General features: G+C 34.4%; 44 protein-coding genes and 1 pseudogene. 17 read left to right on the forward strand and 28 right to left on the reverse strand.

Annotated elements, in window-relative coordinates:
• Positions 1-387: 387 nt before the first annotated feature.
• The 9 genes and pseudogenes from B2745_RS15155 to B2745_RS15190 all read right to left on the reverse strand — a co-directional run bounded on the left by B2745_RS15155 (position 388) and on the right by B2745_RS15190 (position 7,376).
• The gene (locus B2745_RS15155; protein WP_304068337.1) at positions 388-819 is read right to left on the reverse strand and encodes a VOC family protein; all 432 of its coding nucleotides are present in this window, start codon (positions 817-819) and stop codon (positions 388-390) included.
• A 34-nt stretch (positions 820-853) separates the two neighbouring features.
• On the reverse strand, positions 854-1,405 hold the full coding sequence (locus B2745_RS15160; RefSeq protein ID WP_304068339.1) for a dihydrofolate reductase family protein: 552 nt from the start codon (positions 1,403-1,405) through the stop codon (positions 854-856).
• Between the two features lie 13 nt (positions 1,406-1,418).
• On the reverse strand, positions 1,419-1,868 hold the full coding sequence (locus tag B2745_RS15165) for an SRPBCC domain-containing protein (protein WP_304068341.1): 450 nt from the start codon (positions 1,866-1,868) through the stop codon (positions 1,419-1,421).
• 45 nt (positions 1,869-1,913) lie between these two features.
• A complete protein-coding gene (locus B2745_RS15170) occupies positions 1,914-2,375 on the reverse strand; it encodes an SRPBCC family protein (protein ID WP_304068343.1) in 462 nt (153 codons plus the stop codon).
• A 14-nt stretch (positions 2,376-2,389) separates the two neighbouring features.
• On the reverse strand, positions 2,390-3,154 hold the full coding sequence (gene map, locus B2745_RS15175) for a type I methionyl aminopeptidase (protein ID WP_304068346.1): 765 nt from the start codon (positions 3,152-3,154) through the stop codon (positions 2,390-2,392).
• A 14-nt stretch (positions 3,155-3,168) separates the two neighbouring features.
• Positions 3,169-3,309: pseudogene (locus B2745_RS17015) on the reverse strand (DUF1398 family protein); the annotation flags it as partial.
• A gap of 211 nt (positions 3,310-3,520) precedes the next feature.
• Entirely contained in the window at positions 3,521-5,065 is a 1,545-nt protein-coding gene (locus B2745_RS15180) for a fasciclin domain-containing protein (RefSeq protein ID WP_304068349.1), read from the reverse strand.
• Between the two features lie 137 nt (positions 5,066-5,202).
• Positions 5,203-6,342 carry an acyl-CoA dehydrogenase gene (locus B2745_RS15185; RefSeq protein ID WP_304068448.1) on the reverse strand — a complete coding sequence of 380 codons (1,140 nt, stop codon included), beginning with the start codon at positions 6,340-6,342 and terminating at the stop codon, positions 5,203-5,205.
• A 224-nt stretch (positions 6,343-6,566) separates the two neighbouring features.
• Positions 6,567-7,376, reverse strand: coding sequence for an N-acetylmuramoyl-L-alanine amidase (locus tag B2745_RS15190; protein WP_304068352.1), 810 nt, complete (start codon positions 7,374-7,376; stop codon positions 6,567-6,569).
• Positions 7,377-7,384: 8 nt separating this feature from the next.
• Between B2745_RS15190 and B2745_RS15195 the strand changes: the two genes are divergently transcribed.
• Positions 7,385-7,792, forward strand: coding sequence for a hypothetical protein (locus B2745_RS15195; RefSeq protein ID WP_304068355.1), 408 nt, complete (start codon positions 7,385-7,387; stop codon positions 7,790-7,792).
• A gap of 126 nt (positions 7,793-7,918) precedes the next feature.
• Here the strand turns inward: B2745_RS15195 and B2745_RS15200 are convergent, their stop codons facing one another.
• On the reverse strand, positions 7,919-8,887 hold the full coding sequence (locus B2745_RS15200) for an NAD(P)H-quinone oxidoreductase (RefSeq protein ID WP_304068357.1): 969 nt from the start codon (positions 8,885-8,887) through the stop codon (positions 7,919-7,921).
• Positions 8,888-8,893: 6 nt separating this feature from the next.
• Positions 8,894-9,298: a BLUF domain-containing protein gene (locus tag B2745_RS15205; RefSeq protein WP_304068360.1), complete on the reverse strand. Its 405-nt coding sequence runs from the start codon at positions 9,296-9,298 to the stop codon at positions 8,894-8,896.
• Positions 9,299-9,502: 204 nt separating this feature from the next.
• Here B2745_RS15205 and B2745_RS15210 point away from each other — a divergent pair, with 204 nt between their 5' ends.
• Positions 9,503-10,225, forward strand: a complete 723-nt coding sequence (locus B2745_RS15210; protein ID WP_304068363.1) for a DUF4397 domain-containing protein — start codon at positions 9,503-9,505, stop codon at positions 10,223-10,225.
• A gap of 124 nt (positions 10,226-10,349) precedes the next feature.
• Here the strand turns inward: B2745_RS15210 and B2745_RS15215 are convergent, their stop codons facing one another.
• The gene (locus B2745_RS15215; RefSeq protein ID WP_026905566.1) at positions 10,350-10,601 is read right to left on the reverse strand and encodes a zf-TFIIB domain-containing protein; all 252 of its coding nucleotides are present in this window, start codon (positions 10,599-10,601) and stop codon (positions 10,350-10,352) included.
• Positions 10,602-10,876: 275 nt separating this feature from the next.
• Here B2745_RS15215 and B2745_RS15220 point away from each other — a divergent pair, with 275 nt between their 5' ends.
• Positions 10,877-12,310, forward strand: coding sequence for an alpha-L-fucosidase (locus B2745_RS15220; protein WP_304068366.1), 1,434 nt, complete (start codon positions 10,877-10,879; stop codon positions 12,308-12,310).
• Between the two features lie 80 nt (positions 12,311-12,390).
• On the opposite strand, the gene B2745_RS15225 is transcribed toward B2745_RS15220, so the two are convergent.
• Together B2745_RS15225 and B2745_RS15230 are read right to left on the reverse strand one after the other, a co-directional pair.
• The gene (locus tag B2745_RS15225) at positions 12,391-14,658 is read right to left on the reverse strand and encodes a Tex family protein (RefSeq protein ID WP_304068369.1); all 2,268 of its coding nucleotides are present in this window, start codon (positions 14,656-14,658) and stop codon (positions 12,391-12,393) included.
• A gap of 168 nt (positions 14,659-14,826) precedes the next feature.
• Positions 14,827-15,627, reverse strand: a complete 801-nt coding sequence (locus tag B2745_RS15230; protein WP_304068371.1) for a T9SS type A sorting domain-containing protein — start codon at positions 15,625-15,627, stop codon at positions 14,827-14,829.
• A 115-nt stretch (positions 15,628-15,742) separates the two neighbouring features.
• On the opposite strand from B2745_RS15230, the gene def reads away from it, so the two are divergent.
• Entirely contained in the window at positions 15,743-16,312 is a 570-nt protein-coding gene (def, locus tag B2745_RS15235; RefSeq protein WP_304068374.1) for a peptide deformylase, read from the forward strand.
• An 11-nt stretch (positions 16,313-16,323) separates the two neighbouring features.
• On the opposite strand, the gene B2745_RS15240 is transcribed toward def, so the two are convergent.
• The 3 genes from B2745_RS15240 to B2745_RS15250 all read right to left on the reverse strand — a co-directional run bounded on the left by B2745_RS15240 (position 16,324) and on the right by B2745_RS15250 (position 18,468).
• On the reverse strand, positions 16,324-16,953 hold the full coding sequence (locus B2745_RS15240) for a hypothetical protein (RefSeq protein WP_304068377.1): 630 nt from the start codon (positions 16,951-16,953) through the stop codon (positions 16,324-16,326).
• 117 nt (positions 16,954-17,070) lie between these two features.
• Positions 17,071-17,361, reverse strand: a complete 291-nt coding sequence (locus tag B2745_RS15245; RefSeq protein WP_304068380.1) for a NifU family protein — start codon at positions 17,359-17,361, stop codon at positions 17,071-17,073.
• 42 nt (positions 17,362-17,403) lie between these two features.
• Complete coding sequence (locus B2745_RS15250; RefSeq protein WP_304068383.1) at positions 17,404-18,468, reverse strand: Mrp/NBP35 family ATP-binding protein; 1,065 nt, start codon at positions 18,466-18,468, stop codon at positions 17,404-17,406.
• A gap of 128 nt (positions 18,469-18,596) precedes the next feature.
• Between B2745_RS15250 and B2745_RS15255 the strand changes: the two genes are divergently transcribed.
• Both B2745_RS15255 and B2745_RS15260 read left to right on the forward strand, forming a co-directional pair.
• Entirely contained in the window at positions 18,597-20,726 is a 2,130-nt protein-coding gene (locus tag B2745_RS15255; protein WP_304068385.1) for a biosynthetic peptidoglycan transglycosylase, read from the forward strand.
• 77 nt (positions 20,727-20,803) lie between these two features.
• Positions 20,804-22,585, forward strand: coding sequence for a glycoside hydrolase family 15 protein (locus B2745_RS15260; RefSeq protein WP_026904510.1), 1,782 nt, complete (start codon positions 20,804-20,806; stop codon positions 22,583-22,585).
• Between the two features lie 166 nt (positions 22,586-22,751).
• Here B2745_RS15260 and B2745_RS15265 read toward each other — a convergent pair whose 3' ends face one another.
• The gene (locus B2745_RS15265) at positions 22,752-24,926 is read right to left on the reverse strand and encodes a bifunctional alpha,alpha-trehalose-phosphate synthase (UDP-forming)/trehalose-phosphatase (RefSeq protein ID WP_304068388.1); all 2,175 of its coding nucleotides are present in this window, start codon (positions 24,924-24,926) and stop codon (positions 22,752-22,754) included.
• Between the two features lie 100 nt (positions 24,927-25,026).
• Here B2745_RS15265 and B2745_RS15270 point away from each other — a divergent pair, with 100 nt between their 5' ends.
• Both B2745_RS15270 and B2745_RS15275 read left to right on the forward strand, forming a co-directional pair.
• Complete coding sequence (locus tag B2745_RS15270) at positions 25,027-26,127, forward strand: mechanosensitive ion channel family protein (RefSeq protein ID WP_304068391.1); 1,101 nt, start codon at positions 25,027-25,029, stop codon at positions 26,125-26,127.
• A gap of 85 nt (positions 26,128-26,212) precedes the next feature.
• Positions 26,213-26,851 carry an NAD(P)H-dependent oxidoreductase gene (locus B2745_RS15275; RefSeq protein ID WP_304068393.1) on the forward strand — a complete coding sequence of 213 codons (639 nt, stop codon included), beginning with the start codon at positions 26,213-26,215 and terminating at the stop codon, positions 26,849-26,851.
• Between the two features lie 59 nt (positions 26,852-26,910).
• Here the strand turns inward: B2745_RS15275 and B2745_RS15280 are convergent, their stop codons facing one another.
• Complete coding sequence (locus B2745_RS15280) at positions 26,911-27,813, reverse strand: hypothetical protein (RefSeq protein WP_304068395.1); 903 nt, start codon at positions 27,811-27,813, stop codon at positions 26,911-26,913.
• A gap of 215 nt (positions 27,814-28,028) precedes the next feature.
• Between B2745_RS15280 and B2745_RS15285 the strand changes: the two genes are divergently transcribed.
• From B2745_RS15285 to B2745_RS15295, 3 genes are all read left to right on the forward strand, one after another.
• On the forward strand, positions 28,029-29,558 hold the full coding sequence (locus tag B2745_RS15285) for a glycoside hydrolase family 10 protein (protein ID WP_304068398.1): 1,530 nt from the start codon (positions 28,029-28,031) through the stop codon (positions 29,556-29,558).
• Between the two features lie 2 nt (positions 29,559-29,560).
• A complete protein-coding gene (locus B2745_RS15290) occupies positions 29,561-30,574 on the forward strand; it encodes a Gfo/Idh/MocA family protein (protein WP_304068401.1) in 1,014 nt (337 codons plus the stop codon).
• 74 nt (positions 30,575-30,648) lie between these two features.
• Positions 30,649-31,995: a M20/M25/M40 family metallo-hydrolase gene (locus tag B2745_RS15295; protein ID WP_304068404.1), complete on the forward strand. Its 1,347-nt coding sequence runs from the start codon at positions 30,649-30,651 to the stop codon at positions 31,993-31,995.
• Positions 31,996-32,071: 76 nt separating this feature from the next.
• On the opposite strand, the gene B2745_RS15300 is transcribed toward B2745_RS15295, so the two are convergent.
• Both B2745_RS15300 and htpG read right to left on the reverse strand, forming a co-directional pair.
• Positions 32,072-32,308: a hypothetical protein gene (locus B2745_RS15300; RefSeq protein ID WP_304068406.1), complete on the reverse strand. Its 237-nt coding sequence runs from the start codon at positions 32,306-32,308 to the stop codon at positions 32,072-32,074.
• A 132-nt stretch (positions 32,309-32,440) separates the two neighbouring features.
• Entirely contained in the window at positions 32,441-34,324 is a 1,884-nt protein-coding gene (gene htpG / locus B2745_RS15305; protein ID WP_304068409.1) for a molecular chaperone HtpG, read from the reverse strand.
• A 216-nt stretch (positions 34,325-34,540) separates the two neighbouring features.
• Between htpG and B2745_RS15310 the strand changes: the two genes are divergently transcribed.
• From B2745_RS15310 to B2745_RS15320, 3 genes are all read left to right on the forward strand, one after another.
• Positions 34,541-35,707: a hypothetical protein gene (locus B2745_RS15310; protein WP_304068412.1), complete on the forward strand. Its 1,167-nt coding sequence runs from the start codon at positions 34,541-34,543 to the stop codon at positions 35,705-35,707.
• A gap of 176 nt (positions 35,708-35,883) precedes the next feature.
• Complete coding sequence (locus B2745_RS15315; RefSeq protein WP_304068415.1) at positions 35,884-37,548, forward strand: hypothetical protein; 1,665 nt, start codon at positions 35,884-35,886, stop codon at positions 37,546-37,548.
• 6 nt (positions 37,549-37,554) lie between these two features.
• A complete protein-coding gene (locus tag B2745_RS15320; protein WP_304068418.1) occupies positions 37,555-38,226 on the forward strand; it encodes a hypothetical protein in 672 nt (223 codons plus the stop codon).
• An 87-nt stretch (positions 38,227-38,313) separates the two neighbouring features.
• Here B2745_RS15320 and B2745_RS15325 read toward each other — a convergent pair whose 3' ends face one another.
• Positions 38,314-40,605, reverse strand: coding sequence for a tetratricopeptide repeat-containing sensor histidine kinase (locus tag B2745_RS15325; protein WP_304068421.1), 2,292 nt, complete (start codon positions 40,603-40,605; stop codon positions 38,314-38,316).
• Positions 40,606-40,994: 389 nt separating this feature from the next.
• Here B2745_RS15325 and B2745_RS15330 point away from each other — a divergent pair, with 389 nt between their 5' ends.
• Together B2745_RS15330 and B2745_RS15335 are read left to right on the forward strand one after the other, a co-directional pair.
• Positions 40,995-41,663 carry a response regulator transcription factor gene (locus tag B2745_RS15330; protein WP_304068424.1) on the forward strand — a complete coding sequence of 223 codons (669 nt, stop codon included), beginning with the start codon at positions 40,995-40,997 and terminating at the stop codon, positions 41,661-41,663.
• 245 nt (positions 41,664-41,908) lie between these two features.
• Entirely contained in the window at positions 41,909-43,213 is a 1,305-nt protein-coding gene (locus B2745_RS15335; protein ID WP_304068427.1) for a sensor histidine kinase, read from the forward strand.
• A gap of 109 nt (positions 43,214-43,322) precedes the next feature.
• Here the strand turns inward: B2745_RS15335 and carB are convergent, their stop codons facing one another.
• The 6 genes from carB to B2745_RS15365 form a co-directional block, all read right to left on the reverse strand.
• The gene (carB, locus tag B2745_RS15340; protein ID WP_304068430.1) at positions 43,323-46,139 is read right to left on the reverse strand and encodes a carbamoyl-phosphate synthase large subunit; all 2,817 of its coding nucleotides are present in this window, start codon (positions 46,137-46,139) and stop codon (positions 43,323-43,325) included.
• A 128-nt stretch (positions 46,140-46,267) separates the two neighbouring features.
• Positions 46,268-47,224 (reverse strand): TonB family protein, encoded by a 957-nt coding sequence (locus B2745_RS15345; RefSeq protein ID WP_304068432.1) that lies wholly within the window; start codon positions 47,222-47,224, stop codon positions 46,268-46,270.
• Between the two features lie 11 nt (positions 47,225-47,235).
• Positions 47,236-48,192 carry a TonB family protein gene (locus tag B2745_RS15350; protein WP_304068434.1) on the reverse strand — a complete coding sequence of 319 codons (957 nt, stop codon included), beginning with the start codon at positions 48,190-48,192 and terminating at the stop codon, positions 47,236-47,238.
• A 649-nt stretch (positions 48,193-48,841) separates the two neighbouring features.
• Complete coding sequence (locus B2745_RS15355) at positions 48,842-49,258, reverse strand: hypothetical protein (protein WP_304068436.1); 417 nt, start codon at positions 49,256-49,258, stop codon at positions 48,842-48,844.
• A 59-nt stretch (positions 49,259-49,317) separates the two neighbouring features.
• Positions 49,318-50,280: a TonB family protein gene (locus B2745_RS15360; RefSeq protein WP_304068439.1), complete on the reverse strand. Its 963-nt coding sequence runs from the start codon at positions 50,278-50,280 to the stop codon at positions 49,318-49,320.
• A 1-nt stretch (position 50,281) separates the two neighbouring features.
• Entirely contained in the window at positions 50,282-51,316 is a 1,035-nt protein-coding gene (locus B2745_RS15365) for a TonB family protein (protein WP_304068442.1), read from the reverse strand.
• Positions 51,317-51,401: 85 nt separating this feature from the next.
• Between B2745_RS15365 and B2745_RS15370 the strand changes: the two genes are divergently transcribed.
• Entirely contained in the window at positions 51,402-51,920 is a 519-nt protein-coding gene (locus tag B2745_RS15370) for a hypothetical protein (RefSeq protein WP_304068445.1), read from the forward strand.
• Positions 51,921-52,087: the final 167 nt, after the last annotated feature.

The raw sequence follows: 52,087 nt of genomic DNA on the forward strand, positions 1-52,087 counted from the left end.
GGGAAGTAAGGCATAGGCTGGGTGAGCCACTTGCAAGCTGTAAGCTTTTTTTGTGAGATGTTTCACTCCGCTACCATTGACGTTTTTTATAATAATTTGATTATCAGAGGTATTTAATTTTGCAAACACGTTATTTCATATTGATTTATATGAAATATATTAGACCTCAACAAGGCGGAAGGAGAAGGTTGTATCATGCTCAACATGCAGTCATGCTGATGATAGGAAGTAAGGCATAGGCTGGATGGTCACATGCAAACTGTAAGCTTTTTTTGTGAGATGTTTCACTCCGCTAACAAGACGGAAGGAGAAGGCTTCACTACGTTTGCGATAAACAAAGTGACGGTGATGAGATGGCTCCATTGCATTTGTAATGAACTATGGAAATTACTTTTTAAAATTTGGATCATAATCTACCATCCACTCAATACCATATTTATCTCTAAACATACCAAAATAAGAGCCCCATGGACTATCAGTAATAGGCATTTCTATTTGTCCGCCTGCGGAAAGCCCGTTAAAAAGTTTATCTGCCTCTTCTTTACTTTCTGCACTAATGGCTATTTTACTTCTATTTTCGTTTTCGTTTACCGGGCCTAAACTTTCAGGAACATCATTACCCATTAAAATATTGTTTCCAATGGGCAGGGCAATATGTAGGATTTTATTTGCATCCTGTTCTGCCACCGGAAATTCTGGACTTGAAAGGTCTTTAAGGCGCATCACTCTTAAAAATTCGCCACCAAATACTGATTTGTAAAAATGAAAAGCCTCCTCGGCATTGCCATTGAAATTGATATGAGGATTGATTTGTGCCATGACTTTGTTTTTAGTTATTGGATTTTTTTGTTGTTTAGCTTTTTACGGGTTCATAATAAAATACGGTAACTCCTGATTTTAGTGATTTTGTTTTGTGGAGTTTTAAAAGCATCCGGTCTTTGATATCATCAAAAAGTTTTAAGCCTTTCCCTTCAATAATGGGATGAATACAAATTTGAAATTCGTCTATCAGTTTAGCGTTTAAGAGTTGAATGATTAAGCTACGGCTTCCAATAAGTATATCTTTTGTGGCTTGTTGTTTAAGTTCTAAAACAGTTTCTATAAGAGGCTTCTGAGCAATTTTTGCACTCTCCCAACCTGTATCTGTTAAGGTATTGGTAAAAATAAGTTTAGGAATTTTAGCTATGCTAGTGGCAAAGGTATCCATCGCTTTTTCTCCTGAGGGCTTTTTTAAGAGTTCTTGCCAAAACTGCATCAGCTGATAAGTTGTTCGCCCGTACAAGATCATACCCGCATGCGCTATTAGTTCTGCGTAATGCTGGTGTAGCTCTTCATCTGCAATACCTGTGGTATGGTCGCAAGTCCCGTCAAGGGTCATATTGAATGCTGCAATTACCTTCTTCATATTAGATATCTTTTTAGATGCTAGGTAAAAATGGTTTGCCTTTACCTGTATTTACAAAAGCGATTAAACTATCCGTAAAATTATGCCATCCATTTGCGCAAATATCATAACAAGCTATCTGAGGGCTTAGGCCAATATGGGTAAGTTGGATTTCTGTTTCTTTAGCTTTAGCTGCAATATCCCAAATAATTTTAGTGTTTATCCATTCTGTTTTATCTGCTAATTCTGGAATATCAAGAAGAGCGTTTGTTACCAACCAAACCACTTTTTGTTGAGAGATTAATTCTTGAACCAAAAGCGTTTTAAAAATAGTATCTCCAAAGCGTATGGTAAAAGTATCTCCTTGCTGGCTGGCACTCCCTTCGAACATGCTTGTCCACCATTGGGTAATTTCTTGGGTTAAGGCATGATAAACGGCAGCTGCTGTGGCCTGTGTACTTATGGTTTTCTTGAAGTTTTCCATATCATGATTTTCTGATAATTGTTAAAATAAATTTATAATCTTAGACTAAGCCTTCATACTTAACAAGACATCTTCCAGCTTATCAAAGTTTTCCTCGTTCTTATCTACCACAAAAGGTTTTAATTTTTCGCATTCTTCTGCAGTATCAAAAATCATTTTAAATACCAGTTTAGTTTGCTTATGGTTTATTTCTTCAAAGCTAGCTACAACTTGGAAAAGCGGTTTAGAATGTCTTTTCCATGCGATTAAAGAGGGTATTATAATTTCCACAAATTCGCACTCGTTAGCATAATTCCCCTTTTCTGGACCATGCATGATAAAACTCCACTTACCTCCAACACGGAAATCAAACTCATTAAAAGTATTGATAAACCCTTTAGGGCCCCACCATTTTTTAAGATACTGAGGATTGGCCCAAGCTTGAAAAAGGTTTTGTTGTGTAGCATTGAAAATTCTAGTGCTTACAATCTCTCGGTCTGGTGTAGTATGGAAAATATTTGCTGACATTTTTTATTTAGATATTAATTCCAAATCTCGTTCATTTCTGTGAGTATGATAGGCTTTCCATCGGTTACCACGATGGTATGCTCATGCTGTGCCATAAATCCTCCTTTATTTCCTACCATAGTCCAACCGTCTGAAAGGGTTTCTGCATAGGTTGACTTTGTGGCTATGAAAGTCTCAATAGCTACAACAGTATTTTTTCTAAACCTTGTGAGGTTAAAACGATCTTTGTAATTGGCTATTTCGCTTGGTTCTTCATGAAGGCTTCGTCCTACACCATGGCCTGTAAGATTTTTAATGACTTGGTAACCGCGTTTTTTGGCTTCTGTTTCTATCAGGTGCCCGATATCTGAAATACGGACGCCCCCTTTGATGTTATGGATAGCTTTATGTAATATTTGTTTGGAGGCATTGATGAGTGTTTGATGCTGATGAATATCTTCTCCTAAAACAAAGGAGTTCCCATTATCAGACCAAAAGCCGTTGAGTTCTGCCGAAACATCAATATTGATTAAATCACCTTCTTTTAATTTTCTTTGCTCTGAGGGTATACCATGACAAAATTCCTGGTTAACACTGATACAAGTATGCCCTGGGAACTGATAGGTTTTAAAAGGTGCAGAAAAGGCTCCAAAGTTGGCCAATATTTTCCCTCCAAAGTCATCTAATTCTTTGGTTGTCATGCCGGGTTGAGCATATTTACACATTTCTTTTAAAGTAAAGGCAACGGCTTCACTTACTTTTTTCATGCCTAAGAGCTCTGTTTCGTTGGTAATTGACATTTATTTTTAAGTTTTTATTTTGGTATCTCTTCTATTAAGATTTCTTTTCCTGCTTGGTCATCATAAGTACGGGTCATGTTATCCATACAAACTTCCCATTTTAGGACGCCCGCATCGGCACACCTACGTATAAAGGTAAGATAATTTGTTTTACCTTGCTGGTGCGCTAATCATTCTGCTTTAAATTCTTCGGGGTTTGGGCTAGCAGCAATAGCTAAAGCTTCATATTTTGCTGGTATGGTAAGGCTGTAGTGTTTACCTGCATGGTAGCCTTACAGCTGCCGGTTAAGTACGAAAGATAGCTTCATTTAATTAGGATGATAAGCTATTGATAACCCTTGCTGTGCAGGCTGTTTCGCATCATGACTATGGGTATCCTTCATTTTGGATAATGTATGGGCTGATTTGGATTGTTGATGCCGGAATGGGTAACAGGTTAAACTTTGGATGATTAAATCCGCTTAATCTTTGTTCAGCAATGCCCCACCTGCGCATATTGATAAATGAGACACCTTCCCGGCTCATTTCTTTTAAAGCAAGTTCATACAGTAAGGCTTCGGTTATATTTCCGCTTAAATTTTGCCTTTCTAAAAGTAGCGTGAGGCTTTCTGCTGCAGCATCTGGTTTCCCTAAGGCTAATTGTGCTTCAGCATACATCAGGTGTATTTCTGCCAATCTTAATAATGGAAAAGTAGGGCGGTTGTTTAAGAAATTTTTTAACGCAGTATTGGTAATATCTGCTAATTGCCATATCATTTCTTTGCTTCCGATATTAAAAACAGAGCTTTTATTTTCTAAGGTATATGCTTTGCTTAGGATGATGCTATGGGCGTAATCTCTTACTTGTTCATACTTTTTTTGATGAAGTGCTAACTTGGCTTTTAAAGCTTGTATCGTATAGGTATTTATTTCGGGGGTTTTGCCTAAAGGCTCTAAAACTGTATTTGCTGTGCTTAGGTCTGTATCTATATGCGTTATAATCTGTTGTTTATTGGTATTGGATAAAGGTGTGGTTATTACAGCAGCTGTTTCTGGTACCATCACAATATTTCCATAATAGTTTAATAGCGTTAAATAGGTATAGGCTCTTATGGTTTTTAAGCCAGCAAAGAGGTTGATCTTATCATTAAAATTTTCTGATTTTACCCTTAATAAATCATTGATAATGGTAATAACCTGATAGCCTTTATTCCAAACGTCAGCTACGCTATTGCTGCTTGGACTGAATTTGAAAGCATGAAAATCTGCATAAAAATTGTAACCAGCCTGGCTAGCTTGTTGCGGAGATGCCTCATTACTTAGCAAAGCATCCATTACCAAAACACTTTTCTGAAAGACATCTAAACGTTGTTTTACCTGATTATACCCGACTTTAAATTCAGACTCGGTAATTGTTCTTTCTTCTAGTTCACCTGTTTCTGGGTAGGTGATGCCTATAGCCTTTTCTATAACATGTACCACTCCGCTGTTTCCTGAAAAAACGGCATGTTCAACAATTGCTATATCATTTACTTTTACAACACCCCCTATACTACTGATATTAAGTGTTTTGCCACTTAAGGCTGTAAGGGTGGTTTTGCTACGCAGATCTGCCAAGGTGTATTTACCTTTTACAATATGGTCTTTAAGTTGTTGTTCTGTATAAACGATATGGAGTGCAGTAGTATTGTTATTGATTGTGATATTGAAATCCTGAGGGGCAAATATGGTTATACCACCTTCTGTTTCAGCAGCATTGAGCAAAAGTTCTTTTAATGAACCATTAAAATCACTAATATTTATGACTTTGTCCAGTTGGTTAACTACCTCAGGCAGTAGCCTATCTGGTTCTGGATTGGCGTTATTCTCTTTTTTATCACAAGAAATGGCAAACAAAGTGACCAATAGTAAAATAGGTAGCAGTTTTTTCATGATTTTATAAATAGAATTATAAAAGTATATAATTTCTATTATTTCTGACCGTGATATTTTACATTTCTTTGGATAATCTGGATTTCTTTGTTTTTACATTTGTTATATTAATTTAATATAAAGTTGTGGATAGTTAATTACTTTAATACTTCTCTGGAAATTACTACTTTTTGTATTTCTGAAGTTCCTTCATAAATCTGGGTTATTTTGGCATCACGCATTAAACGTTCTACATGATATTCTTTAACAAAACCATAGCCGCCATGTATTTGTACAGCTTCTACAGTGGTGTGCATGGCTACTTCAGAAGCATATAATTTGGCCATAGCACTAGCTTGTGCGTAGGGTTGTCCACTATCTTTTAACCAAGCAGCTTTTAAAACCAGCAATCGGGCGGCTTCAATTTGGGTAGCCATATCAGCCAATTTAAAGGCTATTGCCTGATGATTGGCAATGGGTTTACCAAAAGTTTTACGTTCTTTAGCGTATTGGGTAGCCAGTTCAAATGCACCTGAGGCAATACCCAAAGCTTGTGCTGCTATGCCTATTCTGCCGCCATCCAAGGTTTGCATGGCAAATCTAAAACCAAAACCATCCTCGCCAATGCGGTTAGCTTTAGGTACTTTAACATCGCTAAACATTAAAGAGTGTGTATCTGAACCTCTGATGCCTAATTTATTCTCTTTAGGACCAATGGTGAAGCCCTCCATCCCTTTTTCAACAATTAAAGCATTGATACCATGACTGCCTTTACTAGCATCGGTTTGTGCCATTACCAAATATGTTGAGGCCGAACTACCATTGGTAATCCAGTTTTTGGTTCCGTTTAACAAATAATAATCGCCCATATCTATGGCAGTTGTATGTTGCGAGGTGGCATCAGAACCTGCCTCTGGCTCAGATAAACAAAAAGCACCTATCACTTCGCCTCTGGCTAAAGGCTTCAGGTATTTTTCTTTCTGCTCTGGAGTACCAAACTTTTCTAAGCCATAGCAAACCAAAGAATTGTTTACAGACATGATAACGGAGGCGGAGGCATCTACTTTAGATAGTTCTTCCATTACTAATACATAAGAAATGGTATCCATACCGGCTCCGTCGTAATCAGGGCTAACCATCATACCCATAAAACCAAGCTCGGCCATTTTCTTAATTTGCTCTGCCGGGAATTTTTGATGTTCGTCTCGTTCTATTACACCAGGTTTTAATTCATTTTGCGCAAAATCTCTTGCCGCCTGCTGAATCATGATATGTTCTTCTGATAATTGAAAGTTCATCATAAACCATTTATTTTTTGATAATGAATAGCTAAGGCCTAAAGCCATAGGTTAACCCTTACAAGATAATAATTATTATGCAAGCATAGTAAAAATAAATAAAAAATTTACGTTTTTATTTAAGCAGGAGCAATAAGATGAAATGATGAATATGGAATTATCATTAAAATACATGAGCCTGTTTAACAAAGACTCATGATGTTTATAGCTTTTAGGTTTAAATTTTAATATTTTTTATACAAATCGAATAAAATACATCTATCCCAGGTGGAGAGTATAGGGAAGAGGTCCGTTTTAGTAAAATGTCTTTTAAAGGCTATAATTGCAGCCGCCATATCTGTGGTATCATATCCAATTCTTCTTAAGGCTGCTTCTTCGTCAAAATTTGCAGGTGGTGGTAAATCTGGTAAGTCATACCATAAGCCAAAGCCATTTTTTGCCAATGTATCCCAAGGGAAAAATATACTTGGATCTGCTTTTCTTTTGGGTGCTATATCACCATGACCTATGAAATTTGCTGTTGGTATATTATAATCTTTTTTGAGTTTGGCTAATAATAACAATAGGGTATTGATTTGTGCATCACTAAAAGGTTCGTTGCCATTATTGTCTAGCTCTATTCCTATAGAACATGAATTCATATCGGTTATATTACCCCATTTACCTGAGCCAGCATGCCAGGCCCTAAGCTCATCATTTAACATCTGGACTAAAAAACCATCTCTACCAATAACATAGTGGGCACTTACTTGCGTAAACTCCAGAGTAAAAGTTTTAATGGTTTGCGCTAAAGAATCTTGTGCGGTATGATGTATAACTACGTAAAAGGGCTTGCGAGCCCCGAAGTTTACTGTAGGAATATAAGAAGATGGTATTGGATTGCCTTGGGTATCTAACAAAAGCGGAGCGGGGTTAACTACAATACTTGTGGTTACTTCTTCCATTTTTGCGTTTTGTATTTTTTCTGCTTGTTTGTACGGTTTTGGAGAACAAGAGATAAATACTAATAAAAATAAAATTGCGAAATACTTCATACTTATAAATGGTGCAAATATATCATTTAACCCATGATTTTGATGTTAAAATAATTGGTTTTGGCAAGGTATTGGCTTATACTAGTTTAAGAAACAAAATCTTAAGAAAAATGGAAAACAAATCGAAAATTGCAGCAATAGTAGTAGCTGGTATTGCTGCTGGAGCAGCAGCATGGTATTTTACACGGTCTGAAAGTGGTAAACAAAACTGGTCTGCTTTGGTGGATGGCGTTAAAGACCTTACAGATCATTTAAAGCGTGTTGCTTCTAAACAAGCCGATAAGGTAAATGATTTATCTAAAGAAACTTCAGATTATTTAGTAGCTAAAGCCCATGAAGCTTCTAACTTTTCTGACGATACATTAAGTAATATTTCTGCAAAAGTAGCTAAGGAGGCTAAAACCTTATCTTCGTAGTTTTTAGAGAAAAACCTTAAAGGTGATATTTATTGCATTGAGCGGGGTCGACATCTTGGTTGATTTCATCAGCTAAAGTCTCGACTCGCTCCATGATAATAAGAATTGAGGCCTAACATTAGCTTTTTAAAACTTAATCAAGATTTTGCCTATATGTGTGCTGCTTTCCATAAGTTGGTGTGCTTGTGCAACATCACGATAATCAAAAACCTTAAAGATAACGGGCTTTATTTTCTTATCATGAAAAAGAGGCCACACGTATTTTTGAATTTCATGAGCTAGAAAGGCTTTGAATGCTGTTTCTCTGGTTCTTAAAGTACTCCCTGTAATGGTTAAACGCTTTTGCATTACTTTAAGAATATCCAATTCTGCTTGCCTGCCTTGCATGGCATTGATATAAACTAAGCGTCCTTCGGCAGCTAAGATATTAATGTTTTTTGGTAAATAGCTCCCCCCAACCATGTCTAAAATAACATTAACACCTGTTTCTTTCAGTAAAAATTCAAAATCTTGTTCTTTATAATGGATAGCCATGTGGGCTCCTAAAGCTATACAAGCCTGGCATTTTTGTGAGGAGCCAGCAGTAATCATTACCTGACAACCAAATACTTTAGCTAGCTGTATAGCCATTACGCCAATACCGCTAGAGCCGCCATGTATTAAGACTTTGTCTCCGGATTTTAATTGCCCCAGTATAAAAAGATTGTACCATACGGTAAAAACAGTTTCTGGCAGTGAGGCCGCCTCTGCTAATGTTAAACCTTGCGGAATGGTTAAACAACAGTCTTCTTTAGCAACGGCATACGCTGCATAAGCACCACCAGTTACCAAAGCACAAACGTGTTGGCCTATTTTGTATTTTTTAACTGCAGCACCACAGGCTATAATTTCGCCAGCGAGTTCTAAACCGGGGATATCTGCTACAGCACCGGTGGGGGCTGGATATTTTCCTTGACGCTGCATGATATCTGGACGGTTAATACCAGCAGCAGCAACTTTTATCAATACTTCATCATCTGCAAAGGTGGGGATAGGTCTTTCTTCTATTTTTAGAACCTCCGGACCACCATATTCTGTAATAACTACAGCTTTCATATTTAATTATAATAAAGGGTTACTTGCTATAAGCTTTATTAATCTAAATGGTGTTGCATTTGTAAGGTAGTCTTTAACGCCTTCATGCTCGCACTGTTCGAGCTGATTGATATCTGCTAATGATATTTTCTCATAAGCCATAGACCAATCTGGAAAATGCCGAGCCATAGCTGGTCCCTCTGCTACTACTTTTAAGGCGATAATTCTTTTATCTCTTTCTATATCACTAAAAATACTTTTTACAGCTTGTTCATTACCTTCTAGCAATTGTATAAAAGTACCTTCTACATATAAAAGTTTACCTGTTACCTGATGATTTGCATTTTTCTCTCTTGCTTGTTTAAGGAGATCTTCTAAATCTTCCTTTTTAAAAGGAAAAGATTCGTAAGCAAAATATATTAAATAGTACATAAGTTTCAAAAAATCTTTAAAGGTAAAATTCTTAGAGTTGTATTTATAGGCTAAATGATTTATAAAATAGCTGTATTGCCTTTAAAAACTTTCTTTATGAATGTAAAGGCAAAAAAAACTAAAAAAAATGAAACGCAGTGTAACAGATTGATGATTGATGCCGTTATGTCTAAACAAATCTATCTGAAACTAAAAAATATAATTATGTATAACATTAAAAAAATTACCTCTGCTAACCGTTTATCTTTCATGAAGACCATGATGATAGCTGGCTCATTATTAACGCTAACCTCATGTTTGAAAAATGATGATGATTTTACTCCGCAGCAAGTGGCCGCTGTTAGTGTTTTTCATGCATCGCCAGGTACGCCAGCTTTTAACTTTGTAACCGACCGTGGTACCGGAAACGGCCCTTTTGCTTTTGGTCAAAGAACTTTATATAGTTTATTTAGTGCCGGACAACGTAAGGTTAGTATACGTAAAGTTGGAGGAACACAAGATACCTTAAGAACAGGAACTTTAAATTTGGAAGCTGATAAATATTACTCTGTTTATGTTGTAGATGCTGCGCCTAATCCAAATTTCTTGGTTATTAAAGATTCTTTATCCAGTCCGGCGGCGGGTAAAGCAAAAATCAGGTTTATCAATTTAAGTCCTGATGCTGGAAATTTAAGTTTAACAACTGGTACAGATAGTGTTTTATTTAACGCTACGGCGTATAAAACACATACCCTATTTAATGAAATACCGGGCAATAAAAATTATGCTTTTAAAATTAAGCTTAATGATACCCAAAAAGCTATCAAAGAAAATATAGAGATTAAATCTGGTAGAATATATACCATTTGGGCCAGAGGTTTGGATAATACCACCAATGATACGCTAAAAACTTCTATACAAGTAAGCGAACATTTGAGTGATTTTTAAATTATAGCGAGTAATAACTTGCTACTGAGATTTTATTTTGTCGGGCTGACTGCTTGTTGCACACGCAAGTATTTCAGCCCGACAAAGAAATGATGGTTTTAAGGCAAGCTCTTTTATTTTTCATTTAAAAATCGAATAAATCTCCTAGGAAAGAGTCTTTCTTTTTCTTTCTATAATCATGATGTTTATAGTCATGATGTTGAGTTCTATGATGATCGTTTTGTTGAGGAGGACGTTCAAAAGCTACCGAACGTTCAATAATTTTATCTAATTCGCCACGGTCTAGCCATACGCCACGGCACTCCGGACAATAATCTATTTCTACACCGCTTCTATCGGTAATTAAAAGGTTAACATTGCAATTAGGACATTTCATGGTTCAATAGCTTGGTTAAACAAAATCATTAAACGTTTGCTTAAGCTATTTGTTTCTTTTATATGGTAATTTTAAATAGTATCGTTGTAACAGTAGCTCTACGTAAAGCCTTTAACAGAAAGGGTAATACCCTGTTTAAAAGTGTAGCAGCTTGGCTTATGACTTAAATGTATTTTGAAAATATAAAACCTCAGGCATGGTATTTCACTGATTTATATTACTTTAGTAATAGCTTGATCTATAGCTGCAACTGACCATTTTAACCTGTTATCACCATGAACCTGAAAAAATTATTAGTCTTTTTAGTTTTTTGTTATGCAAGTACTTCTGTTTTAGCACAACCCATATCGCAAGATGAAAAAATGAAATGGTGGCGTGAGGCTCGTTTCGGTATGTTTATTCATTTTGGGGTTTATGCACAAATGGCAGGAGAGTACAAAGGGCATCAACAAGCTAAAGGTGGAGCCGAGTGGATTATGAATAGGATGAAAGTACCGGTTTCAGAATATAAAGAAGTTGCCAAACAATTTAATCCAGTAAAATTTAATGCTGATGAATGGGTTAAAATGGCAAAAGATGCAGGGATGAAATATCTGATTATTACAGCTAAACATCATGATGGCTTTGCTCTATTTGATTCTAAAGCGAGTGATTGGGATATTATGGATGCAACGCCATACAAAAAAGACTTGTTAAAACCCTTAGCCGATGCGTGTAAGAAATATGGAGTGAAATTAGGTTTTTACTATTCTCAAGCTCAAGATTGGGTAAATCCGGGAGGTTCTGCAGCCAGGAAATTAATGGCAGAAGGTTGGCCTAATCCTGATAGCACAAAGATTGATGATTATACGAAGGAACATAAAGGGCACTGGGACCCAGCACAGGAAACCAGAACATTTGCGCAATATATTGATGAAGTTGCAGTTCCACAGGTAAAGGAATTGATGACGAATTATGGCGATATAGCCGTTTTATGGTGGGATACGCCTACAAATATGACTGATGAAGCTGCTCTAAAATTACAGGAACAGTTAAAAAAGCAACCTCATATTATTACTAACGACCGTTTAAAAAGACCAAATTTTCCTGGAGATACCAAAACACCTGAACAAAAAATCCCTGATTTAAGCGAGCTAGATGGTAAAGATTGGGAAACTTGTATGACCATGAATGGTACTTGGGGTTTTAGAAATTCTGATACCCGGTGGAAATCATCAGAAACGTTAATTCGGAATCTGGTTGATATTGCATCCAAAGGAGGAAACTATTTATTAAATATAGGTCCAAAACCAGATGGCTCTTTCCCTGATGCCAGTGTAGAACGCCTAAAAGATTTAGGTAATTGGATGAAAATTTATAGCGAAGCCATTTATGCTACAGAAGCCAGTCTGCTACCAAGCCAAAATTGGGGTCGTGTTACCAGAAAAACACAAAACGGAAAAACTACGCTTTATCTTTCTGTATTTGGTTGGCCAAAAGATGGTGTATTAAACATCAATGGTTTAAATCAAGAAGTGATATCAGCAGGAATGCTGCAAAATGGCGAAAAACTGAAATGGGATAAAAATGGCAATCAAGTAACCATAAAAATACCATCACAGGCACCGCATGCCGTGGCAAGTGTTATAAAAGTTGAAGTAAAAGGCGAAATGAAAACTTGGTTTGGAGAATCAGGGAAAGAGAAAATGAAAACAGGGGCTCTTGACTAAGTGGCTTTGAGGTGAAAAAGTATCAGGCTGATTGGTGTAAGTTATATTATTTTTTACGCCAATCAGCCTGATACACAATTCTATTTAAACTTACCCATCAGGGCTTTTAGCTTATGCTGCATATCGGTTTCAGCATCTTTTTGTACTGGCTTTTTAAACCCTTCTTTATTAACAGTTTTTTGATTTAAAGCTGGCTTATCTGCCTTTTTTATCGGGCTTGTATTACCCTTCATGCTTAATGCTATACGCTTACGGGCAACATCAACTTCTGTAACGGTAACTTCTACCCTTTGCTGTACTTTTACAACTTCGTTAGGATTTTGTATAAACCTATCGGCCATTTGGCTCAGGTGTACTAAACCGTCTTGATGAACGCCAATATCTACAAAGGCACCGAAATTTGTTATGTTAGTTACTATGCCTGGTACTTTCATCCCTACCCTTAAATCTTCAATTTTATTAATTCCATCGGCAAAAGTGAAAGATTCAAATTGCTCACGTGGGTCTCTCCCCGGTTTGGCAAGCTCGGCTAAAATATCTTTTAGTGTTGGCAAACCTACCTCATCAGAAATGTACTTTTGTAGGTTTATCTGCTTTCTTAAAGCATCGTTCACTAATAAATCTTCCACTTTACAGCCCAAATCTTTAGCCATTTGCTCTACCAATGCATAACGCTCTGGATGCACCGCACTGCCATCTAAAGGATGTTCGGCATTTCTGATTCTTAAAAATCCAGCCGCTTGCTCAAAAGCTTTATCGCCCAAACGAGCAACTTTTTTTAATGATTCTCGGTTTTTAAAAGCTCCATGCAGGTTTCTATATTCTACAATGTTTTGAGCCAATTGCGGACCAAGTCCTGATACATAGGCTAAAATTTGTTTAGAAGCGGTGTTTAGCTCTACCCCAACGGCATTAACGCAACTTATAATGGTATCATCTAAAGAAGTTTGCAACTTATTTTGGTCAACATCATGTTGGTATTGCCCAACACCAATAGATTTAGGGTCTATTTTAACCAACTCTGCTAATGGGTCCATTAATCTTCTTCCAATAGAAACGGCTCCCCTTACGGTGATGTCATGATCTGGAAACTCTTCTCTGGCAACTTCTGAAGCCGAGTAGATAGAAGCTCCGCTTTCATTAACCATCACCACCTGTACATCTTTTAAACCTTGCTTACGTACAAATTCTTCGGTTTCTCTACTTGCTGTTCCGTTACCAATAGCAATAGCTTCTATTTCATATTTATGAACCAAGTAAACCAAAGTTTGCTCGGCTTCTTTTAAATTTCCGGCTCCTGTAAAAGGATAGATGGTGGTATTTTCTAATAATTTGCCTTGTTTATCTAAGCAAACTAATTTACAGCCTGTTCTAAAACCAGGGTCTAAGGCTAAAACATTTTTTTGCCCCATTGGCGCTGCCAATAATAACTGACGAGCATTTTCTGCAAACACTTTTATTGCTTCCTCATCGGCTTTTTGCTTAGACAATAACCTGATTTCTGTTTCCATACCAGGCTTTAGCAATCTTTTGTAACCATCTTCTATGGCTAGTTTTACTTGCTGAGATTTTGCGTGGTTAGCCTTGATGAAAAGTTTTTCTAAGAGTTCTATAGCATCTTCTTCTGGAGGTAAAATATCTAATTTTAAGATGAGTTCTTTCTCCCCTCTACGGATAGCCAAGATACGGTGTGATGGAGCAGTTTTTAAGGGCTCTTCCCACTCAAAATAATCTTTGTATTTGATGCCTTCCTCTTCTTTACCTTTAAAAACTTCTGCTTTTAAGGTTGCTTTCTCCCAAAATAAATCTCTCATTTTAGCTCTCGCATCAGCGTTTTCTGCTATGAGCTCTGCTATAATATCTCTTGCGCCTTGCAAAGCATCGGCAACAGCCAAAACACCTTTTTCTTCATTGATATATTGCTCTGCTTCTAACTCAGGGTCGTTTCTATCTTGTTCTAAAACACTTAAGGCTAGGGGCTCTAAACCTTTCTCGCGGGCAACCGATGCTTTAGTTTTACGTTTAGGTTTATAAGGCAGGTAAATATCCTCTAAAACAGCCATGGTAGCTGCTTCTATAATTTGCTTTCTTAAATCATCGGTTAATTTACCTTGCTCATCAATAGATTTAAGAATAGCTTCTCGTCTTTTATCAAGTTCTCTGAGCTGCTGTATCCTGTCTCTGATGGTAGCTACCTCAACTTCGTCTAAACTTCCGGTAAGTTCTTTACGGTATCTGGAAATAAAAGGTACTGTTGCACCTTCGTCTAATAAGGCTAAAGTTGCATCAACCTGTTTGGTACCAATACTTAGTTCCTGCGCTACAAGCTGTATATGTTGGTCTCTCATGTAAATTTTATTAGTCTACGAAGTTGTAAAAAACTGTAGGTAGCGCAAAATAAAATTCCTAACAAAAAGGGGTAGGGATGATAAAGGTAAGTATGGGTGTAAATATCAAAAAAAATGGTCAGCATAAGATCCTGACCATCATTTAATTTTTACCTTAATTAATCTGTTTTAGTTGATGATAATCTTTCTAAAGGCTAGCTTTCCCTCGCTTTCTACCTTAAGAAGATAGACACCTGCATTTAAGCTATTTGTTTCAAGCTCTTGCTTTCCTTTTAAGCTGTTTTTGTTTAAAACTGATTTACCGGTTATGTCTATAAGTTCAATATCATAAGTATCAGAAAACATTACGGTTAAGGGATTTCCTGTCTCTACAGGGTTGGGGTAATAGGCAAAACCAGCAAATTTTGGATCTTCTTTAACCGAAGTAGAGAAATAAGTAAAATCATCAGAATAGGTACTGCAACCTCCGTTATTCTTAATTTCAACTGCGTAAAACCCTGTATTTTGAATAGGGAAGGAATTTGAAGTAGCACCAGCAACAGGGGTTCTGTTAAAATACCATTGATAGGTAGCACCGGCAACTGTAGGTGTTGTTAACGTATTGCTATTTGCAGCCCTGTTGATGATTGGCTTTGTTGGTTGAGCTGCAACTGTAATATTTTTTGAAATGGTAGAGCCGTTACATACGCCACCAGTAATAGCTACGGAAATATTGATGATGGCGCCAACAGTATTTGGGATAAGAACTGTATACTGCGTATCTGAAATTCTGCTACTAGAGGCTCCTGTGATTGTCCAGCTATAAGAAGTGGCACCTGTTGCACCATTAATGGTGTAGGTAATGATGTTATCTGAGCAGGCACTATTACTTGTAGGATTTGATGTTGCAGCCGTAATAGTTGCTGTACACTGCGCTTTGGCAGCTAAATGAGTTATAGAAATGAATATTATAACAAGTAAATTTTTCATCATACTTAGGAAAATTGCTAGGTAAATATATCAAAAATACATGGTTTAATACGTAGTAATGTCATTTAGGTTCTATCAAACTTATTAAAAACTATTTTTTTACTAATTTTACAGCATGAAATTACCCATTGTTGCATACGGAGACCCTGTTTTAAAAAAAGTTGCTTTGGATATCCATCAAGATTATCCAGATTTAAATGTGTTGATAGAAAACATGTTTGAAACCATGTATGCGGCTAGTGGTGTAGGTTTAGCTGCTCCACAAATAGGTTTACCCATTAGGCTTTTTGTGATAGATGCTACACCTTTTGATGATGATGAACCCGAATTAAGTAATTTCAAAAAAGTATTTATCAATGCCCGTATTTTAGAAGAAACTGGTGAGCCTTGGAAATTTAACGAGGGTTGCTTAAGCATCCCTGATGTTAGGGAAGATGTAAGTAGAAAGCCTGAAATTGTTGTATCTTATTACAATGAAAACTGGGAGTTAAAAGAAGAAAGCTTTAAAGGCTTAGCAGCAAGAGTTATACAACACGAGTATGACCATATAGAAGGCAAGCTTTTTACAGATCGTATTAGCCTGTTGCGTAAAACGATGCTAAAAAATAAATTAGAATCTATCTCTAAAGGAGCTGTTAAAGTGGCTTATAAAATGAGATTTCCCTCTTTAAAGAAAAAAAGATAAGGTTTATCACCTTATCTTTTGTTTCTCTCTTTATTACCTTCTGTTATTTGTTTGATAAGCGCTCCCCATGCAAATGGGTTTAACAGAGGATTGGTTTGAACCATATTTTTGTTGGTTAAACCAATATGGTTATTCTGAAAATTAAAAGACTGCATTTCTGTACCGTCTCTGGGTAAAGAAACATATAAATCTTTAAGGCTTTCGCTGGAAAGGTTCTTTTTTGCTATTTCTAAATCATCATCAGCAAATTTCATGGTTAAGAAATCTCTCTTAAATTCATCATAACTTGCCCAAGGAAATACCCTTACTGTAGGCAACATGATATTGTCTGATTTCATTTTAATAACAGCTGTAAATTTCCTCTCGGTAAGATTTTTTGGTATCACCAATACCAATTTTTTATATCCAACAGAAGAAAACTGTATGCTATCTCCCTCATGGGCAACAAAGGAGTAATAACCTTTATAATTAGCCGAATAAGTCTTTTTTTCTGATAGATTATTTAACGTTACATAAGGAACCACAGTATTACTATCAATGTCATAAATAACTCCAGAAAATTGCACCAAAGGTTTTGCCTCCCTTTGTGCAAAAGTAGCTGTAGCTAAAAAACAAAGTATGGTTACTAAGATGTTCCTCATTATTTTTAAATAAAAATATTAAAAGCTTCTTAATTTATCTGTTAAATAGTGTTAAAGAAAAAAGCCTTTATCTTTTAACGATAAGGCTTTTTATATGTTTTAAAATAAATTGTAAAATTATTGAAGGTTTGCTGGCAATACAGCCGCGGGGTCATCCATTGCTGTTAGGTTAATAGCCTCAACCGCGGTTATAGCTGGGACTGCCTTTTTAACTGCTTGTTCTATACCGGCTTTTAAGGTCATGATACTCATTGGGCAAGAACCACAAGAACCTAGTAGTTTTAATTTAACGATATAATCATCTGTAATTTCTTCTACGGATACATTCCCACCATCAGCTTCAAGATACGGTCTTATGGTATCTAATGCTGCTTCTACTTCGTTCCTTAAATTCTCTTTCGGGTCCATTATTGATAATTTTTTTTAAAAATAACAAAATCAAAAGAAAAATTATGCTTTTGCCATGTCATTTTTAATTGCCAATTGTTGTGCTACTTTTTGTGCAAGCTGGATGTATGCCTGCGCTACCAAACCTTTATCGGCTAAAATAATAGGTTCTCCATTATCTCCTGCTTCGCTTACACTTTGTACCAAAGGTAATTCGCCAAGGAAGGGTACATTATACTTATCTGCCATTTGCTTACCACCATCTTTACCAAAAATATAATATTTGTTATTTGGCAGTTCGGCAGGCGTGAAATAAGACATATTTTCTACCACACCTAAAATAGGTACGTTAATGCTATTCATCATAAACATGCCAATTCCTTTAGTGGCATCGGCCACAGCTACTTGTTGTGGTGTAGTTACAATAACCGCCCCAGCTATAGGGAAAGTTTGGGTAATGGTGATATGAATATCGCCTGTACCGGGTGGCAAATCAACAATCAGATAGTCTAATTCTCCCCAATCAGCATCGTTAAAAAGCTGTTTCACAGCAGTAGAAGCCATTGGACCCCTCCATGGAACGGGTTGACCTGGATCTGTAAAAAAGCCGATGGATAATAGTTTGATGCCATATTTTTCTATAGGCTCTATGCTGGTTTTTCCATTAACCTCGCTTGCATTGGGTTTGGCATCTTCTAAGCCAAACATGATAGGTACTGATGGTCCATAGATATCAGCATCTATCAAGCCTACTTTGGCACCAGTTAAGCTTAAACCTATGGCTAAATTTGCTGCAACGGTAGATTTCCCTACTCCGCCTTTACCTGAGGCTACTGCGATGATATTTTTAATTTGTGCAGAAAACTGTGTTTTAGGTGTGGTTACACGACTTGTCATGTGGATGTTGAGTACCGCATCTTGACTTACAAAATGTTTAATCGCATTTCTACAAGCGTTTTCTAAAATGTCTTTCATAGGACAAGCCGGCGTTGTAAGTACTACAGAAAAACTGATGTTATAACCATCAATCACCAGGTTTTCTATCATATTAAGTGTCACCAAATCTTTCTTCAAATCTGGATCTTCTACATTTCTTAAAGCATCTAATACTTGTTCTCTAGTAAACATCGTTTTGTAATTTCCAGTAAAATTAACAAAAGGCTTATAATTAAAATTTTGTTTCGGTGCTGTTTTTGAGATAATTTGGCGTGTTCAATTTTTATATCAAAAGATTTTAATATTTTTCAAAATATTATATGAGATTTTTAACAGGAAGATTTAAGCAATTTAAACACAAAAAAACGGTCTTGATTGCCCTTTCTGTTGTGTTTTTGATGATTGTTGCGGGTGGTATTATAGCTTATTTGAAGCGGGAAGCTTTACTAGAACAAGTAGTTAATAAAGCGGTTAACAAAGCAAAATCAAAGTATAATTTAAATGTAAAAATTGGTTCCTACGCCTTTTCTGGCTTAAGCACTGTACATTTTAGTAACATTACGGTTATACCAGAGGAAAGAGATTCTTTAGCAAATATTACCGATTTTACGGTGGGTATAAAACTTTTTCCACTTCTTTTCGGGGATATTAAGATATCTGAACTGAAGCTTAATCATGCGCTTATCTCTTTGGTAAAGAGAGATAGTATAAGCAACTACGACTTCTTATTTAAGAAAGATACCACTACAAAAACAGAGAAAAAAGAGGTTGACTTGGCAGATTTAGCCCATAAACTTATTCACCAGGCATTAGATAAAATACCTGATGATATGGCTATCCAAGATTTTAAAATCACCTATAAAGAAGATACTACACAATTAAGTATTCTAACAAAAACAGCAACTATCATAGATAATGATGTAAAATCTACCATCTTGATTAATGATAATTTAGCAACTTGGCATGTAGACGGTACAGCAGAGCCTAGCGACCAACAACTTGATTTAAAACTTTATGCCAACAATAAAAAGGTGGAATTTCCTTACTTGGAAAATAAATATGGCTTAAAACTAAATTTTGACACTGTACGAACTGTGATGAGCAGCGCAGAAAAATCAGGCTCTGATTTTGAGATTACCGGTAATTGGTCGGTCAAAAATTTATTGATTAACCACCCAAAAATTGCAGCTAATGATATCATTGTACCTGATGGAAGCCTAGATGCCAAATTGATTATCGGGAAAAACAGTGTTGCGGTTGATAGTAGTTCGGTAGTGCATTTGGGTAAAGCTAGCATTCATCCTTTTGTAAAACTTACCTTGGGAGAACATAAAATTTACGAGCTTAAGTTAAATACCGAAGAACAAGACGCACAAGAAATTTTTAATGCTTTTCCGCATGGCTTGTTTGAATCTTTAGAAGGTATGCAAGTAAAAGGTAAATTAAAGTATGATCTTAACTTTTATTTGGATAGCAAAAAACCAGATGATGTTGTTTTTAGCTCTTCTTTAACCGCTAGTCCTGATTTTAAGATTACGAGATTTGGTAAAACCAATTTCCAAAAAATTAATAAAGAGTTTGTATATACGCCTTATGAAAAAGGCAAACCTGTAAGAAATATCATCGTGGGACCGCAAAATCCAAATTATGTACCTATACAGGATATTTCTCCAAATATTAAAAATGCTTTATTGACTTCAGAAGACCCATCTTTTTACTCGCACAATGGTTTTGTTGAGGAATCTATCAGGCAATCTATTGCTACTAATTTTAAAGCAAAATCTTTTAAAAGAGGTGGTAGTACCATTTCAATGCAATTGGTAAAAAATATCTATTTGAACAGGCAAAAAACTTTAGCTCGAAAAATTGAAGAAATACTAATTGTTTGGTTGATTGAGCATGAAAAACTGAGCTCGAAAAATCGGATGTATGAGGTTTATTTAAATATTATTGAGTGGGGCCGAAATGTTTATGGCATTAGCGAAGCGGCTAATTATTATTTTGGTAAGCACCCATCGCAATTGAGCATTGGTGAGGCTATTTACCTGGCTTATATTGTACCTAAACCAAAATCTTCTTTATATGCCTGGCAGGCAGATGGCAGTTTAAAACCGTATTTAAGAGGCTATTTCAACTTGATTGGCGGCTTAATGGCGAGAAGAGGTTATACCCAAGCAGATTCTAGCGTTTACGGATATTATGGCGTACGGTTAAGGGAAAGTTTAAGACTACAAATAGCTCCTTCTGATACCATTCCGGATAGCCTAGCGCAAGATGATGAGGCTAATCTTTTTAATCTTTTTAAAATTAAAAAAGATACTACTATTGTACCCAAAGAAAAGTTTCTAAAGCAAATTTTTGAACCTAATGCGAAGGATACAACTACTAAATCTGCAAAAGAACTAAGACAAGAACGCAGACAAAAGAGAAAACAAGGCTTAAATAATTAGTTTTTTAGATTTTTTAAAACCAATAGGTATAATTTTTATTAATAAATAGGGGTTTAAATTATTTTAAAAAATTTATTATGGAAAAACATACTTACCAAACTGGTATTATAGGAAATTGCTCTTATTTAGCTCATGTACATAAAAACACCAATATCACTTGGTTATGTTGGCCTAGATTTGATAGTTCTTTTGTTTTTGGAAGTATGCTAGACAGTAAAAAGGGTGGTGAATTTTCTATCATGCCTTCTTCTGAATATACTTCTAAACAGTACTATTTAGAAAATACCAATGTATTGTGTACTGAAATTACGACAGCTAGTGGTAGGTATAAAGTAACAGATTTTGCCCCTCGTTTTCAACAATTTGAAAGGTACTTTAAACCTTTGATGTTGATTAGGAAGGTACAACTTCTAGAGGGTAACCCTCATATTAAAATAAAATGCCAGCCTGTTTATGATTATGGAAAAAGTGAACTAGAGGTTATCAGAGGCTCAAACCATATCGAATATATAGGCTGTGGTGAAAAGATAAGATTATCCACCAATGCCCCGCTTTCTTATATTTTAGAAGACCAATACTTTATTCTTAAAGATACTTTATACCTGTTTTTAACATTTGGCGAGCCTTTGGAAGGCCCTATACAAACCACAGCAGATAGGTTCTTAAACCAAACCATCAGTTATTGGAGAACGTGGATAAAACGTTCATCAATAGGAGATTTTTATCAAGAACAGGTGATAAGATCGGCCTTAGCCTTAAAAATACACCAATATGAAGATACCGGAGCCATTATTGCCGCAAGTACCACCAGTTTACCTGAATTTCCGGGGAGTGGCCGAAATTGGGACTATAGATTTTGCTGGTTAAGAGACACTTATTATGTCATTAATGCGCTACACCATATTGGCCATTTTGAAGAGACAGAGAAATACTTTGATTATATTACTGATATATCTTTTGAAGAAGGTTTACGCTATCAACCGCTTTACAGTATATCCAGACAAAAAAATTTAGTGGAGGAAATTGCTGATCATCTGGAAGGCTATTTGGGAAACGGTCCGGTAAGAATTGGTAACCAAGCTTATGAACATATCCAAAATGATATTTATGGTCAGGCTTTAATTTCATTACTTCCGCTTTATACCGATCATCGTTTTGTTTTTTCGGAAAGGAAAGATTCTGCCTCTTTAGTTGAAGTAGCTTTAAAAAGAATAGAGCATACCATAGATGAGGTTGATGCTGGTATTTGGGAGTTTAGAAACAGTGCCTATTTACATTGTTATAGTAATCTTTTCCAGTGGGCGGGCTGTAGCGCAGCAGCAAAAATTGCCAGAACCATCAATGACGAAGCATTGGAAGAAAAAGCCGTTTCTTTGATGAAACGAGCGGCAAAGCATATTGAAGATTGTTATGATCCTGTACGTAAAGTTTATACACATGCAGTTGGTAGTCCGCATTTAGATGCCAGCACTTTACAGTTGATTATGATGAATTACCTAGACCCGCAATCTGAAAGGGCGAAGAACCATTTAATAGCTTTAGAAAATGAGTTAAAAACACCAAATGGATTGTTCTATCGCTATTTACATGCTGATGATTTTGGAAAACCAGAAACTACTTTTTTAATATGTGCTTTTTGGTATGTAGAGGCACTAGCTTGTGTTGGTCGTGTAGATGATGCTGTGAGAGAGTTTGAAAAATTGATGAAATATGCTAACCACTTGATGCTCTTTAGCGAAGATGTTGACGAAGAAACGGGTAGCCAATGGGGTAATTTTCCACAGGCTTATAGCCATGTTGGTTTAATGAATGCTGCTTACAGGATATCTAATAAATTGAATAGGCCTTTGTATTTGTGATTTTTAAGTAATGATATTATTATTAGATAAGTCAAACCTAATAATAGGTCTCAACTTCAACTACTATCGACATTGCTTACAAAATTTAAAAATCAGGTATTCACACAAGGCTTTCCGGCCTTATAGACGGCCCTCCCTAGCCACTTTTTTTTCAAGAAAAAAGTGGCTAAAAAGCGAGGAACTTTTTAAGTAAAGTACGTACCTCTTCTACGCTGTTGACATAGTAATTTGCGGCCGATACGCTACTGCCAACTTTTATAGTGATAGCGTTTTGAGGCAATTGCTGAAAGGTATCTTCATCAGTATGGTCATCACCTAAGGCCATAATAAAATCAAAATCTTTATCTAGTAAATAAGAAAAGGCTGCCTTACCTTTATTGATATCGCTACTTTTGATTTCTAAAACTTTATTTCCTGCCAATACCTGTAAACCCATTTCGCGGGTTAAGTAGCGCAGATTACTTTCTAGCTCATTAGCCCTTAACTCGCCCAAACCTTTTTCTACCTTTCTAAAATGCCATGCTAAAGAAAAGCGTTTCTCTTCTATAAAAGAACCTGGTGTACGGTCTGAGTAGGCTTCTAACATAGCTCTTACTTTGGTTTTCCAGTGGTCGGATAAACCTGGTATAGTTGCCCAACGTTGTCCATTTATTTTATACCAAGCGCCATGTTCTGCAATTAAATCAATGGTTAAATGTCCAAACCATTGCTCCAAGGTTTCATGCTTTCTACCACTTATGATTACCAGTTGATTACGAGGGTTTGTATTCAGCCTGTTTAAAAGTTCATACAATTCATCATCAGGATAAGCTTTATCAATTTCGGCTTTAAAGCCAACCAAAGTACCATCATAATCTAAAAAGAAAACTCTTTTTTGTGCTTGCTGCATTTGCCTGATAAAGGTTTCTTGTGTATGAGCATTTACACTTTTAGCTTTTCTTATACCTTCTGATACTTTAACATCTTTTAATTGATCCATAAATATCTTTACCCAATGGTGTATATCAAATTTATTAACTACATCTTTTAATGCCAGCATTCTTAATTTTTGTTCTTCTTCTGGCATCTCTAAAGCCTGAATAATGGCTCGGTACATTTCGCCCAAATTGTTAGGGTTTACGATAAGTGCATCGGTAAGTTCTTTAGACGCACCTGCCATTTCACTTAAAATAAGAACACCATTATCTTTTCTACTGGCAATATATTCTTTACTTACAAGGTTCATCCCGTCTCGCATTGGGGTAACCAAACAAATATCTGCCCTGCTGTATAAAGCAACCAGTGTTTCTACCGGGAAAGAACGATAAAAATAATGGATAGGATGCCAGGATGATGTTCTGAAACGAGCATTGATATTGCCAACCATTTTATCAATATCATCTCTAAGTTCTTTATACTGAGGTATACTATCTCTTGATGGTACAACAATCATGTGTAAAGAGATTTTTTCTATATACTCAGGATTATCTGTTAATACTTTCTCAAAAGCCATTAGGCGTTGTAAAATTCCTTTGCTATAGTCCAGTCGGTCTACAGAAAGTATCATTTTAGCGTCTTTTAAAACTTCATTATAAATAGAAATTTCTTCTTGTACTTTGTTGTCTTTTGTTAAACTTTCAAATTTTGTGGCATCAATACCCATTGGGAAAGCGTCAACCAAAACATTTCTATCAGCTACCTGAATGATATTTGCCGTTGCATGAACGGGAATAGAACGTGTTGCCGAGCTGGTAAAATGCCTTACATCATCATAAGTATGGAAACCAATTAAATCAGCCCCTAGCATTCCGTTTAACAATTCGGCCCGCCAAGGTATTAACCTAAAAAGCTCAAAAGACGGGAAAGGGATATGTTGAAAAAAGCCTATGGAAACATCTTTTAACTCATCTCTGATCAATTTTGGGAGTAGTAATAGTTGGTAATCATGAATCCAGATGGTATCTCCGGGTTTTGCTACGGCCAAAACTTGATTTTTAAATTTCTCGTTAACGGTTTGATAATAGTCCCAATATTTTTGTTCGAACTGGGCGTAGGTACTCATATAATGAAAAATTGGCCAAAGAATTTCGTTAGAAAAGCCTTCGTAATAATTAAGAATTTCTTCATCGCTTAAAAAAACTGGTAACAAGTTTTCTTTCTGAAGTAATGCTGTAACTTGGGATTTTTCGTTGTCGTCAGTAATTTCTGTACCACACCAGCCTATCCAAATATTGTCATTTTGTTTATATACAGAGCCTAAGCCGGTTGCCAGCCCTCCTTCACTCAATTTTAATTTAAAACTTTCTTCTTCTTTAGAAATTTTTACGGGTAATCTATTAGATACGATAATAATTCTGCTCATGATGATAGGGATAAAAACTTCAAAAACCTATTAAAAACAAAAACCATGCAAATAAAATTTAGCATGACTATTGCCGGTTTATCATTAAAGACGTTTTTACATGAAGAATTTAAGTAGTTATTTACAGGAAATATCTGGTTATATGCCAGCTTATGTTTGGAATTTTACTGTTTTAATTGCTGCATTTCTTATGGGTTCTGCAATAAAGCATTTGATTCTTAAAACCAGCACTTATCATCAACATAAAACAAGTTTCTCCTTCATCCAATCGGCCCTACGTTATGCCAGCAAACCTTTAAGTTTATTGTTTCCTTTGTTTGTTTTTTATTTGATGATTCCTTTGTTAAAACTAAGTTCTGTTTTTATCCAAATCATCAATAAAAGTGTAGAAATAGCTTTTATTATAGGCTTTGCCTATTTGTTAATCAATATCATTAACATTATACAAGATTTTGTTTTACACTCTTACAGCCTACAAAAAGATGATAATTTAAGAGAGAGGCGCATCCTTACGCAGCTTCAATTTATCAGAAAATTTTTTGTTGCATTTATCATCATCCTTACTATAGCTGCTGTACTTTTTAGTTTTGAGGGTATGCGAAAAATAGGTGCCGGTTTACTTACCGGAGTTGGTATAGGTGGGATTATTATTGGCTTTGCTGCACAAAAATCTTTAGGAAATTTATTGGCAGGCTTTCAGATTGCTTTTACACAGCCTATCCGTATTGATGATGTTTTGGTGGTTGAAAACGAATGGGGTAGAGTTGAAGAGATTACGCTTACTTATGTGGTCTTACATATTTGGGACCAACGAAGGTTAATTTTACCCATTAATTATTTTATTGAAAAACCTTTCCAGAATTGGACCAGAACCTCTTCTGATATTTTAGGAACGGTTTTCATTTATACAGATTATAATATCCCATTAGATGCTTTAAGACAAGAGTTTATAAGGTTATTAAACCATACTCCTTTATGGGATAAGAAAGTACAGATTATACAGGTAACAGATGCTAAAGAACAAACTATAGAAATTAGGGCTTTAATGAGTGCCGGCAACTCATCTAAGGCATTTGATTTAAGATGTTACATCAGAGAAAATTTGATTGATTTTATACAAAAAAATTATCCTGATAGCTTACCAAAATTAAGAGCCAGTTTTAGTTCAGAATCAGAAATTACATTTGCTAAAAAAGTTTAATACTATCAGAAAAGTGTCAATATTGATTGGAAAGTATACAATAAATGTTTAAACATTTATTTTTGTGTTTATAAAAATTTCAAATATGAATGCACAAGAATTGATTGATAAATTAAACTGGAGATACGCCACTAAAGCATTTGATGCTTCACGTAAATTAAGTACCGAGCAGCTTGATGTATTGTTAAGCGCTATACAACTTGCTCCGAGCTCTTTAGGCTTACAGCCATATAAAGTATTGGTGATTAGTAATCCGGAAATTAGAGAGCAACTAAAAGCAGCAGCTTATAACCAAACACAAATTACAGATGCTTCTGAAATTATTGTTTTTGCCACGTACAAAGATTTTAATTTAAGCCATGTTGATGATTTTGCCAATAATATAGCAGCTACTAGAGGCCTCCAAAAAGAGGATATACAAGGCTATGTTGATATGATGAATGGCTCGGTATCATCTAAAACCCAAGAGCAGCTGCAAATTTGGAATGCCAGACAAGCTTACATTGCGTTAGGCATTTTATTAGAAACCGCAGCTTTATTAGCTATTGATGCTTGTCCTATGGAAGGTTTTAGTGTAGAGCAGTTTGATGAAATATTAGGTTTATCAGCTTTAAACTTAACCAGTGTGGTTATTGCTGCAGTAGGTTACCGTTCTGCAGAAGATGGCTACCAACACTACAAAAAAGTAAGAAAATCTAAAGAGGATTTATTTATCAAAATTTAAGGTTTGTAAACAGAGAAGGCGGATTTTCATCCGCCTTCTCTGTTTTATATTTTTTAATATTATCTTAAGGTAAAGCCACCCCTACCCATTGTTGCACCATCTGCATATAATAAAACAGTATAGTTTCCTGGTTCAAAAGTGCTTCTGTTGGTCCAATCTAAGTTAAAACTTTTAGCTTCTCCACTAAACTCTATAGCCGTTTTATAGGTGTACTGTAACTCTTGGTTATTGGCCATAAACATGCCGCCTTCACCAATAATTAAATTTCCGGCAGGGTCTATAACTCTTAAATAAATATCATGCATGCCTTTGGTAGCAATCGGATTGGTATTGATGGTAAAGGTAATTCTAATTTTTTGTGTTGAGCTAGCTCTACTTACATCTGTTTCTTTACCGCTAGATTTAACCCTTAAAGGTATAATTTGTACATTACTTGCTTTTAAAGCCGCACCTGCTTTTACCTTATTATTTAAAGAGTCGTTTTCTTTAGATAAATTCTCAGCAAATTTACTAACTGTATTTACAGTTGATTTTAAACTGTCTCTTTCTTGTGTTAAGGCTGCATTTTTCTGTTGTAACTCGTCAATATCAGTAGTATATTTAGTTACAAAATATCTTAATTGTTTAACATCTTCACGGGCTTTGGAAAGCTCTCCTGCTGTTAATTGCCCTCTATTTAAAGCTTGTCTTAGTTGCGCAATTTTTGCTCTTAGCTCCTCATCTTTTGCTTTTAATTCTTCTGATAACTGGGTACCTGTATTGTTTGCCTGCTCAAGCTCTGTCTCTAATTTTTCTAACTCTGTTTGCAAAGCAGTACGCTCGTCACTAACGGTTACAATACGCTTATCAGATTTATTTTTCTGAATAAATAAATAAGCGTTTAAGCCTAAAAGGGCAACAATTACAGCAATAAGAAAGTAAATCTTATTGGTGTCTTTTTTCTTTTGATCTTGAGTTTCCATGTTCTCCTCTTGCGTTTACGTTAATTTTGGTTTTGTTAAGCAAATATTATTCCATCAGTAATGTTACAGCAAATACAAATGGTTTAATTTACTTTTTTGGTTTTTTTGCTAAAAATAAATGGAATTTTTAATACTACAAGTTTAAACGCTAAATTCTACCTCATTAAACGTTTCCAGATGATTATCTTTATCGTTTTGAAATTCAATCCGTATTCATGAATAAAATCCTGCTCACAACTATTTTATATTTAGTCATTAACCAAATTAGTGTTAATGCCCAGTTATTGTACAGTCCAAAAAGAGAATTTAGAGGTGTTTGGATAGCAACTGTCGTAAATATTGATTGGCCATCTAAATCTACTTTAACAAGTACCCAGCAAAAAGAAGAACTTATTCATATTTTAAATAAACATCAAGAACAAGGTTTAAATGCAGTATTTTTTCAAGTAAGGCCAGCAGCAGACGCTTTTTATGCAAAGGGTACAGAGCCTTGGTCTATGTGGTTAACCGGTACACAAGGTAAAGCACCAGAACCATTTTATGACCCCTTAGAGTTTGCCATTCAAGAATGTCATAAAAGAGGGATGGAGCTACATGCTTGGTTTAATCCTTACCGGGCAACTTTTGATAGCCAGTTTAGTAAGCTTCATAAAAATCATATTACCAATTTAAAACCAGAATGGTTTATTACCTATGCTGGTAAAAAAATGTTTAATCCGGGTTTACCCGATGTTAGGGAATACATTACTCAGGTGATTATGAATGTGGTTAAAAATTACGATGTTGATGGTATCCATTTTGATGATTATTTCTATCCTTACGCTATAAAAGGTCAAACTATTGATGATACGGATGCTTATATAGCTTATCATCATGGTATTAAAAACATAGCAGACTGGCGCCGGGATAATGTAGATCAACTGATTAAAATGGTTAGTGATAGCATTAAACATCATAAAAAATATGTAAAATTTGGGATTAGTCCGTTTGGCATCTGGAAGAACAAAAAACAAGATCCAGAAGGTTCTGAAACTAATGGTGGAGATTCTTACTATGGTTTATTTGCCGATTCTAGAAAATGGGTTAAAGAGGGTTGGGTAGATTATATTAACCCACAAATTTATTGGGCTTTTAGTACCATGGCTGCTCCTTATAATAAACTGGTTGACTGGTGGAGCAATAATGCCTACGGAAGGCACTTATATATTGGCCAAGGTGCATATCGCTTAAGCGATAATAAAGATATTGGCTGGAGAAATCCTACACAAATGCCTAGTCAAATTGTTTATAACCGTTTAAATAATAGGGTACAGGGCAGTGTATATTTTAGCTCTAAATCATTAAATACAAATCTCAAAGGCATATCAGACACTTTAAAAAGCAACTATTATCAATATCAGGCACTTCCACCTCCCATGCTTTGGTTAGATTCTGTATCACCAAGCCGACCAGAAAATTTATTAGCCGTACAAACCAACAAAAGTGTTTTGTTAAGTTGGAAATTACCTGCTAAAGCTAAAGATGGTGAGGGTGCTTACGGATTTGTGGTTTACAGATTTGAAGATAACGAGCCCTTAGATATAGATAAGGCGGCGGCTATTAAAAAAGTATTTTATGGCGCTATTACCTCTTGGGAAGACCAACAGGTTATGAAAGGAAAAAAATACACGTATGTAGTTACTGCTTTAGACCGTTTAAAGAACGAAAGCGAACATGCTATACCTGTTACTGTATCAATAAAATAATCATGGAAAGAAAAATTAGAGCCGGCCTAATGGCCTACGGAATGTCTGGTAAAGTATTTCACGCTCCTTTTTTAGACCAACATCTGGGTTTTGAATTAGTTGCTATTGTAGAACGTAGCAAAAACGAGGCAATAAAAGATTATCCGTACATTATACAATACCGAGATCACGAAAACCTCTTGGCTGATGAATCTTTAGAATTGATTGTAATAAATACACCCAATTTTACACATTATGAGTATGCTAAAGCTGCATTAAACGCGGGTAAACATATACTTATAGAGAAACCTTTGTCTGTACTAAAAGCAGAAGCAGAAGAGCTTTTTGCCTTGGCATTTAGAAAAAATTTACAGGTTTTTGCTTATCAAAATAGACGTTTTGATAGCGATTATTTATCTGTAAAAGAGGTTTTGGATAGTAAAAAATTAGGAAATATTATTGAGGCTCATTTCCGTTTTGATAGATATCGCCCAGAGGTTAGCCATAAGTTTTTTAAAGAACAAGCTATGCCTGGGGCTGGTATTCTGTATGATTTGGGTGCACATATCATAGACCAAGCCATTAGTTTATTTGGTGTGCCTGATGATTTTGTTAAAACTTATGGTAATAATCGCCCTATTACAGAGGTTGATGACTATGCTCATGTACATCTGAAATATAAAAATGGTTTAAATGTATACATCAGCACCAGTTTATTAGTTGCAAACCCTTTACCTAGCTATGTTTTACATGGTACCAAAGGAAGTTTCACTAAACACCGGACTGATGTGCAGGAAGAACAATTATTAGCTGGCATTAAGCCCTTAGATGATAACTATGGTATAGAAAAACCAAATAGCGAGGGTGTTTTAGTGTATTATGATGATGAAAATCAACAACATCAAGAATTGCTAAAAGCAAAACAAGCAAACTATATGCACTTGTTCGATCATGTTTACGAAGCTATTATTCATCAAAAACCCTATTACGTAAAACAAAATGAGATTATAGCGCAATTAAGCATCTTAGAAAAATAATATTCTTGGGCTATAAACTTATTGGCTTTTTTGAGGTTCATTATTTTAAACTCAAACACTAACCAAATAACAATATGAGAATTGCAGGGATTGTAGCCTTATTATTTGTTTTCACAGAAAGCTTTGGGCAAACTACCGTAAAAAGAGACCCTCAAATACAGCAAATGGTAGAGGAAGTATCTGCTCAAAACATAGAAATACTGGTTAAAAAACTCGCTAGTTTTGGTACCAGACATACTTTAAGTGATACCATAAGTAAAACTACAGGTATTGGTGCTGCCAGAAATTGGATTAAAAGCGAGTTTGAAAAATACAGTAAAGCATCTGGCGGTAGACTTAAAGTTGATTTTGATACTTTTATCCAACCGGCAGACGGACGTAGAATAAAACAAGATGCTGTTCTTAAAAATGTTTTGGCAACTTTGCCGGGAACAAATCCAAATGATGATCGAGTTTTCATCATTTCTGGTCATTATGACTCTAGAGCTTCTGATGTAAATGATGCTAAAAGCAAAGCCCCAGGTGCGGTAGATGATGCCTCTGGAACGGCTATTTCTTTAGAACTAGCCCGTATCATGAGTAAATACCAGTTTAGTGCCACTATTATTTTTATGGCTGCCGTTGGCGAGGAACAAGGCTTATACGGTGCCACTCATTTAGCTAAAAAAGCTAAAGCAGAGGGCTGGAATATTAATGCTATGATTACCAACGATATTGTTGGAAACACCTACGGTAGCGAAACCGATTTAAAAGATAACCGCTCTGTTAGGGTTTTTAGCGAGGGTGTGCCTGCTGTAGAAACCAAAGAACAAGCAGCCCTAAGAACTTCTGTAGGTGGGGAAAACGATAGTCCGGCCAGGCAGTTTTCTCGTTATGTGAAAGAAATTGCAGAACGTTATGTAGACCAACTAGATGTTAAGCTTATTTACAGAAGAGACCGTTATTTAAGAGGAGGAGACCATACGCCTTTTTCTTTAGAAGGTTTTACTGCTGTTAGGTTTACAGAAATGAATGAAAATTTTGATAGACAGCATCAAGATATTAGAACAGAAAATGGTAGAGATTACGGTGATTTACCAGAGTTTGCAGATTATAATTATATCCAGAAAGTTGGTAGGATGAATTTAGCTGTACTGGCAAATATTGCTAAAGCACCCTCAGAACCTCAAAATGTGGGTATTTTAACTAGTGATTTAACCAATAAAACCACCCTAAAATGGGAAGCACCTAAAAGCGGAAATGCAGCTGGTTATTATATTTTGATGCGTGAGACGACTTCAGCTTTTTGGGAAAAGAAATTTTATGTGAATTCCACCCAGCACACTTTACCATATTCTAAAGACAATTACTTTTTTGGTGTACAGGCTGTAGATGCTGATGGACATGAAAGTGCCATTGTGTTTCCGAAACCGGTGAGGTAAAACTTAAATAGCTTCTTAAAACAGCGCTAGCAGGTGTTATATACCTGCTAGAGATTGTTATCATGATAAATGTGTTCTACTCCTCCGTTTGCGGATGAGTAGGCTTTTGATCTAATTTAGGTTCGTTCTCCAAACCTTCATATTGTTCATCTTCATCGCCGTTTTTCTCTTTATAACTCCCCTCTCCTTTATCGTCTAAGTTTTCTTTACGGCGTTCTGATTCTTTAAGAGCTCTTTCTGCTTGTTCTTTAACTCTTTTATCTAAATGATCTTGGTTAGGACCAGATTCCCAGTGTTTTTCTTGCGTTTCCATAGTTGCTTATTTTTAGATGTATAAAACAAAATCTTTGCCATGTTATTTTTTTACATGGCCAACAAACATCATATAAAATAAAAAAAGCTTCCCTATGGCTAAGGAAGCTTTTATAGTGTATTTAGGAATCTCTTAGATTAAAGAAACACTTCTGTTTACAAAAGCTGTTAAATCTGCTCCGGTTAATAAACCTTGTGATAATAAAGCTAAATCAAATGCTTGTTTTGCTAATTCGGCTTGTGTACTTTCATCTTCTGCTTGTAAAATCTTACTTACCAGTTTATGATTTCCGTTGATAGCAACTTTGTAACTATCAGGCATGTTGCCATAAAAGCTCATTCCACCACCCATAGCAGCCATATCTTTCATACGACGCATAAACTCGTCCATCGTAACAGTAACTGGCAATTCTTCTGGGTTCATAGCCTCAATATTTACCTGATAAGCTGGTTTGTTGATAGCTTTTTCAAATATCTCTTTAACTTTTTTAGTTTGATCTTCGCTTAAAGCGTGTTCAAGTTTTTCGCCTTTATCAATTAATTTATCGGCAACATCAGCATCAACACGTTTTAATTGAACTTTTTCTAGCTTATGCTCTATATGGCTTACAAAATGATTATCAATAGGAGTATCCATCAATAATACATCGTAATTTTTCTTTTTAGCTGATTGTATAAAAGCATCTTGCTTGGCGGGGTCTATGGTGTATAAATAAACCACATTACCATCTTTATCTGTTTGTGTTGCTTTAACTTTTTCTTTGTATTCTTCTAAAGTAAAGTATTGGTTATCGGTATTTTTAAATAAGCCAAAGTCTTTTGCTTTTTCGTAAAACTTCTCTTCGCTTATCATTCCGTATTTTACGAAAATGCCAATATCGTTCCATTTTTGCTCGTAAGCAGGGCGGTCTTTTTTGAAGAGTTCGGCAAGTTTTTCGGCAACTTTTTTAGTGATATAGCTATTGATTTTTTTAACATTTCCATCGGCTTGTAAGAAACTTCTAGAAACGTTTAGCGGAATATCTGGCGAGTCTATAACGCCATGTAATAGCATCAAAAACTCTGGCACAATATCTTTTACTTCATCTGTAATAAAAACTTGTCTGCTAAACAATTTGATTTTATTACGTTGAAACTCTACATCATTTTTAAGTTTAGGGAAGTATAAAACACCGGTTAAATTGAAAGGATAATCAACATTTAGATGAATCCAAAATAGCGGGTCTTCTGAAAAAGGATAAAGCTCTTTATAAAATTGCAGGTAATCTTCGTCTTTTAAATCGGCAGGTGCTAAAGTCCAAATAGGTTTAGCGCCGTTGATGATGTTTTCTTTCTCTACTGATTTATATTGTGGCTTACCGTCTTTATCTTCTCCGTCTGGTTCGCTTTCTGTTTTAGTGCCAAAAACAAGCTTGGTTGGTAAAAATTTAAAGTATTTATCTAATATTTCTTGAAGCTTGTATTTACTTAGGAACTCTTCAGAATCAGCGTTGATATATAAAATCACATCAGTACCGCGGGTGGTTCTTGTGCCTTGGGCAATTTCAAACTCTGTACTTCCGTCACAAATCCAGCTGGCAGGTTCTGCACCATCCTGATAAGAAAGGGTTTGAATTTCTACTTTTTCTGCCACCATAAAGGCCGAGTAAAATCCTAAACCAAATTTTCCGATAATTTCATTAGCGTCTTTTGCATCTTTAAACTTCTCTACAAATTCTGTAGCACCAGAAAAGGCAATTTGGTTGATGTATTTTTTAATCTCTTCGGCAGTCATCCCTATCCCATTATCACTAATGGTAATGGTTTTCTTTTTTTCATCAAAAGCTACCTCAACCTGAAGTTCTCCTAACTCTCCGTTATATTGCCCAAGTGAAGCTAATCTTTTAATTTTCTGTGTAGCATCAGAAGCGTTTGATACTAATTCTCTTAAGAATATCTCATTATCCGAATACAAGAATTTTTTAATAATCGGAAAAATATTCTCGGTGTGGATTGAAATGGTTCCTTTTTCTTGCATGATATGTTTTGTTTTATCTATTTACAGTTTATAATAGCCACCTATCAATGCTTGTTCCAAAGCTATGTGGCGTGTCAAGATGACAGTAGCTTAGCTAAAATTGCTGTATAAATTAAGTTTAGAAAATAAAATCTTATAAATAGAATACTACAAATGCGTTATTGAAATAGTAGTTAAATAGGGGAATTTTTGAGGTAATCAAATCTCAAAAAAAAAATGAAAAAATTATTAATAATTGCATTTAGTTTGCTGGCTACAGGCTTATTTGCGCAAAGTATTAACCCTAAGCAGTATGCGGTTATAAAAGGAGATCTTTTAAGAGGAAAGCCTATTAATTACATCCCTTATGTAAATAACGATAATATGTTATTTACGCCTAACGGAGATTATTTATTTCTTGTTAACGCTCAAGAAAAGGAAGAAGGTAGGCTTATAGTGTACTCATTAAAACTAAAAAGTGAAGTAAAAGTATTCAAAATCAAGAAAACAGGTCTTTATTCATTTTATGGTAAAGTTGTTTGCAACCCAGAGAATACAAATCAATTAGCGGTAGTACTTAGTAAAGGCGAAGTAAGAGTAATTAATAATTGGCAAACTGCACCAGAAGATGTCTTACTTCAAAAACCTGGTGAGCACTCTGTAGCTATAAACGCTTATGTAGAAATGGGACAAATAGCATTCTCTAGGGATGGAAAAAGCTTATTTTTTATAGAGAACAAAACCAAGGCATTAATAGATGAAAACGAAGTTGTAAAATCTGCAGACTTATCTACTGGTAAAATAACGGTTAAAAAACTTCCTGATGGAAAATCTCCATACATAGCCTACCACGTAAGTACTTTTATTGGTTTGGATGAGATAATAGTTTTCAATAAACCAACCAAAACCCAACCCGGTAATATAGAAATATATGATTTGACAGCTAACAAATTTGTAAGGAAATTTGAATGTGCAAGTGGTTTTAAAAGTTCTATGGGTAGCCCTCGTATTATTTCCTGTAATTATGAAGGTTATCAATTAAACTTACAAACTGGTGAGAAAGATGAAACTATTAAAAGGATTAAAAAATCTTTAGAGGGAGAGGATACAAGTTTGGATATACATTATGCCCCAGGAAAAGGCTATGTAGTTGCTTACCTTTATTACTGGGAGAGAAGAAAAGAGACTGCAACAACCATAACAACGAGTACTAAAACAAAGACAGGTTTGTTCTTTTTTGACCTTGATGGAAATAACGTAATGGGTAATTTCCCTGCTTTAAATGCTACAATTCCAAATACTGGCGTAAGAAATTATCAAATATCGCCAAATGGAAAGTACATTATTTTTAACCATGATGATAAGGATTCTAGTAATGAACGTTTAGTAATTGCTACTTTATAGCAGATTAATATCAAATATTTTGATTCAAAAAGCTGTTCTCTTCATATTTAGAGCAGCTTTTTTTATTTAATGTATTTACTTCCCAACAGTTTAATATAACAACAAATACTACATATGTATTATTGAAGCCCATAACATTTTGTTGAACTTTTGAGATAATCAAATCTCAAAATAAAATGAAAAAATTACTACTTATTGCATTGATGGTTGTAGCAGGAAGCTCGGCATTTGCACAATTAAAAGTAAGCACTAAAAGCTTAGATTTAGAATCTCAAAACAAACATAAAGGCTGGAAAATTATTGATGCTGGTGTTGATGAACAATCTCAAAAAACTTATATTAAGTTTTCACAAGCTGTGTGTGATGCGTCTAGCGGATTTAACACCATCACTTTTAAAGGTGTGAAATGGAATATTGATAAATTAAATTTCGATAGTGATTTTAATTATATCAATACCGAAAAAAACAACTATTCTAACACAGAGGAAGCCTTAAAGAACAATGAAATTGTTTTAGGTAGAAAATATCAAGTTTTGATGAATAACATTACCAATTTAGCCGGAGGTATAGCCATGCCCTCAGGCCCAATTGATAATTCTTACATGTTTCAAAATATCATTTCGGGTACTTCTGGTTTAACAGGTTTTAAGCTTGGCGTTTCTTATATAGGTTTAAAATTAAATGCTGAAGTAGGTAAAACTGGTGGAGGCTTTTGCTCAGAAAATGCCACAGTTTATAAAGTTAGTGCTACAGATGTTAAAGAAGCTAAAGGGCAACTTTGGATACCCATGTTTAATCATCCTGTACCCAATGAAGGAAATGTATTATTTAATACCGGTAATGTAAATCCAGACCCTACAAAAACACATAATGTTTTTAGAAAATACAATGCAGAAGCACAAATCTTAAAAGAGAAGGTATTTACTTTTGATTATCAATGCTTAGTTTATGGAAAAGAGATAGAAATCGCCCCAGGTAAATTTGATTATGTTTTTTTGACCAGACCAATCAATTATAAGAAATCTCCAGGTAAACTTGTGCCTGCTAACCAGTATGAATACATCAGAGTTGATGGAATAACTTACGAAACCAAAGAACAATTAACCATTACGGCACCAAACTCTCAATGGAACATTACCCAAGTTTTAGAAAAAAACGGAGCTGTTTATTTGTTTGGCGAGGCAGGAAAAGCTCATAACATTTATGCAGATTTTACTGTACCTAAAGCCGAGGATTATCCAAATGTACAAATTGCGAAAATAGAAGGTGGTAAACTAGCCTACGTGAAATGCATTACTCAACAAAATATACAAGCGGCTTTAGTAAATGTAAACGGAGAGAAGGTGAAGCCAGAATTATGCTTTAGAGTTACAGATTTACAAATGGATGTAATTAACGGTAAGTTTATTTACAGCGGCCAAATTTATATAGGAGCCCAACGTGAGAACGCTTTGATTAATGCAATATTTAACCAGAATGGAGATTTAGAAAAATACATAGTTAAAGAGGCTGATTATTCTAAAGGATATTTTACTTTTTCTAAAGACAAAAATACCATGTATTGGATTATACAAGATGTAACCGAATATAATAAATGGGATAAAAAAGCTGGAACTATTACTCCAAAAGAATCTAAGCAAGTGATTACTGCACCATCAGTTATCATTTATGATATGGCTAGTAAAAATATCAAATATGAATCGTTAAAAAATGAAAGTTGGGGATTGAAATTTAACGATACGATACTTTTAGACCATGATGATAAAGTATTGCTATTAGGTGCCAACATCACTAAAAAGGCTAAAGAAAGCGAAGTTGTATTTGTAACTATTCAAAAATAATTAGCCATGAAGAAGCTCATTCTAACATTAGCTTTTATATTTTTTATGATAAAAGCTCAAGCACAAGACGACCAGTTTTATATTGGTATTTACCAGATGACTAAAGCCAATGCAGTATCAAAATCTGGAGATGTTAAGTTTAATGCCAATAAATTGATTTTCAAAATAGATTGGATTAGTGACGAATCATCATGGCTAACTTTAGATTTATCTGCTTTACCTAATATTGATTGGGGCGGTAGCGTAGCGCCTCCAGAAACTTTTCATGGTGCTTTGGCCGAAATAGATTTTGGTTGGTATTTTAATCCCAACAAACCTATAAAAATTGTAGGTTCTAGAACCTATATGGGTTTAGGTATTATTGGAGGATATAAATATGGTGGTTTAGGAAGTATTGGCATTACTTTTCCGGGCTTAAGCTTCTCGGCTTTAACCAAAGTAAATTCTAAAATTGTGGTGAATACTAAGTACCAATATTCGTTTTACTGGAATAATACCGATAGTGAGTACAGTGCCAGAAATACCAAGCTGAGTTTTGATGCTACTTACAAATTAACTGATAAGTTTGGATTAACTGTAAGCCCTAATTTTAATACTTATACCACAGAAACCGGAGTAAACAATTTGGTAAAAGGAACCTATAAATCAGTTGATTTTGGTTTTAGTTTATTTTGGTAAAACTTTTGCCCTACCTATAATTTAAGAGGCTATTTCCTACATTTGCTTGTAAAAAGCATAGGAGATAGCCTCTTTTTTATGGAGCAACTAGGCTAATGGAATATTTATTTTAACTGTAGTTCCTTTAGGTTGATTTGCTACATACTCAAATCTGCCTTTTAAGTAATCTATTCTTACTTTAATATTTTTAAGCCCTAGCCCCTCCATTCCTGAGCTATTAGCATAATTAAAGCCAACGCCATTATCCGTTACTTCAACAAAGATTTCGGTTGCTGTTTTTTGTAAAAAAATCTTTAGATGAGTAGCTTCTGCATGTTTTATTACATTATTTATCAATTCTTGTATTACACGGTATAAAATAACTTCTTCGCTATATTCTAATTGGTCAGAAAAACCTTGAGTTTCAAAACTTATCTTTAAACTATCTTCATCTATTTTTTGAATAAAGCTCTTAATATCTGTAGCAATACCAGATTTTAGTAAAAAGTTAGGCATCATTTTATGACTTATAATCCTAACTTCATTACAGCTCTCATCTACCAAAGCCATGGTTTTCTCTGCTAAAAACAAATCTTCCTTTTTGTGGATGTCTAATCTATCCATCAAGCCATTTAAGTTCATTTTAACCGCACTAAACATTTGTCCTACACCATCGTGTAAATCACTGGCAATTCGTTTTCTTTCATTTTCTTCTGCATCAATTACAGCTTTAGTAATTACCTCGCGTTGTGCCGCTTTTTCTGCGGCTAGTATAGCTTCTTGTTTTAGCTGTTGCCTACGATAAATGGCATAACCAATAAATAACAATAAGAAAGCACTAATTGACACAATAATAATAGTCGTATTTTTCTTGTTTATTTCTAATTGCTTTTGCCTTAATTCTAACTCTTTTAAAAGAGCTTCTTTTGATAATTCGCTAATTTTCTTTGATTTTTCAGAAGCTTCTATTCTGTTTGTAAATAATGCTTGTTTTTGACTAAGCAAGGTTAAACTATCTCTAACAATGCGTAAACCTGCGGTAGATAGTGCTAATTTTTGTTGCGCTAGTTTAAATAAGTTCTTACTAATGGTTAAGGATTTTATAGAATCAGTTTTATTTAACAAATTAATTCTAAACTCTTTTTGGTTAGTATCAAACAATGTTTGTAATTCTAAGAGTTTGTTATTAGAAGATATATTTGTGTAAAAATCTTTTGCTAGAATTTGAGAATCTTGATAAAGAAATGCCTTTTCAAAATCGTTTTTTAGCTTATAGAGGTTGGCAATAGACTCATAAACTTGTGCTTTGTACACTTCAAATTCACTGTGTTTTTTTACAATCGCTAACGCTTTAAATAAGTTTTCTAAAGCAGTTTCTAATTGTTTTTCTTTAACCAATAAATCAACAGAATTTACATAATTTAGCAGTATAGCTTCCTTTAAATCGTACTTTAAGGCGTAATCAATGCCTAGTTTAAAATATTTAGCTGCATTTTTTAAATCGTCAGTATTAGCATAGCAACTTCCCAAAGTATTTAAGCTTAGTGCATAAACATTTTTATTTTTGTTGTTTGATAAAGCAATCAGTTCTAAATATTGAGGTATAGCCTCTTTATATTTTTTTTGATCGTTTAGTATAGCTAGTTGATTGTTTCGAGCTAGAATTTGTAAGCCAATATCTCCAGATTTATCTGCTATATCTTTGGCTTTTTTATAGTAGTTAGTGGCGATATCAAAGTTCTTTTTATAATAATTAATCTCTCCAATGTTTAAGTAGGTATTGCCAATGTTTCTTTTCTCTCCTATTGCTAAATAGATATTTTGAGCTTTAAAATAGTATTCGAGTGCTTTATCATAGTCTTTTTTAATCAGCAGTTTTGCCCCAAGGTTATTTAAACATCCTGCTTGATTTAATTTGTCTCCCGCTTTCTCATAAATACTTAAAGCTTTTTCTAATGCTTGAATTGCTTTGTTATTATCTAGTAAAGTACCGTAAACAAAAGATAAATTAATGTATCCTCTGGCTGTTTCTCTATAAATATTATTTTCCTCACCATATTTTATACCTGTTAAGTAATAGCTTAAAGCTGTTTTAGGTTTTGATGTTAACTCATATAAATAGCCTAATTCATTATATCCGTAAACAACTAATAAATGATTTTTATTCTTCTTAGCCAGATTAATTCCATTCATAAAATTATTTGTTGCGCCAGCAGAATCTTCTACATTGATATATGATAAGGCTAATTTGTAATAAGTTTTAACTTTATTAGAATCGGATTTGATGATAGTAATTACCCTTTTAAGACTATCAATTTTTACATTTTGAGCTTTAGCTACTGTACTAAATGCGGTAGCCAAAGCAGCTACTAATAGGAATAATAATTTTAAGTTTTTCAAAATATGAAGCCATAAATTTCAGGTAAATAAGTAATAATTTTAATTATTTCAAAATTAAATTCATTAACAATGAATTTTAGGTTAGTGCCTTTTATAAACTATCTTAGGGTTAGAGCTTAACAATATAATAAACTTAGCGCTATGTAAGTTTATCTAATAATGGCGTTTCTATTTAAGACGACGATTAATAATCTCCTTAATTCATTTAATAATACTACATCTGTACTATTTTTACTAAGCTATTTTATGGCTTAATTTGATATTTAATTAGGAAACACATTGTTGATGATGAAGATTAATAATGCAATGTTAAAACTCAATTTTTATTAATTGTTGAGGTTTGATGGGAGGTTGCATGTAAGTGCAGCCTTTTTTAATAATTTTAGCTTATGAAAAAGATACCCATTGCCATTGTAGATGATAAGCGATTACTTAGAAATGCTTTAAAAGACCAAATCAATTTTTCTAATGCTATTGAAGTGCTTTTTATAGCTGAAGACGGTGTTGATTTTTTGAAACAGATGGAGGAGCGGGCTCCAAGCGAGCGCCCCCTGGTGGTAATGATGGATATTGAAATGCCTAGGATGGATGGTTTAGAAACTGTATTAATTGCCAAGCAAATATATCCAGATGTGCAATTTATTATGCTTACTGTTTTTGATGATGAAAACAAAATTTTTGAAGCTATTAAAGCTGGCGCCTGTGGTTATTTGTTAAAAGATGAGAAAATTCCTGTTATTATTAAATCTATAAAAGATGTGATTGAAGATGGAGCTGTACCTATGTCTGCTACAGTAGCCAGAAAAACATTGTTGATGATTAAACAAGTTCCAGAAAAAGAAACTACTCAAACACAAAATTCTGAATATCAATTATCTACAAGAGAAATGAGCATCCTAGAATTGATAGTAGATGGTTTAAACTATCAAGAAATTGCAGAAAAACTGTTTATTAGCCCGCATACCGTACGTAAACATATTGCAAACATTTACGAAAAGTTGCATGTTTCTAACAAAACCGCAGCTATAAAAATAGCATTAAAGAAAAAATGGTTCTAACCTGTTTTTCTTCCTTCATTAGATTTTCTAGTAGTCCAACCTCCACCTATAGGGCATCCGTCTATAAATTTAGATATCGATGATAATCATAACAGTTATCATTTAAAAACACGACATCTAAAGCCAAAACATCTTGAAGAATATTAGAATTGATAATTCTTATAGAAAATAAGTTAATTTTTCTTATAAAACTTATATTTGCAATATTTAATACCCATTATTGTACTCAATATTTAAATAATTTGATGCTTAAACTTAATCAAAAAGATAAATTTTCTTCTTTTTGGCTTTGGTGGAGAGGTGAAAATCTTAATTTTACGTTAGAGCGTAAAATTTTCCATTCATTTAGCCTCATTGTAATGGTTGCCCTTCTTTTTATCATCCCTGTAAATTATGTGAGTGGATTATACCATTCCTTCTTGTTAACCATAGAAATTTTTGTAGTACAAGCTTTAACCTATTACATTAGCAGGTTTAAAAATAATTTTAATTTGGCTATTGATATATCCGCTATCAATATCAACCTTATTCTTGGTATAAATTACTTTTTTAATAGCGGTATAGAGGGCCCAACACTCTTGTTATATGCCTTAAGTTTATTTTTATTGCTATCTATATCAAGGCTTAGTAAACTAATTTATCTGGTGCTGTTAAACCTTACTTGTGTAGCCATCATCACAGGTTTAGAATACTACAATGCAGATTTTATTATTGTTAACTATAATGATACCAACAGTAAGTATATAGATCTTCTTTTTTCTTACCTTGTTAGTTTAATTTTAATTTACGCTGGTACATCCTACCTAAAAAAAAGCTATATATTCCAAAGAAAAATTGTGCTTGAGAAGGCAGAAGCCCTAAAAGTTTTAAATAATGAAAAGGATAAAATATTTTCTGTTATATCTCATGATTTAAGAACCCCTTTAGCCAATATTCAACAATATCTTGAGCTTGCCAATACCGTAGAACTTACCGATGAGGAAAGAAAAGTTATTAGAAAAGATTTATTAGAATTAACTAGAAACTCTTTAGAGCTGCTTAATAATTTACTGCATTGGTCTAAAAACCAGATGGACGGTAATATAGTTAATAAAAGATTTATCTTCATTGCAGAAGAATTAGCCTTGACCTTTAATTTCCTTAAAAGTTTTGCTCAGAAAAAAGATGTAGCTATAGAAATTTTTTTAGAGGAAAATATAGCTATTTACGCTGATTTAGATATGCTGAAATTAATCTTAAGAAACCTTATCCACAATGCGATAAAATTTTCTCCCGCCGGCGGATTAATTGATGTAACAATGGTTACCGAGCATGATCATTACCTGATTACTGTAGCCGATAAGGGTATAGGCATCAAGAAAAATGAACAGGCTGCAATTTTTACCATGAGCCCTAAAACCAATTATGGCACTAACAAAGAAAAGGGTACTGGTTTAGGGTTAATGCTATGTAAAGAATATACCGAAATGCAAGGTGGTAAAATTTGGTTTACCAGCACAGAACATGTAGGCACCACATTTTACGTTTCTTTACCTAAAAATAGTGCTTAAATAATACTCCTAAAAGCAAGCAATTTTAAGACTTTGGCATCATACAAAAATTCAAAAGCCATCTGCTAAAATTAACAGATGGCTTTTGCTTTGATGATTTTATCTCTCGTTATTTAGATAAATACATAGACTTTTCTTTGTATAACTGGATAAAATATGGATCTTCTAAAGATTTGATGAAACGGATAGCTTCGCCGGTTGATTTCATCTCAGGCCCTAATTCTTTCTGAATTTCAGGGAATTTATGGTGAGAGAAAACTGGTTCTTTAATAGCATAACCTTCTAACTTTCTTTCTATTTTAAAGTCTTTTAGCTTTTTGGTACCCAACATTACTTTAGTTGCAATATTGATATAAGGTACATCATAAGCTTTAGCAATAAAAGGAACCGTTCTTGATGCTCTTGGGTTTGCCTCTATCACATAAACATCCTCGTTTTTAATAGCAAACTGGATATTCATCAAACCTCTAATATCTAAAGCTCTAGCAAGTTTTTCTGTATACTCTTCCATTTTGCCAATAACTGCATCAGATAAATTAAACGGAGGTAAAACCGAGAATGAATCTCCGGAGTGAATACCCGCAGGCTCAATATGCTCCATTAAACCAATGATATGTACATCCTCGCCATCAAAAATAGAATCTGATTCTGCTTCTTCTGCTCTGTCTAAGAAATGATCAATTAAAACCCTGTTTCCTGGTAAATCTCCAAGTAATTTTACAACAGCTTTTTCTAAATCTTCATCGTTGATAACGATACTCATACCTTGACCACCTAATACATAAGACGGACGAACCAATACCGGGTAACCTACTTCATTAGCTACTTTTATAGCTTCTTCAGCATCTTCTGCTACGCCATATCTTGGGTAAGGGATGTCTAATTCTTTTAACAAATCAGAAAAACGACCGCGGTCTTCGGCGATATCCATATTATTGTAAGAAGTACCTATAATTTTGATACCTTTCTCATGTAACTTCTCGGCCATTTTCAAGGCTGTTTGGCCACCAAGCTGTACAATTACACCTTCTGGTTTCTCTAAATCGATAATTTCTCTTACATGCTCCCAGAAAACAGGCTCGAAGTATAACTTATCTGCCATGTTAAAATCTGTAGAAACTGTTTCTGGGTTACAGTTTACCATGATAGCTTCATAACCTTCTTGGCCAGCAGCAATTAAGCCGTGTACACAAGAATAATCAAACTCTATACCTTGGCCAATACGGTTAGGACCAGAACCTAAAACGATGATTTTCTTTTTGTCTGATGGACGAGATTCGTTCTCGCCCTCGTAAGTAGAGTAGTAATATGGTGTTTGTGCCGGAAACTCTGCCGCACAAGTATCTACCATTTTGTAAACTCGGTTTAAACCTAGCTCTTTTCTTCTATCGTAAACCTCATCCTCTGTTACGTTACCTAAAATCCAAGCAATTTGAACATCAGAGAAGCCTTTTTGCTTCACCGTAAGGAAAATATCTTTAGGGATGTTGTTTAAGTTGTAGCGTTTAAGTTCTTGCTCTAAGGTTACCAATTCTTGTATTTGGTTTAAGAACCACTTATCTATTTTGGTAACTTTTCTTACAGATTCTATAGGCACACCCATTCTTAAAGCATCTTTGATAGCAAATAATCTATCCCAGCTTGGATGCTCTAGCTTATGCATGATGTCTTCGATGTTGCGGTTTTGTCTGCCATCGGCACCTAAACCTGCTCTGCCTATCTCTAAAGACTGACAAGCTTTTTGTAATGCTTCAATAAAAGAACGACCGATAGCCATTACCTCACCTACAGATTTCATCTGTAAACCAAGCTCGGTATTAGCACCTTTAAATTTATCGAAATTCCAACGTGGAACCTTAACAATTACATAATCTATCGTAGGCTCAAAATAAGCCGAAGTTGTTTTAGTGATTTGATTTTCTAACTCGTCTAGGTTATAACCGATAGCCAATTTAGCTGCAATTTTTGCAATTGGGTAACCTGTAGCTTTAGACGCTAAAGCTGATGAACGAGAAACACGTGGGTTAATTTCAATAGCGATAATTTCATCGTTTACAGGATTTACAGAGAATTGTACGTTACAACCACCTGCAAAATTACCAATAGCCCTCATCATTTTGATGGCTTGGTTACGCATCTCTTGATAGCAACGATCAGAAAGTGTCATCGCAGGAGCTACTGTAATAGAATCTCCAGTATGGATACCCATAGGGTCGAAGTTTTCTATAGAACAGATGATGATAACGTTATCTTTATTATCTCTTAAAAGCTCTAACTCATACTCTTTCCAGCCTAATACAGCTTGCTCTACCAAAACCTCATGCGTAGGCGAAGCTTGTAAACCGTGAGAAAGCGCTGCATCAAAATCTTCTTTTTTATGTACAAAACCGCCTCCGTAGCCTCCTAAAGTATAAGAAGGACGAATTACCAAGGGGAAACCAATTTCTTGAGCTGCTTCTTTACCTTCTAAAAAAGAGTTTGCAATTTTAGATTTTGCTACCCCAATGCCAATATCAACCATCAATTGTCTAAAGGCTTCGCGGTTTTCTGTTTTCTCTATGGCAGCAGTATCAACACCAACAATTCTTACATTATATTTTTCCCAAATACCACGTTCTTCTGCCTCTATAGCTAGGTTTAACGCTGTTTGACCACCCATAGTAGGTAAAACCGCATCAATTTTACGTTCTTGTAAAATCTCTTCTATAGAAGCTACAGTTAAAGGTTTTAAATAAACATGGTCTGCAATAACCTTATCCGTCATGATGGTTGCCGGATTTGAGTTGATGATGGAAACCTCAATACCTTCGTCTTTTAAAGATAAAGCGGCTTGTGAACCAGCATAATCAAATTCGCAAGCTTGACCGATAATAATAGGACCAGATCCGATGATCAGGATGGATTTAATGGAAGTATCTTTTGGCATGTGCGTAAATTATTTGTGGGTTTTCTTACGCGATAAAAAGAAAAACCCGACTTGTTTGTCGGGATGCAAAGATAGAAAAATTGTGCTTACTAAAGTATCTTTTTTTGTAATTTATCACTAAGCTTACATTATCTAAAACCAAATACAATTGGAAGCGTGTAAGACGACTTTTTTGGAAGCCCTCTTTCTGTGGCCGGTTCCCAATTACCAGATTTTTGTAAAACTCGTATAGCCTCTCTAGTTAAAGTCTCAGAAGGAGACTCTAATACCTTAAAATCATTGAGCCTACCATTTGCTTCTACTGTAAAACTTAATCGAACCCTACCCGATATCTTAGCGATTCTATCCTCTTGAGGATAACTTAAATTGTTCCTTAGAAATTCACCTAATAACTGCTCACCACCTTTAAATTTAGGAAGAGTTACATTAGTGGTGTATTCACCAGTGTTCCCGTTGATTAACTTATATGTGCCAGATTGTAATACTCCTTTTGAAAAAACTTCTTCATAAAAAATCTGCGTTTTCAAATCTTGCATTACCCACAAACCGTCTTTATAACCATCTTTATAAGGACCTTTACTTATCCAATTTTCACTTTTATTTTCTATTACTCCGTTACCTTCACCATCTAAGAACTTTCTACCTGTAGAATCTCCCATTTGTAAAAGTTTATAATTGGTTTCTGCCATGTTGTACCTACCTGTAGGTACTTCAAAATAGCGATACGATTTTAGCTCCCCATTTCTGAAATATTCATAAGCAGGGCCAACTAATTTGTTTTCCGCATAGACTTTAATAGCTTCCTTTTTCCCATCATCGTAATAAGTAGTAACCTCTCCTTCTAACATAGCTGACTTCGTGGAAGAAGTTCTTCCCGTTCTTTTCAGTGTACCACTTTTATAGTGATCTACCAATTTATAATAAGTTTCTCCAGAATCTGGAGGGCTTATAGTTCTGATATAGTCTGCGCTATCTTTATTTTGAACTTGCTTACCGTTTTTCTTGAAATAGTAGGTGTATTGTTTTTCTTGGGCTTGTGTTAGTTCTACGATTGAAAGTAGAATAATGGTTAGTAATAGTTTCATAAAAGAATCACTTAAAGTTTAAATACGATTGGTAGAGTATAATTTACGCGTACTGCCTTACCCCTATTTTCTCCTGGAGTCCAGTTTGGGGAGTCAGTCATAACACGTAGTGCTTCATTTGCCAGCTCATCATCTGGCGATCTCATGACCTTTAAGTTGGTTAAACTACCATCCTTTTCTACTGTAAAATTCAAAATTACCCTACCCTGTATTTTATTGGCTCTAGCGCTTGAAGGGTAAACTAGCCTTCTAGAAAGATATTCACTAAATTTACTACCTCCACCTCTAAATTGAGGTAATTTAAATTTCTCTTTGTAATTGATAATTTTTCCATCCTCATCTACTCTTTTCCCACTTATGAATTTACCATGGTCATAAACTTCTTCAAAAGAAGTATTAATTTTAAAATCTTGTTCTTTCCAAAGGCCATTTTTATACCCATTTACATAAGTTCCTTCTTCATAATAATCTGCCGTTTTTAAATCTACTTTACCATTGCCGTTATTATCCAAAAATTTCTTGCCTGAAATATCATTAACTTCAAGTACTTTAAAATTAGTGTCGATAGAAGACTTCTCAATATCAGTAGGTTTATCAAAAACTTTAACTAGTTTAATTTGCCCATTTTCATAAAATTCTTTTTGTTCGCCTAAAAGTTTTCCACTACTATAAGACTGTTCTTTCTCTTTAATACCATTTTCATTGTAAACAGTAATCATACCTTCTAATTTTATGCTTGTAGCAGATGAGGTTTTACCACTTCTTTTTGGTTTTCCATTTTTATAAAACTCTTCAAGCTTAAATAATTTTTCATTACCAGTAATTGCGCTTATAGTTCTGATATAATCTGCAATATCTTTCTCTTGAACTTGTTTACCGTTTTTCTTGAAATAATAGATGTTTTGTTTTTCTTGGGCATAGATGCTGCCTGCTATTAGCATAAGCAATAGCATGATTACATTCTTCATGGTGTTGTTAATTTTTATTGTTTGTAGTTTTAGGTAAAAGATTTATTTAAATATAAATGCAATTTATCACTTAAAATTAAGCTGTATCAGCAGTTTTATAAGCTTTTTTGGCAAAAAACTTAAGCTCCAATAGGGCTTACATCATATTTAAGGTAAAAAATATCAACCCTAACATTATAGGGATATTAGCCAACAGTAGTAAAGCAGTAAGTAAAGATTTATTTCTGTTCTTTTTATAACTGACAGCTTCTAACAGTACCCAAAATAGCATAAGAGAATTAAGCAAGTTCGCTATCAAAATAAAATATATCCTACAACAAGTAAAATTGCTTCACTTGTGAAATAATAGCTCAGAAATATAGTGAACCCTATACTAAATGAGCATAAGGCTAGTAAGGTTATAAAGCATGTTTTCCAGATAGTTAATATTAATAAATAGTATCAAAATAATTGATAATCATGGCTGATTTAATGATACAAGGTTTTAACCATGATGATCTCTTGAATTGGATAAACAACTGCCCAGAGAATCCTATTTTATATCGTTCTATTTCTTAACTAAAACAATTAATTATTTAAGCCAAATACTAAAGGAGATTATCAGATGACTTTATTAGACTTCCTTTTAGCTGCTTAAACCAAACTTACGTTAGTTAAACATAAATACTATATAAGAATAACCGCTTATCTCAGGCAATACTAAATAATATTTTAATTGTATTTTAGATTCTTCTGCCACCTTAAATTTTATATTATCTATAATTAATTCTTTCGTTTCCCTGTTATAAGAGTAATCTACAATTTTAATAGCTTCCTCTCCCTCACATTTTATGGCGCCATGGTTAATGGTTAATTTTCCATTAGTTCCAAATTGATATGTGTCATCCTGCTCGCAGTTTAAAAAGGGATGGTATTGCACATTCGCAGAAGGATTAGATGCCGTATTTGCATCTGTTAAAGATGGTTTCCATACTTTAGATGTTATGTTAACAGTAGAATTTTCATTCTTTTTGCAGCTTAAAAAGCTCAAGAAGAATATTAGTAAAAGGATGTTTTTGTTAATCATAGTTGTTATAGTTTGGTTGAAATTATCTTTTTTACAAAAGCTATCTGGAAGAAATAATATTATCCTAATTTAAATACAATGGGTATAGTAAAACTAACTCTAACCGGTTTACCGCCCTTAATACCAGGCTTCCATTTTGGTGATACCATTAAAACTCTTAGTGCTTCTTTATCTATGGAGGGAAAAACAGATTGAATAATTTTAAATTCAGTTAAAGTACCATCTTTTTCTACAATAAAATTCATAATTACCCGTCCTTGTTTTCCAGTATCTCTGGCATCTGCAGGGTAAACAAGGTTTCTTGATAAAAAATCACTAAACGACTTAAATCCACCTACAAAATCAGGGATTGTATCAACATCAAAAAATAACTCCAAAGACTTTCCATCATTCTCTTTTCTAACTCTTTGCACCAGTTGTCCTAATTTATACTCTTCTTCTAATGTAAAGCTGTCTTTTGTATGTGAAGATTTCCAAATTCCATTTTTTAACCCGTTTAAATAATCCCCTTGTAGAGCAAATCCATCTCTATAAGTAATGTTAAAATGCCCTGTGCCTGCGCTATCTAAAAAGGAATTGCCTAAAGAATCAGCAAGATAAATGATCTTGCAATGAGAGTCTTCCATATGGAGTTTAACAGGCATTTTATAAATTGCTTTTTCATTTAGCACCCCGTTAGGATAATAAACCTTAAACTCTCCATCTTTAAAATTTTTTTGATAAAAGCCCACTTCTTTTTTATTTCCATTAGGATAATAGTCTCTACAATACCCTTCTAAAATAAGCTTAGGTTCAAAAGCACTTACGTATCCTAATCTTTTAAACTTGCCATTTTTATATTGTTCTTGCAGCTCATAGTTTACCATTCCAGAATCTGGCTCTCTGATAATTCTTATAAAATCTGCACTATCTCTTTCTTTAACTAATTCTCCGTTATATTTGAGAAAATAAATATTTTGTCTTTTTTGTGCTGTTACACTTATGGTAATCAATAATAAAGATATTGTTGTTAATAATTTCATTTTAAAAGTTATTTGTATTGGTATTATGGTAGCTATCAAATGAGGATCTTTCAAATGGATTTTGAAATTCTACCTTCTCTTCTAAGTTAAATACTATTGGAATCGTATAAGAAATCCTAACGAATTTTCCATTTTGTATACCTGGTTTCCATTTAGGGCTTTTTGATAATACCCTTAAAGCTTCTTCGTCACAGCCGCCACCAATACCTCTAAGTATTTTCAAATTCGCTAAGGATCCGTCTTTCTCAACAACAAAATTTATTATTATTCGTCCTTTTATATTTTGCTCTCTGGCCTCCTTTGGGTAATATAAATTACGACTTAAAAATTCTCCAAATGCTGCATTTCCTCCAGGAAATTCTGGTAAAGTTTCTCTAGTTTTAAATTCAAAAATTTTTCCATCCCTCTCTATTCTTTTTCCATTTCTGAATTGCCCTAACTGATACATTTCTTCTATGATAGAACCATCAGTAATATCGAATGATTTCCAAAGTCCATATTTTAATCCTTCTCTATAAAATCCTTCCTTAAAAGAACCATTTGTAGAAACCATTTTAAACTGTCCTGTACCGGTACTATCAAGAAGCGATTTTCCTAAAGAATCTGCCAAGTAAGTCACAATACCACCATCAAAAGAGTCTTTAATACTTATTGGCATTTTATAAATTTTTTTCTCTCTCAAGACTCCATTATGATAATAGTATCTAAATAAGCCAACTTTTAAATTTTTCTGATAAAACCCGATTTGTTCTTTAGCTCCATTTGGATAAAAATCTGTGCAATAACCATCTAAAACCAAATTAGGTAAAAATGAACTTACATATCCTAATCTTCGGATTTTTCCATCTTTATAATACTCTATCAATTCATAGTTTACCATTCCAGAATCTGGCTCTCTGATAATTCTTATGAAATCTGCGCTGTCTTTTTCTTTAACAGATTTTCCATTTTCTTTTAAAAAATAAATGTTTTGTCTTTTTTGAGCCGATACTGAAAAAGAAATCAAAAGCACTAAGAATAGATACAAGTTTTTCATTTTTAAATTGGTAGAATGATTTTACACGTAGTAAATTTATTAATTTGGAATGAAGATTGCTAATACTGAGCTAAATTTTGAATATATGAAAAAGGTATTAATTTATACACTTTTAGTGTTTTTATTTTTTACTAGCTGTGCAACTGTTCAATCTGTAGTACGTTCGGTTTTTCCTTATACGGCTACTTTAATCATCCCCGCTGCGAATAGCAGCAATAACGCTTTTAGCATCAGTAGTGCTGCCCGCAGTTTCGACCAAATTTTTACCGGACAAACCAATAACAACCAAATTTCACAAGTTCGTATTGCATCAGCTAGGATAGATGCTATAAGCCCTACAACGCAAAACTTAGGCACTTTCAAATCGATTAAATTGTATTTAGTAAATGGTAAAGAACAAACTTTAGTAGCTACCAGAACTGATATTGCTGCCACTGCCGGAAGATCTATCATGCTTGATACAGATAATAGCAAACTTTTAGATGATTATCTTAAAGCCGGAACTTCAAGTATTAAAATGGAGTATGTATTGCAAAATAATTTAAATGCAGACCTTAGCGTTAAGATAAGTTTAAGTTTTAATGTAGCTACGCCTACTAAATAATGTTTTAAAGTAGAAAGTACTGAGTAGAAAGTATAAAGACCCTAAAAAGTGGGTATTTGAATAGTAAAAAGTACAGAGTATAAAGTATAAAGACCCTAAAGAGCAGATATTTAGGAGCTGCCTTTAATATAAAACTCATTTTCCCGAAGAACGAAAGACGGCCTATG

The organism is Pedobacter glucosidilyticus (assembly GCF_002483235.1).
In the GTDB taxonomy this organism is placed as follows: Bacteria; Bacteroidota; Bacteroidia; order Sphingobacteriales; family Sphingobacteriaceae; genus Pseudopedobacter; species Pseudopedobacter glucosidilyticum_B.

What these genes read in the sequence shown, in the direction of transcription:
- B2745_RS15155 (WP_304068337.1), bottom strand. Translation starts at nt 819, where the DNA reads ATGGCACAAATCAATCCTCATATCAATTTCAATGGCAATGCCGAGGAG.
- B2745_RS15160 (WP_304068339.1), bottom strand. Translation starts at nt 1,405, where the DNA reads ATGAAGAAGGTAATTGCAGCATTCAATATGACCCTTGACGGGACTTGC.
- B2745_RS15165 (WP_304068341.1), bottom strand. Translation starts at nt 1,868, where the DNA reads ATGGAAAACTTCAAGAAAACCATAAGTACACAGGCCACAGCAGCTGCC.
- B2745_RS15170 (WP_304068343.1), bottom strand. Translation starts at nt 2,375, where the DNA reads ATGTCAGCAAATATTTTCCATACTACACCAGACCGAGAGATTGTAAGC.
- map (WP_304068346.1), bottom strand. Translation starts at nt 3,154, where the DNA reads ATGTCAATTACCAACGAAACAGAGCTCTTAGGCATGAAAAAAGTAAGT.
- B2745_RS15180 (WP_304068349.1), bottom strand. Translation starts at nt 5,065, where the DNA reads ATGAAAAAACTGCTACCTATTTTACTATTGGTCACTTTGTTTGCCATT.
- B2745_RS15185 (WP_304068448.1), bottom strand. Translation starts at nt 6,342, where the DNA reads ATGAACTTTCAATTATCAGAAGAACATATCATGATTCAGCAGGCGGCA.
- B2745_RS15190 (WP_304068352.1), bottom strand. Translation starts at nt 7,376, where the DNA reads ATGAAGTATTTCGCAATTTTATTTTTATTAGTATTTATCTCTTGTTCT.
- B2745_RS15195 (WP_304068355.1), top strand. Translation starts at nt 7,385, where the DNA reads ATGGTGCAAATATATCATTTAACCCATGATTTTGATGTTAAAATAATT.
- B2745_RS15200 (WP_304068357.1), bottom strand. Translation starts at nt 8,887, where the DNA reads ATGAAAGCTGTAGTTATTACAGAATATGGTGGTCCGGAGGTTCTAAAA.
- B2745_RS15205 (WP_304068360.1), bottom strand. Translation starts at nt 9,298, where the DNA reads ATGTACTATTTAATATATTTTGCTTACGAATCTTTTCCTTTTAAAAAG.
- B2745_RS15210 (WP_304068363.1), top strand. Translation starts at nt 9,503, where the DNA reads ATGTATAACATTAAAAAAATTACCTCTGCTAACCGTTTATCTTTCATG.
- B2745_RS15215 (WP_026905566.1), bottom strand. Translation starts at nt 10,601, where the DNA reads ATGAAATGTCCTAATTGCAATGTTAACCTTTTAATTACCGATAGAAGC.
- B2745_RS15220 (WP_304068366.1), top strand. Translation starts at nt 10,877, where the DNA reads ATGAACCTGAAAAAATTATTAGTCTTTTTAGTTTTTTGTTATGCAAGT.
- B2745_RS15225 (WP_304068369.1), bottom strand. Translation starts at nt 14,658, where the DNA reads ATGAGAGACCAACATATACAGCTTGTAGCGCAGGAACTAAGTATTGGT.
- B2745_RS15230 (WP_304068371.1), bottom strand. Translation starts at nt 15,627, where the DNA reads ATGAAAAATTTACTTGTTATAATATTCATTTCTATAACTCATTTAGCT.
- def (WP_304068374.1), top strand. Translation starts at nt 15,743, where the DNA reads ATGAAATTACCCATTGTTGCATACGGAGACCCTGTTTTAAAAAAAGTT.
- B2745_RS15240 (WP_304068377.1), bottom strand. Translation starts at nt 16,953, where the DNA reads ATGAGGAACATCTTAGTAACCATACTTTGTTTTTTAGCTACAGCTACT.
- B2745_RS15245 (WP_304068380.1), bottom strand. Translation starts at nt 17,361, where the DNA reads ATGGACCCGAAAGAGAATTTAAGGAACGAAGTAGAAGCAGCATTAGAT.
- B2745_RS15250 (WP_304068383.1), bottom strand. Translation starts at nt 18,468, where the DNA reads ATGTTTACTAGAGAACAAGTATTAGATGCTTTAAGAAATGTAGAAGAT.
- B2745_RS15255 (WP_304068385.1), top strand. Translation starts at nt 18,597, where the DNA reads ATGAGATTTTTAACAGGAAGATTTAAGCAATTTAAACACAAAAAAACG.
- B2745_RS15260 (WP_026904510.1), top strand. Translation starts at nt 20,804, where the DNA reads ATGGAAAAACATACTTACCAAACTGGTATTATAGGAAATTGCTCTTAT.
- B2745_RS15265 (WP_304068388.1), bottom strand. Translation starts at nt 24,926, where the DNA reads ATGAGCAGAATTATTATCGTATCTAATAGATTACCCGTAAAAATTTCT.
- B2745_RS15270 (WP_304068391.1), top strand. Translation starts at nt 25,027, where the DNA reads ATGAAGAATTTAAGTAGTTATTTACAGGAAATATCTGGTTATATGCCA.
- B2745_RS15275 (WP_304068393.1), top strand. Translation starts at nt 26,213, where the DNA reads ATGAATGCACAAGAATTGATTGATAAATTAAACTGGAGATACGCCACT.
- B2745_RS15280 (WP_304068395.1), bottom strand. Translation starts at nt 27,813, where the DNA reads ATGGAAACTCAAGATCAAAAGAAAAAAGACACCAATAAGATTTACTTT.
- B2745_RS15285 (WP_304068398.1), top strand. Translation starts at nt 28,029, where the DNA reads ATGAATAAAATCCTGCTCACAACTATTTTATATTTAGTCATTAACCAA.
- B2745_RS15290 (WP_304068401.1), top strand. Translation starts at nt 29,561, where the DNA reads ATGGAAAGAAAAATTAGAGCCGGCCTAATGGCCTACGGAATGTCTGGT.
- B2745_RS15295 (WP_304068404.1), top strand. Translation starts at nt 30,649, where the DNA reads ATGAGAATTGCAGGGATTGTAGCCTTATTATTTGTTTTCACAGAAAGC.
- B2745_RS15300 (WP_304068406.1), bottom strand. Translation starts at nt 32,308, where the DNA reads ATGGAAACGCAAGAAAAACACTGGGAATCTGGTCCTAACCAAGATCAT.
- htpG (WP_304068409.1), bottom strand. Translation starts at nt 34,324, where the DNA reads ATGCAAGAAAAAGGAACCATTTCAATCCACACCGAGAATATTTTTCCG.
- B2745_RS15310 (WP_304068412.1), top strand. Translation starts at nt 34,541, where the DNA reads ATGAAAAAATTATTAATAATTGCATTTAGTTTGCTGGCTACAGGCTTA.
- B2745_RS15315 (WP_304068415.1), top strand. Translation starts at nt 35,884, where the DNA reads ATGAAAAAATTACTACTTATTGCATTGATGGTTGTAGCAGGAAGCTCG.
- B2745_RS15320 (WP_304068418.1), top strand. Translation starts at nt 37,555, where the DNA reads ATGAAGAAGCTCATTCTAACATTAGCTTTTATATTTTTTATGATAAAA.
- B2745_RS15330 (WP_304068424.1), top strand. Translation starts at nt 40,995, where the DNA reads ATGAAAAAGATACCCATTGCCATTGTAGATGATAAGCGATTACTTAGA.
- B2745_RS15335 (WP_304068427.1), top strand. Translation starts at nt 41,909, where the DNA reads ATGCTTAAACTTAATCAAAAAGATAAATTTTCTTCTTTTTGGCTTTGG.
- carB (WP_304068430.1), bottom strand. Translation starts at nt 46,139, where the DNA reads ATGCCAAAAGATACTTCCATTAAATCCATCCTGATCATCGGATCTGGT.
- B2745_RS15345 (WP_304068432.1), bottom strand. Translation starts at nt 47,224, where the DNA reads ATGAAACTATTACTAACCATTATTCTACTTTCAATCGTAGAACTAACA.
- B2745_RS15350 (WP_304068434.1), bottom strand. Translation starts at nt 48,192, where the DNA reads ATGAAGAATGTAATCATGCTATTGCTTATGCTAATAGCAGGCAGCATC.
- B2745_RS15355 (WP_304068436.1), bottom strand. Translation starts at nt 49,258, where the DNA reads ATGATTAACAAAAACATCCTTTTACTAATATTCTTCTTGAGCTTTTTA.
- B2745_RS15360 (WP_304068439.1), bottom strand. Translation starts at nt 50,280, where the DNA reads ATGAAATTATTAACAACAATATCTTTATTATTGATTACCATAAGTGTA.
- B2745_RS15365 (WP_304068442.1), bottom strand. Translation starts at nt 51,316, where the DNA reads ATGAAAAACTTGTATCTATTCTTAGTGCTTTTGATTTCTTTTTCAGTA.
- B2745_RS15370 (WP_304068445.1), top strand. Translation starts at nt 51,402, where the DNA reads ATGAAAAAGGTATTAATTTATACACTTTTAGTGTTTTTATTTTTTACT.